This is a genomic window from Hymenobacter lucidus (assembly GCF_020447265.1).
Lineage (GTDB): Bacteria > Bacteroidota > Bacteroidia > Cytophagales > Hymenobacteraceae > Hymenobacter > Hymenobacter lucidus.
The window spans coordinates 803,097-859,810 of sequence record NZ_JAJADR010000001.1; the positions used below are offsets into that span (position 1 = coordinate 803,097).

Consider the following 56,714-nt stretch of genomic DNA (forward strand, 5'->3'; position numbering starts at 1 on the left):
TTGTAGCAGAATGACAGCACGAACGTAGCCAACACGATTTGCAGGCAGTCCTGGGAAAAGCGCAGAAACGTGCTGAGCTGGCCCAGGCTGCCCGCGTCCAGAATAGCGTCGCAGGCGGGGGAGAAGTTGGTGAGCGTTTCACTCAACGCCAGGCCGGCGTCGGCGCGCTGCAACGCCCCGGCATCGTTCAGCCCGTCGCCCACCATCACCACGCGCCGGCCCTGCTGCTGCAAGGTTTCCACGTAGCGCAGCTTGTCGAGCGGCGACTGGTGAAAGCGCAGCTCGGCCCCGGGCCTAAACAGCTGGCGCAGGCGGGGCGCATCGGCATCGTTGTCGCCGGTGAGCAGCGCCAGCCGGTAGCGCGTACTCAGGTCCCGTAGCAAATCGGCCAGGTCGGCGCGGTACTCACTGCTGATGTCGTACCAGCCCATCGGCAGCCCATCCAGCGCCACGTACACCCGGGACTGCTGCGCCTCGTCCGAGGCCGCCGGCAAACCCACGCAGGCCGCCGAGCCCAGCTGCACCCCGCGGCCCGCCACTTGCCCGCGCAGGCCCAGGCCGGGCATTTCGGCGTAGTCTTCGACCGGCAGCGGCGCAGCGCCCGGCTTTGCGGCCAGGTGCTGGCTTAAGTGTTGACTTAGCGGGTGCGTCGACTGCCGGGCCAGGGCGGCTACCCGTTGCGCGTCGGCCTCACTCAGAGGCAGGCCCTGGTAGCTGACTACGGCGCGGCGCGGGTCGGTGAGGGTGCCGGTTTTGTCGAATACGAGCGTATCGGCGCGGCCCAGGGTTTCGACTACGGCCGCGTTTTTCAGATACAGCTTTTGCCGGCCCAGCACCCGCAGGGCCGCGCCCAATGCAAAGGGAGTAGCCAACGACAGCGCACAGGGACAGGCAATAACCAGCACTGAGGTGCAGGCGCGGAGGGCCATCTGCGGGTCGCGCGGGTACCAGTACGCGGCGGCGCCCAGGGCCAGGGCCAGCGTTACGGCCACGAAGTAGCGGCCTACGTGGTTGGCATAGGTTTCGAGCGTGGGCTTGCCTTCCTTCTGAAAGGCGGGGTTGTTCCAGAGCTGGGTGAGGTAGCCCTGCGACACCTCGCGCACCACTTCCAGCTCCACGGCCTGGCCCACCTGCCGCCCGCCGGCATACACGATTTCTCCCGCTTCCTTCGCCACCGGCACACTCTCGCCCGACACGAAGCTGTAGTCAATCTGCCCCTGGCCGCGCAGCAGCACAGCATCGGCCGGAATGATTTCCTGGTGCCGTACCCGGATGCGCTGCCCCGCCCGCAGCTCCCGCACCGGCACCGACTGCTCGGCGCCGTCCTTGGTCAGCACGGTTACGGCCACGGGAAAGTAGGACGTGAAGTCCCGGTCGAAGCGCAGCGCATCGTAGGTGCGCTGCTGCACCCATTTGCCGATGAGCATGAAAAACACGAGGCCCGTAAACGAGTCGAAGTAGCCCGGCCCGCGCTGGGTCACGATTTCAAAGACGCTGGTAACAAAAAGGGCAGTCAGGCCCAGGCTGATGGGAAAGTCGAGGTTGATGTAGCGCTGCCGCAGCCCCTGCCAGGCCGAGCGGTAAAAGTCGCGGGCACTGACCAGCAGCACCGGTAAGGCCAGCAGCAGACTCAGCCAGCCAAAGAAGCGGCCAAACAACGCCTGAAGCTGCTCGGTGAAGGAAAAGTACTCGGGCAAAGCCAGCAGCATCACGTTGCCGAAGGCAAAAGCAGCCAGCCCCAGCTGGTAATACAAACGGCGGCTGCCGTGGTGGGGCTGGGCGCCCAGCTCGGCCAGCGTAATCTGGGGCTCGTAGCCCACGGAAGCCAGCAGCTGCACCACTTCCCGCAGGCTGGTGGCGCTGGGCTGGTAGCTAACCGTCAGCTCTTTGCGCAGGAAGTTGACCCGCGAGGTTGAGATGCCGGGGTTGAGCTTAAACAGATTTTCGAGCAGCCAGATGCAGGAGGCGCAGTGCATCTGCGGGATGGTGAGCGTGAGCCGACAGAGCGTGGGCGACTGAAAGGCCAGCAGCTGGCTTTGCACCGATTCCAGGTCGAGGTAGTCGAAGCGGCCGGGCAGCTCCACATCCTTTACTTTCTGGCCGGGCTGCTCGTCGAGGCGGTAGTAGGTGCACAGGTTGCTGGCATCGAGCAGTTCGTACACGGCCCGGCAGCCCTGGCAGCAAAAGTGCAGCGCGGGCCGGGCCGCCAGCTGGATGGGCTCAGCGGGGCACTCGTCGCCGCAGTGGGAGCAGGCCAGGTGGGTGAGCGGCGGGGCAGGAGCAGGGGCAAGGGACATGGGCAGGCCAGACGAATGGAAACCCAAAGCTCCGACCCCGGCCCCGCCGAAAAGCTGACGAATGTCAGCCCCGGGCTTGATTCATCTCAGCCGGAAGTCCGGACCCGAACCCGCATCTTTGCCGTGTTGTTCCGTAGCAGCCGGGCCGACGCTGCTGTTGGTCCGGTCTGCTTTTTTGCTTGTTGCCATGTCCCGTTTCTCGCCCGTTGGCTCGTTACTGCTGGTGCTGGCCCTGTTTGTGTGGGCCGGGCTGGTAGCCGGTATTTCCTTTCTGGAAGCCCCGCTCAAGTTTACCGCGCCCCACATTACGGTGGCGCTGGGTTTGGGCATCGGCCGCATCGTGTTTGCGGCCCTCAACAAAGTAGAGCTACTGCTGGCTACGCTGGCCGTAGTCAGTGCGTTTTACCTGCGCGTGCCGGCCCACATTGCCACCACGCTGGGCTTGCTGGGTACTATTCTGCTGCTGCAAACCTTCTGGCTGCTGCCTGCCCTCGACGTGCGCGCCCTAGCACTGCTGGCCGGCCACCCGGCCCCGCCCAGCTCCCTGCATATGGTCTACATCGGCCTGGAAGTCGTGAAGCTGCTCACGCTGCTGCTCACCGGCACCTGGGCGTTTCGGTGGGCATTGCTGGCCGCTAAGGGGCAGCTGCTCAAGCGCCGTGCCGGGCAGCTGGCCGCCTGATTCTCTACCTGTTCGTTCTTCCAATGACTGTTACCCGTCCCGATATTCAAACCGAAGCCGACGTGCAGCGGCTCGTGGATACCTTCTACCGCAAAGTAAACCAGGACGACCTGCTCGACCCGGTTTTCAACGGCTTTGCTCACGTCGACTGGGCCCGGCACCTGCCCATTATGTACGATTTCTGGAGCAGCCTGCTGCTGGGTACCTCGCGCTACAGCGGCCGGCCTTTCCCCAAGCACCTGCCCCTGCCCGTCGATGCCGCGCACTTTACCCGCTGGATGCAGCTTTTCGAGGCCACCGTAGATGAGCTTTTCGCCGGCCCCGTGGCCGACACGGCCAAAGTGCGCGCCCTGAATATTGCCACCATGTTTGAGTACCGCCTGCGCAAGCGCGACCCGCTGTCGTTGCTGTAAAAGGCATTTTCGGTACCGCTAAAAGCATCCGCCCGCCTTCGACCAGTTCGAGGGCGGGCGGATGTACTTTGGGGCAACCCGGCTTACCGGTAAATCAGAATTCGGGCCTCTTCCAGGCAGCTCAGCGCGTGGGGCGCCCCGGCGGGAATAATGACGTAGTCGCCGGCCGTGACTTCGGTGGGCTGGTCTTCCTGGGTGATGATGAGGCGGCCGGCCAGCACGGTCACGAACACGTCGACGGGCGCGTGGTGGGTGGGCATTACCTCGCCGGCGCTAAAGGTTTTGTAAATAACTTTCTGGCCGCTTTTATCGAGCAGTACCAGGGCTTTCTGCTCGCCGGCGGGCGTGTGGGTGCCGCCCAGCAGGCTGCCGCTTTTCAGGGGTGGATACATAGGAAATGGGTAAAAGGTAAGGACGGACCCGGGGCCCGGTTTGTATTCCTAAAGCACGACCATTTGCCCCAGCCTACCCATGACGAAAATCACCGCCGCCGCTGAGTAATGGCAGGCTTTGCCGAGAATAAGGCCCCGCATCGGCCGCCGGCCGCCACAAAAAAGCCGTCGGGTCCCGACGGCTTTTTTTGAGCTCTTTTAAGAATAGCGGCTTTACCAATGCGCCCGGCGCAGCTTATCGGGCTGCAATACCCGGATGTTCTTGGGCGTGAGCTCAATCAGACCGTCGTTTTTAAACTCGCTCAGGGTCCGGATCAGCGACTCGGGCGCGGTGCCGACCAGGGCGGCCATATCGTCGCGGGAGAGGTAGATGGCCGCGTCGGGGGCGGTGGCGGCCTGCTCGTGCATGCGCAGCAGCGTATCGGCCACGCGGCGCCGAATGGAGTTGTAGGCCATGCCCAGCAGCTGCTCTTCGCGCTCCGTCACGCGGCCCGCCAGCAGCCGGATAAACTGCTGGCCCACTTCGGGCGTGCGCAACAGCTGGGCGAAGTCGGCCTGTGGAATGTAGACCAGCTCGGAGTCGTCGAGGGTTACGGCCGAGTCGCTGTGGGGCGCCTGCTCCAGCAGCGGCAGGTAGCCGAAAAACTCGCCGGGGCCGTAGAGGCCCGTTATCAGCTCCTTGCCGCCGGCCGTGGCCTTCACCGTTTTCACCCGCCCGCTCTTCACGAAATACATCCGCGTGGGCTCGTCGCCTTCCAGGTAGATATCGTGCTTTTTGCGGATGCTGTGCACTTTGCGGTCGGCCGAAAGGCTTTGCAGATTGCCCACGGCGCGGGCGTCGTCCAGAAACTCGTTTAGCCCGCCCGGGGCTTGCAGGTCGTAGTCGGGCTTGAGGTGCTGAAACCGATTCAGGCGGCCGGTAATGGCGCTCAGCAGCTCGGCTTCGTCGAAGGGCTTGGTCAGGTAGTCGTCGGCGCCCAGCTCCATGCCCCGGCGCTGGTCGGTGCGCTCGGTTTTGGCCGTCAGGAAGATGAAGGGCACCCCCGAGAGCTGCGGGTTCTGGTTGAAGATCTGCAGCACGCCGTAGCCGTCGAGCACGGGCATCATGATGTCGCACACCACCAGGTCGGGCTTGGTAGCCAGGGCCTTTTCCACGCCGATTTTACCGTTTTCGGCCGTCTGCACCGCATAGCCGGCCAGCTCGAGAATTTCGGCGGTGTTTTCCCGGATCAGCTCGTTGTCCTCAATCAGCAGGATGGTTTTCATAGGGAATGGTAAGGGTGACGGTGGTGCCCACGTTCAGGTCGCTTTGCAGGGCAATGGTGCCGCCCATCAGGTCGAGGTAGCGGGCCACAATATACAGGCCCAGGCCGGTGCCGGGCAGGTTGGCGGCGTTGCGGGCCCGGAAAAACCGCTCGAACAAATGCTCCTGGTCTTCCCGCGAAATGCCCATGCCCTGGTCTTGCACGCGCAGTGTAAGCAGGCCCGGCTGGCACTCGGCCTGCACCGTCACCACCGAGTTTTCGCCCGAGTACTTGATGGCGTTGGAAAGCAGGTTGACCAAGATTTTGCGCAGCAGGGAAGGGTCGAGGCGCACGGGGCCGGGGCAGGCGGCGTGCTGCTCGATGCGCTGCCCGGCCTTGCGCAGGCCTTGTACATCCACGATGGTTTCCTGCAGCAGAGCGGCCAGGTCCAGGTTGGTGGGCCGGGCCTCAATCTTGCCTTCCTCGATGCGGCCCACCGACAGAAACTCCTCCAGAATATCGGTCAGGTGCTTCACCGAGCTCCGAATTCGCTCCAGGTGGCGCTGCCGCTTATCCTGCTGCTCGGTGGCGGGGTACTTCTCAATCAGGCTGGCCGAGGTCAGAATACCGGTGAGCGGCGTGCGAAACTCGTGCGAGGCCATGCTCACGAAGCGCGACTTAAGCTCCCCCAGCTCCTGCTCGGCGGCCAGGGCCTGGGTCAGCTCCTGGCCGCGCTTTTCCAGCTGGGCCAGCGTGGTCATCAGCGCATGGGTCCGCTCCGATACTTTCTGCTCCAGCTCCGTATTCAGGCGGGCTACCCGCTGGTGCTGGGCGATCAGCTCCCGCTCGGCGTCGCGCTTGAGGGTAATATCGATGATGTAGGCCACCACGTAGAGCTCCTCTTCCAGGTGAAAATAGCTCAGGCTGATTTCCACCGGAAACACCGTCCCGTCGCGGCGGCGGGCCTGCAGGTCGCGGTTGGCCCCCATGGCCCGCACCTGGGGGTGGGCGTTGAATGATTCGCGCAAATGAGTGTGGCGCGACCGGACGGCATCGGGTACCAGAGCCTCGATGCGCTGCCCGGCCAGGGTGCCGGCCGGGTAGCCAAACAGCTGCTGGGCAAGGTCGTTGGCCAGGATAATCTCGCCCTGCCGGTCGCACATGATAATGCCTACCGTGGCATGGGCCACCACCGCCTCGAAGCGGCCCACACTCTGGGCCAGGCTGCGCTCGGCATCGTGCAGGCGGTCGGTGTTGGCCAGGCGCACCAGCAGGTAGGGTCGCCCGTCGAGTACGCAGCGGGTCAGGTCGATGTGGGCCCAGAAAGTGGTGCCGGATTGCTGCCGAATTTCGGCGTCTAACTCATAGAAGCCCTCACGCAGCACTTCTTCCTGAATCCGGTTCCATTCGTCGGGCGGCAGCGTGTACTGAAACAGGGTACGGGTTGGGGCTGCGTACAGCTCCTGGGCCGAGGCGTAGCCCAGCAGCCGGTAGCCGGCCGCATTAACGCGCGTGTACCAGCCCTGCTCCACATCATAGAGGCCCACAAAGTTGCGGGGCTCTTCGAAGAGGATGTCGGTCAGCGAATGAGTGGGTAGTTCGGTAAGCATTATGAAGAGCGTAAAAGCCTCATGTATTTCGATGAGCCCGGGCCAACGGCCTAGATTGATAACTGTCAGGCCCCGGGCTGATGTTCGTCATACCAGCTGCCGGCCGGGTAGCCTAGTTTTAGGGTACTGATTTTGTCCCTTTTTCTGAAGCTTTCCATGCAAGTTCCTAAAGCCCAAAGCCCGCCAGTGGCAACGGTGTTGCTGCTGCTGGTGGCCCCGCTGAAAAACCGCTGCGCCGCCGCAGCCGTTGATCTGGTGGCCCTACAAACCCGGCTGGGCCCCAAGATACAGGTGCTGCTGGTCGATGAAGCAACCCATCCGGCTATTGTGCGCAGCTTCGCCCCGGTGCGCCTGCCCTCCAGCGTGCTGCTGCATCAGGGCACCGAGCTTTGGCGGCAAAACGGGCTGCCCAACGCCACGAAAATGCCGGCTGCCCTGCTGGCGAAGATAGAGCATATTGCTTCATAAGTACTGCCGCCACGCGTCTTTTAAGGAGTTGAAAATACCAACCCGGTTAAGCAACAGGAGACAATGACATATTTACTATTTTATTTAATAGTATTACTATCATTTTAAAAAGTGTTTCTATATTTGCCCCGTCAGGCAAGGCTGCTTATTCGTGCCTGACACTTCGTATGATATTTCCTTCTAGTACCACCTCGCTCCGTATTGAGCTCAGCGACAAGCTGTTTTTGCGCGACCCGCAGGCTACCGACCTGGGCCGGCGGCTGGTGGGTGAGAGCATCGGGCTCATCGACCAGATTGGCTTCGAGCACTTCACCTTCAAAAAGCTGGCTCAGCGCATGGAGTCTACGGAGGCCTCACTCTACCGCTACTTTGAGAACAAGCACCGGCTGCTAGTGTATCTGGTGAGCTGGCACTGGGCCGCATTACGCTACCAGATTCGGTTTCACACCCACAATGTGGCCGATGCCCCCGAGCGGCTGCGCTTGGTGCTGCGCATTCTCACCCAGGCCCACCACGACGACCCCACTACTACCCAGCTCGATGAGGCCGCGCTCTACCGCATCGTAGTGAGTGAGGCCTCCAAAGCCTACCTGACCAAGGAAGTAGACTCCGATAATCAGGCCGGTCTGTTTCGGGAGTACAAGCAGCTGGCCGCCGATATCGTGCTTATCGTGCAGGAAATAAACCCGCAGTATGCTTACCCACACGCGCTGGTAAGCACCCTACTGGAGGCGGCCCGCAAGCAGCTGTTCTTTGCCCAGCACCTGCCTTCCCTCACCGATGCGCCTGCCGCCACCGCCATTGAGCAGGCGCTGTATGCCTTTCTGGAAAACCTGGCTTTTGCCGCGCTGATGGCGGGCTCCGCCGCGCGGTAAGCCACTCCGCCGCGTTTCTTTTATCCTTTCAAGCTTATGGCTGATTCTTCCGCCCCTTCTTCGCTCACCCCGGTAAAGCGCCTGCTGCGCCTGCTTGCCGCCGAGCGTCACGACATTGGCTACCTGTACGTATACGCCGCCCTGACGGGCCTGATCAGCTTGACCCTGCCGCTGGGTGTGCAGTCGGTTATCGGCTTTGTGAGCAGCGGCGCGGTAAGTACCTCACTAGTGGTGCTCATCAGCTTTATTGTGGCGGGCACGCTGCTCGTGGGTGCGTTGCAGGTGATGCAGGTACACATCGTGGAAATCATCCAGCAGCGTCTGTTTGCCCGCGTGGCCCTCGACTTTGCCGTGCGGCTGCCGCGGGTGCGTACCGAACTGCTCAACGGGCAATACCTGCCCGAGCTGATGAACCGCCTGCTCGATGCGCCCACGCTACAAAAGGGCTTGGCTACGCTGCTGCTGGAGTTTTCGGCTGCCGCCCTGCAAATTCTCTTCGGCCTGCTGCTGCTCTCCCTCTACCACCCCATCTTCATTGCCTTTGGCTTGCTACTAGTGTTGCTGCTGGCGCTCATGATTCGGGTGACGGGCCCCAAAGGCTTGAGCACCAGTATCACCGAGTCGCAGTACAAGTATCGGGTGGTAGCCTGGCTGGAAGACGTGGCCCGCACTGTGCACACCTTCCGCCACCCGCCCCGCCAAGACCTGGCCCTGAACCGGACCGACGACCTGGTAGATGGCTACTTGGTGGCCCGGCAAAGCCACTTCCGGGTGCTTCTCACGCAGTATTGGGGCTTTGTAGCCTTCAAAACCCTGATAACGGCTGCCCTGCTCATTATCGGCTGCTGGCTTCTGCTGAGCAAGCAGATTAACATCGGGCAGTTTGTGGCCGCCGAAATTGTTATCATTCTTACCATCAATGCCGTGGAAAAGGTGCTGCTCAAGCTCGACGTGGTGTATGATGCTCTTACCTCGCTCGACAAAATCGGCCACGTGCTCGACCTGCCTGTGGGCGGTGGGGCTACGGCCGGCTTCCAGCTGGCCCCCGCCAGCCAGGGGCTGCGCGTGGAGCTGCGCCACCTCGGCTACACTTACCCTGGGGCTCAGCGCCCGGCCGTACTCGACCTTTCGCTTAACCTGAATGCCGGCGACCATATCGGCCTGACGGGCTTCGACGGTTCGGGCAAAACCACCTTGCTGCGGGTGCTGGCCGGCCTGCTCGAAGGCCATACGGGCCTGGTGGCCTACGATGGGCTGGCCCTGCAAGACCTGGCTCCCGAGTCGCTGGGGCAGGTGGTGGGCGACAATATTGCCCATCAGAACTTGTTTGAGGGCACGTTGCTGCAAAATCTGGTGCTGGAGCAAACTCACCTGAGCGCCGAGGACTTGACCTGGGTGCTGGAGCTGGTAGGGCTGCGCGAAGACGTGTATGGGCGGCCCCAGGGCCTAAATACCCCGCTCGGAATCGGGACGCCGCTGCCCGACAGCACCCGGCAGAAGTTGCTGCTGGCCCGGGCTCTGGTACGCCGCCCGCGCCTGCTGCTGCTCGATGGGTTTCTGCCTGGCGTGGAGCCTGCCGAACGCCACCGCATCCTGAGCCGCCTGCTGGCACCCGCCCAGCCCTGGACGGTGGTGCTGTCGAGCAGCGACCCGCGCGTGCTGGCCCTGTGCCCGCGCCTGGTGGTGCTGCGCGATGGGCAACTGGTGGCCGATGGACCGTATTTGCAGGTAGTGGAGCGCCCCGAGTTGCGCCGGCTGCTGGCCGAGTAAGCCGGCTGATTTTGTGCTTTTGATTGGACCGTACTGACTTTACGCTGCTGCGCAATGCCTTTTGCTGAACATCCCTTATCTGAAACCCACCCGCTAACGGGCCGTTTTCGCTCCTACCAGCGTGTGCATAAGCTCAAAGTAGGGCGCACTCTGGCCCGCTGGGCTGCCGGACTCGGCCTGCTGGTACTGGTCGCTGGCTTTCTGCCCTGGACGCAGAACATCCGCTCGACCGGGACGCTCACTACCCTGCGCCCCCAAGACCGGCCTCAAACGGTGCCCAGCACCCTGGCCGGCCGCATTGCCAAGTGGCACGTGCGCGAGGGCCAGCGCGTGCGGCAGGGCGACACGCTGGTGGAAATTGTAGAAATCAAGGAGAAGTACTTCGACCCGCAGTTGGTGGAGCGCACCGGCGAGCAGCTTCAGGCCAAGCGTGGGGCCCTGGCCGAGAATCAGGCGAAAAACCAGGCCCTGCAGCAGCAGCAGCAGGCGTTGCGCAGTGCCCTGAGCGTGAGTCTGGACAAGGCCCGCAACAAAGTAACCCAGACCCGCCTGAAGGTTAACTCCGACGAGGCCGAACTGCGCGCCGCGCGCAACGACTTTGCCATTGCCGAGCAGCAGCAGCAGCGCCAGCAGGCGTTGTATGACCAGGGGCTCAAGTCATTGACGGAGCTGGAGCAGCGCCGCCTCAAGTTCCAAGAGTCCCGAGCCAAGCTGCAGGCCGTGGAAAACAAGCTGGCCGCCAGCCGGCAGGAGTTGGTAAACAGCCAGCTGGAGTTGTCGTCTTTGCAGGCCGAGTACCAGGATAAGCTGGCCAAGTCCGAATCGGACCGTCGCTCGGTGACGGCCTACCAGTTCGACACCGAAGGACAGATTGCCAAGATGCGCAACGAGCTGGCCAACCTGCAGATTCGGGCGGGTTTTTACCAGATTACTGCGCCCCAGGATGGCTACGTGGTGCGGGCGCTGAAGGAGGGGCTGGGCGAAATCGTGAAGGAAGGCGAGCCTATCGTTACCATCATGCCCAACGCCCCGGCCCTGGCCGCCGAGCTTTACGTGAAGCCCATGGACATGCCCCTGCTGGCCGTGGGACGCAAGGTGCGGCTGCAGTTCGACGGCTGGCCCGCGCTGGTGTTCAGTGGCTGGCCCGGCACCAGCTTTGGCACCTTCGCCGGCACCGTTGCCGTTATCGACAACATCGACAGCCAGGGCCAGTACCGCATTCTGGTGACGCCCGACCCGGCCCAAGAACCCTGGCCGAAGCTCTTGCGCGTGGGCAGCGGCGTGTACGGCTGGGCTTTGCTCGACGATGTGCCGATTTGGTACGAGCTCTGGCGCCAGCTCAACGGCTTCCCGGCCGACTTCGTGGGGCAGCCCGCCACTGCCGATAAAGGCAAGAAAGCGGACAAAGCTGCCAAAGCCGACAGCGGGGAGGAGGACGCAAGCAAATGAAGCTAGCTGCCAAAATTCTGCTCCTGCTGGCCCTAACGGTAGGGCCAGCCGCCGCGCAGGTGCTGCCTCCGGCCGATACAAGTCAGCTCTTTACCCTGGCCGACCTGCTCACCTACGTGACGCTGCGCCACCCCGTGGCCCGGCAGGCGGCGCTGCTGCCCGAAAAAGCGCTGCAGGAAGTGCGCCTGGCCCGTGGTGCTTTCGACCCGGCCGCTACCAGCAAGTACTACGGCAAAACCCTGGGTGGCAAAGAGTATTTCCACGACTGGGACAGTCAGCTGCGGGTACCGCTCTGGTTTGGCGCCGACGTAAAAGCCGGGTACGAGCGGGGCGTGGGCACGTACGTTAACCCCGAAAACTACACGTCCCCGGCTGGTCTCAGCTACTTGGGTATATCGGTACCGCTCACGCAGGGCCTGCTGATAGACGAGCGGCGGGCTGCCGTGCGCCAAGCCCAGGCCCTGCGCGGCTTAGCTGAGGCCGAGCGGCGTAGCGCCCTGAACAAGCTAGTGCTGCAGGCCACCAAAGACTACTGGGACTGGACCCTGCACTTCCAGCGCCAGCAGTTGCTGCGCCGCAACGTGGAACTGGCCGACGTGCGCCTGCGGGCCATTCGCCAGCGGGTGCGCCTGGGCGACCTGGCCGCCATCGACTCGGTGGAGGCCCTAACCGAGCTGCAAAACCGCCAGGCTACTTTAGTGCAAGCGCAAGTGCAGTGGCAGAATGCTACCCTGCAGCTCAGCAACTACCTCTGGGATGAGCAGCAGCAACCCCGCGAGTTGCCTGCTACGGTGCAGCCCCAGCCCCTGCCCGGCCCCACCGCCTGGCTGGCCCTGTCCACCGACTCGCTCACTTCATTACTAAACCAAGCCGCTCAGCATCCGGAGCTGTTGAAAAGCCAGGCCAAGCGCAGCCAGCTGGGCATCGAGCGTCGCCTGTTACGCAACAAGATGCTGCCCAAGCTCACCCTCGACTACAACGTGCTGCAGGCCGGGGCACCCTTTCAGGCCGAAGGTACTCCCAGCCTGCGTGGGGCCTATCTGGAAAACAACTACAAGCTGGGCGCCAGCTTTGCCTATCCGCTGCTGCTACGGCAGGAGCGTAGCAAGCTGCAGTTGAACAGCCTGAAGCTGCGTGAAATTGAGCTGGATTTGCAGCAGGACACCCGCGCCATTCAGACGGGGGTGCGCACGGTGGCGGCCGAGTGGCAGGCCTTGCGCGAGCAGCTGCGGCTGCAGGAACAGGTGGTGCAAAATGCCGAACGCCTGCGCCAGGGCGAGCAAGCCCGCTTCGAAAATGGAGAAAGCTCGGTGTTTCTGCTCAATGCCCGCGAGGCACTGGTGGTTACGGCCCAGCTAAAGCTGGCCGAGCTACAAGCCAAATATGCCCAAACCAAGGCCCAGTTGCGCTGGTCGGCTGGCAGCATGCCACTAGCCGACTAGCCCTAATCCGGCGGCCGATATTGCCATTGCCAGCCGGTAGTGGGCGGCACCGGGCTGCTGCGCAATTCTTTACGAGCTTGTATTAGCGGGCAGCGGCCGTTTTGTGGCTGGCCTGGCCGGCCGGGGCACCTTCAACGGCTGTGGGCAGCACCAGCACGGGTACCGGGCTGTTGGCCAGCAGCCGGGCCGTAACGCTGCGGTGAAACAGCTCACCCAGGTAGCTCCGCTGCCGGGCTACCATGAGTACCATATCGGCGCGGGTATCCTGCACGGCTGCCAGCAGGCCCGCGTCGGGGTGGCCATGCGTGTAGCCACGCAGCTCGGGCGTCGTCAGCCCATCTACCAGCCCACTGACCTGCACCGCGTGCAGAGCCGCCCCGCAGCCGGCATCGTCCACCACATTGTCCGACACGTGGGCTACTGCCAGGTGAGTGCCAAGAGTAGCCAATAGCTGGCGCAACGGGCGGGAGTTTGGCCCCAGCGTAAACGGCTCCCGGTCGGCGGCAAGTAGAAAACGACGGGGCGGCTCCTGCGCGGGCGCGGTGCGCGGCACCACCAGCACGGGATAGTGCAACGTGCGCAGCAAATCGGCACAGTCGGCTTCGACGCTGGTAGAAGCCGCCGCACCGGGCTCGGGCTGGCCCAGCACGAACAGTACTGGGTGGTGGCGCCGGGCCAGGTCATCGGCCACGACAGGTAGCAGGTCGGTAGTAACTTCCACAGTGGCGGGCGTAGTCAGCGCCTCGGCCTGCCGGTAGAGGGCCGCGGCCGTATCGGTTTGGCGCCGGAGCTCGTCCTGGCGAAATTCCTCGCCCAGCATTTCGTAGGGGTCAACCATGGCAGCGCGGTTCACATGCAGCAACACCAGCTTGGCTTGCAGCGCCTGGGCCAGCGTGTCGGCGTATTGGACGGCGTGCCGGGCTCCTTCGTAAAACCCGGCAAATGCAATGATAGTCAGAGGCATGGCAATGGCAGGATAAGTGGCGGAATGGCGGTGCCAGAGCACATTAGCCCTGAGTACCGGTAGCCCGACCCGCTACATGGGTGCCGCGCAAATACATGCTAGTCAGGGCCAGAGCGGCAATGAGCAGGGCCGAAAACAGGAAAGTGGGCGTTATCATGGTGTAGGTTAATTAAGGGCCTGGCGGCCGGTGGCAAATGATATACTTACCTCAAATAACAATAGTTAAGTTAGTCAACGCGCTGACTAACATTGGCTTAATGGCTGACTTTTGTCATGCTAATTGGCTGGCTGGCGCTGGTCGGGCTTAACACTGGCGCAAACAGGGCCCGCCGGATAGCCTCGTCGCGGTGGTAGATGTCGGGCAGAAAGCGCAGCTGGCCATTTTCGGCTATGCAGGTAGCGTAGCGCACGTGCAGGGGCATGGGTTGGCGCAGCAGCACGTTTTGGGGGCGTGGCTGGCGGGCACATTCCTCCTCACTGGGCAGGGGCACAACCTGGCCCTCGCGGCGCAGCAAATAGGCGGCCAGCTGCATGGGTTGTTGCAGCCGGATGCAGCCGTGGCTCAAGGCCCGGGCGTCGAGGTCGAAAAGCTGGCGCATAGGTGTGTCATGCAAATACACGGCGTAGGGGTTGGCGAAGCGGAAAACGATATTGCCCAGCGCATTTTCACAGCCGCCTGCCTGCCGGATGCTGTAGGCGAAGCTTTTCGCCGTGACTTTGTGCCACGCAATGGCGGTGGGGTCTAGCTGCTGGCCCCGGTAGTTGTAGAGGGCCAGACCGTTGCGCTCCAGGTAGCGGGCGTTGGCTTGCAGGCGGGGCAGCATTTCTATGGTAGCAATGGAGCGGGGCACGTGCCAGTCGGGGGCCAGCGTGAAGTGACTGATGCGGCTGCTAAGCGTGGGCGTGGGCGTTTCGGGCTTACCCACCACCACCCGGTACGTACGCACCTCCCGGCTATTCTTGATGAGGTGCAGCTCGTAGGCCGGAATGTTGATTAGCACGTACTCCGAATCGGGCGGCAGGGCGTGCCAGCGCCAGCGCTCCAGGTTCAGGGCCGCCTGCTCGTACTGTACCCGGTGGGCGTGGGCCGAAGCTGGGGCAACGGGGCGGGCTAACCACCGGGCCAGGGCCTGCTGCAGCTGTTGGTACTCAAGGTGCGCCGGCTGCCCGGCCAGCATGGCAGTGGGCACCGTGTGGGTGGTCAGCGCGGTGCGTAGCTCCACTGCTGGCTGCCGAAGGTGGCCCGCCGCTATTTCGCCCGCCGATACAGTGTACGGCCGCAGGCGGCCCCGGCTCACGTCATTCATAAAACGCAGCACTGCGTCGCTCAGGTACACTTCCAGTCCGGCCTGCTGCCGGGCGTGCGGCTGCGGTGTGGTCGGCTGGTGCAGCGAGTCGCGCAGGGCCTGCAGCCGCAGCCAGTGGTAATCGGTGGGGCGCAGGCCATAGTCGGCCGCCCGTGCCAGCAGGGCCAGGGCCGCTTGGGCATTGATAGAGATGCTGTCGGCCGGCACGGTCCAGGCAGGCTGGTAGGTAGTGCCATAGAAGTTCCGCACCTGCGGGCCGGCCTGCAACCCCAGCTGCCGGTCCCTTTCCTGCAAGGTGCCAGCGGCCGTATCAAGCAGTGCCTGAATCAGCGGGGCCACGTCCATGGGTAAGGCCTGCGGGCTGAACAGCGTCGGCAGGGCCTTCGCCACTTCCGTTGCTGCGGTGGTAGCCCTCGGAGTGCAGCGTGGCACGGCCAGTAGCAGGGGCAGGCACCAGAAAAGCCGGAAAAAGGCGGATAATGCCACAGCGAAACGAGAGGTATAGCAGGAAGAAGAGAATGGAGCGTCACCATAGTTTCTATATAGTGCGCCGGCTCAGCAAGATTACCGGCGAAACGATGCGGGAGGTATGACAAAAGTCAGGTGCAAAGCCAACCTTTAGCATGGCTCAGCCGCTGCGGGGCCCGGTTATTTGCTTGCAGGTTTCCTCCTTATCTACTGCGTCATGGCTGCTGCACTGCTCATCCTAACTGACTTTTTCCAGGCTGCCAACCGGGCCCTGAACTACGCCAGCAACCTGGCCGGGGCCATTGGGGGCCGTATGGTGCTATTGCACGTGCGCCGCGACTCAGTGCTGGACCCAGAAATGTTTACCGGGCAGCTTTCCTGCCGTAGCCAAGAAGCCGCCGATATAGCTCTGCATAGCGTAGCCGGTAATCTGGCGGTGCCCGTGGTGGCCGAAGTTGGCTATGGTCAGGTGGCGTATGCTGTAGCCGATGCTGTAAGCCGGCACCACCCGGCCCTGATTGTGCTGGGCCGCCCCGACTATTCATCCCTGCCCGACGAGTTGGTACATACCACCTCTTTGGATATTCTGCGCACTGCGCCCTACCCCATGTTGGTGGTGCCTCATACCCTGGCCTCTACTCAGCCGCCGCGCCGTTTGCTGCTGGCCGTCGACGGGGAGGCATTTTCACTGGGTGAGCATGCCGGCGCTGCCCGCCACCTACTCGCCGCCCTGGGAGCTGCACTGACCGTGCTGCACGTAGCCACCACGCCCTCGGAGACAGAAGTTGACCCAGCTGCGTGGTCGGTGCTACAAACCGGCTTGGCTGTAGATCTGCCAACGCAAGTACACACGCGCACGGTGGTGGACGAAAGCCCGGTAGAGGGAATCTTGCAGGCAGCCCGGCCCGAGGACTTCGACCTGGTGGTCCTTATTGCTCGGCCTCGCAGCTTCTTGGGGCAGCTTTTTCACCACAGCGTCACGGCTCAGGTGTTGCTACATAGCCCCATTCCGGTACTGGTGCTGCCGGCTACCGAATAAAGTTCGGCATTCTGCTTTTCTCGGTCCCCTATCTAAAGCCATCAGTCAATTTCGCCCCTCGCCATGAAAGCCACGGTAGCGCAAGCCTAGGGTCAGCAGTTACAATTAGAGCAGGTACCGGCGCCGGTTGTTACGCCCGGCCGCCTTCTGATATAGCCGCCTACGGCGTGTGCCATACTAATCGGCATGCCCCCAGCGGCGACTGGCCGGTGAAAGCCACCAGTCTGGGTTTCTTCACCCGCTGTGCTTTGACGAGGCTTAACATATATGTTCACGAAAAAGCCCGTGGCCATTCGGTCGAGGGCTTTTTCGTAAGCAGTGAGTTGTTTAAAGCCAAATCAGCCACTCGACATTTCCGTTGAGTGGCTGATTCACAATGAGCGAGAAACGAGGTTCGAACTCGCGACCCTCAGCTTGGGAAGCTGCGGACTGTATGTTGTTATTGTTTGTTAATGTTGCCTGTTGTTACTAAAAAGCGCCTTTTTGGCTTGTTGGCGTCTTGCGGTTTACTATCATTACCCCGCTTTCTACTACATTTGTGTAATTCGCTGTGTAATTAACTCTCAGGCGGATTACACAGGATGGGCAAAACAACTGAGCACAAAGAGGGCAAAGCTTTAGTGAAAGTGGTATACTACACTAGCAACACGTTGGCCGATGGGTCGCACCCTTTCTATGTACGCATTACCAAAAACCGGAAACGCAAGTACATAGCCACCGACCTAACCTTGCACCCGAAATACTGGAACCCGCTCAAAAAAGAAATTCGCAAAAGCTATCCTGAGCCAGGCCGCGACAAGCTACTGAAAAAGCTATCCGAATGGGAAGCGAAGTATAGTGGGGCCGCCGACATGCTGGCGGAGGCCGACGAACAACACGACGCGCCTGCCGTAGCCACTAAAGCCATTGAGGGTCGCAAGGCAGCGCGGCGGGTAAAGCTGTTGGCCTACTGCGACGAGTTGAGCGCGGGCTACCTCAAAACCGGGCAGGCTGGCAATGCCACCGTGTACCGCGACCTACGCAATCAATTGGCGAAATTCGTGGCCGCAGAAAATAACGCTCCTGCACCGCCTACAGGTAGGGGGCAGGCTGAAGCATGGGCCACCTGGCTTAGCCTTTATGATGTGCCCTTTGACCGGGTCAATGTAAATTTTTGCCACGAATGGGAGAAAACGCTACGAGCTACGGGCATCAAAGAAATAACATTATCGTTGCGATTCAGAACACTTAGGGCGGTGCTTAACCAAGCCATTGCGGCGGGGCTAATGAAGGCTACGGCTTATCCTTTCGCCCGTACTGTAGCTGAAAAGCACAAGCTGCAAGTCGGGAAGTTTGATGTAAGTACGGCAAAGAGGGCCGTTGGCCGCGACGATCTACGCCGCTTAGAGGCATTAGAACCAGCTAACGAGCGACAACGCCTGGCGAAAAACGTGTTTCTATTCTCCTTCTACGCTGGAGGAATCAATTTTGTGGACTTAGGCCTGCTGCGTTGGCGTAATCTGAGCGGCGAGGCAGCGGGTACGGGACGCCCAGAACGACTGAGTTATGTGCGTCAAAAAACGGGCGGCAAATTATCGGTGCGGCTAATGGCACCCGCCGCAGCTATTCTAGCAGCCTATCACCCCTATACCTACACCACGCCAGCCAACTACATTTTTCCTGTGCTTGACATGGACCGGCACATTACCCCCCACCAAATAAAGAATCGACTGCACAAGGTGCTGGGGCAAGTTAATAAGGACTTAAAGGAGCTAGGCCAGCTAGCCGGCATTGCTACGCCGCTTACTACCTACGTGGCCCGCCACACCTTTGCTACCACCCTCCGAATGAGCGGAACCGGAACAGCGGTAATTTCGCAGGCGATGGGCCACAAATCTGAGGCCGTGACGGCCGTTTACTTGGATTCCTTCGCGTCGGACCTTGTGGATAACGCCTTCGAGGGGCTGCTTTGAGAGATGAATTGAAAAAAAATGGTCGATTTCAGAATATCAAAGAAATGGCTGAAATCGACTTCTCACCTTTGTATCACTCTTACCAGTCACTACTAACCCCTTTTGGTGAGAGGCAGTTAATGCCAACAACTTTAATCACCGCGAGCGTCGGCTACGCTCAACTATTAGATGAGTTCCGCGCCATGATACGGCAAGAGCTCAGCCATCTGCAAGCTCTTTCTACTGCGCCAACGGCGGCAGTCGGAGGAATCGAACTGGCGATGGAAATCACTCGTCTCAGCCGCTCCCGCATCTACGCCTTGGTGCAGGAACGTGGCATCCCCCACGGTAAGCGGGGTAACAAGTTATACTTCGACCGCGCCAAATTATTGGCATGGGTAGAAGAGGGCGAACGGCAGGAAAAGCAGGTTAGATAAATGCTGGCTTCGCTGTTGACAACTAACGGTCAATATGATATTGCAGGGGAGAAAATCTCCTGCAATGTCAATGCCGCTGAAAGGCACGAGGTAACCAATCTGGTCCTCCTACCTTCATTGCTAGAACGCGCTGACGAACTTGCGAATTGGACCGCACCTTCTACTACACGGATTCGGACTGCCGCAGAACGCCTTACAGCAGCTGCTGACTTGCCGCCTTTAGTGCCTCTGTTTGGACCACTCTGGGAAACTCCTGGTATCGCTATTCTGGCCGGAGATACTGGGGTTGGCAAGAGCATTCTAGCTGTCCATATTGCTCATCTAGTTTCTTCTTCTACACCAGAATTGTTAGGATTGGCCAGCAGTTCGAATGAATCAGTGCTATACTATGACTTCGAACTGACTGACCGCCAATTCGCCAAACGATTCGATGGATTTCCTTTCTCCGCGCGATTCATCATTGGTGATACCGATCCTGTAGCTGAAGACGTGGGCACCTTCACCTTCGAGCATATCGCGGCCGACCTTGACCGCACTGGAGCCCGATTGGTAATACTCGATAATATCACCGCGCTAGCCTTGAAGACCACAGCTGACGCTGATGTAAGTATCGGTATCATGCGTGGCCTTAAACGCCTGCAAAACGAGCGAGGTGTTTCCACCTTGATTTTAGCTCACACGCCTAAGATCCCTCCAGGAGTTCCACTATCGCTCAACGACTTGGCTGGGAGTAAGCACCTGTCCAACTTCGCGGATAGTGTTTTCTTCATTAGTAAGTCGGCTCAGGGCCCGCACATCCGTTACCTCAAGCAGGTAAAAAATCGCACTAACGAGGAGATGGCAGGTGTACTAGTTTGCGAACTCGGCACAGAATCTGGGTACCTCGGTTTCACGCTCGTGGGGCCAGGTGAAGAAGCCGACCACCTAGGAACTCGTTCAGAGGAACGTGTTGGTAAAACTCGAAAGGAAGCCGTCGCGCCCCTGCAAACTATTCTTGGCCTCCTGCCAGACCTTCTTGTTACGGCACAGCCAGCAGGCCAGCTGGAAAAGGAACTTGCTCAGCTTTTGGATTGCAGTGACCGTACCATCCGCGACCGTCTCAAAGAAATATCGGCACCTGGCGCATGTTATACAGTCAACCAGGGTGGTATAGTGTGCAGCATCGAGCAGGAAGGCGTCGGGCGCGAGTCCCGATATCATCTGCGGCCGGTAGATAATGCTAACGCCTAGCTTCACCCTTGCCTCCTTGTGTCACGCTAGACGTTGGAAGCTGGAAGCTGGAAATGTCTCTACGAGTGAGTTTCCATCTTTCCAGCTTCCAACATGGGACAATTTTACTTCTACGCCTTTCTTTCTCCATGTACGGTCTTCCGACCCTCCCTTACTTTCTACAGCCTTACGCCGGGACCAAATCGCGCACGATTTGCCCCGCTTGTGGCATGCCACGCACATTCACGCGGTATCTTGATAGGACAACAGGTGAACTCTTGCCTGAAGTCTTCGGACGTTGTGACCGTGAGGTTAAATGCGGCTACCATTCAAGTCCCTACGCCCGAACAGTAGGGGGCAGTTTGAGCTATGCATCCGCTCTGATGCGGAGCAACAGGGGCTCATTACCTAGCCAACCTACCCTCTATCAGTCCGCTTCTCCCATTCCGATACTTTCTATTCCCGATGATGTATACCGTGGTAGCATCGGGCACTACGAGTGTAATGCGCTGGCCCGGCTGCTACGCGATAGGCTTGGGGAGACTGTAGCTGGTGAGCTGCTGGCTCGATTCTGCATAGGTACTTCAACTTACTGGCCAGGCGCCTGCGTTTTTTGGCTAATTGACCAGCAGGGGCGTGTACGAGGCGGTCAAGTTGTACTCTACGATGAAACCGGCCATACCATCAAGCACCCGCACCGTCATACTACATGGGTCCATACAGCCCTTATGCAAGCTCACCGTAAGCGTGGTCAAGCTATACCTCTTTGGCTTGATGAGTATGCCAAAAACGGCACTAAAAGCCCTTGCCTATTCGGGTTGCCCCAGCTAGATACTGAACTACCTGGAAAGCCCGTAGCTATCGTTGAGAGCGCCAAAACGGCCATGTTAGCTACCCCATTCTTTGCACAATATGTCTGGCTTGCGACCATGGGCCTAAGCTACTTAACCGCAGAACGGCTCGAACCTTTACGTGGCCGGCGCATCGTTTTATTCCCCGACGCTGGGGCATTCGAGCAATGGAATCTTAAGGCAAAAGAACTATGTCGCTTGGGTTTTGACATAACGGTGTTCGACGCACTGGAAAGGCTTGCTACAGCCGATGAACGCACTGCCGGCTTGGATTTAGCCGACGTAATACTGCGAGAATCGCGACAGAGTGAAAAGGTGGTAGATGCCTTGGTGCGATGAGCAATTCTTCCTTTTCAAACGTCTTCTACCATGTCGCCATCTTGGTATTCTTCTAACTCTTCTATTGTCTCAGCCTCTAGCTCATACACAAGTAGCAGTTCCTCCGAATCTGCCGTGGAAGATATCAGGCGTTTCGTGACTTGAAGAGCTTGATAATAAGGGCCTCGATTACCTCCTAATCCTAGGTGGTCTCCAACTACAGGCAGGCTGCCAGTTAGGCTAAAGAAGAGCTTGATCTGCTCATAGCAACTATTCCGTGTGTGTCGCCACTGTTCATATTCCTGCCGTAGATGGGCAGATGCTTCAGCCTGGTCGACTATTATGGTCCAGAAACGTTTTCTGATTGCGGTTTCCATACGGTGGCTCCAAGTAAAATAGATACTCAGGGTCTGCGTCAAAAGAAATGGGGTTTCACTCATTGCAATAGGAGTAAGACAAAAGAATTACTTGCTACATGGAGGATGGCGTTTCATATCGATACCGCTCAATACCTAAGTATATGGCGACCTCGGTATGGGATATCCCACCTGATAGATGCTGTGAGAAGTGGCGGTGGTCTACCTTTATTTCCAATGGCTCCACATATAGGGGGGCTCCTACACCAGGTAAACACCTACTGGCGCGGTAGATGTCGGCCACCATGTCCTGAGCTTGGTAACATCCCTGCTCCACCCTTCCTAACACTACACTTGCAGCCTCTTCCCAAAACTGCAATGGGTGACCAGTGTTGACCTGGCGTTGTTGCCATTGGTGTATGAAGTCATTAACCCGCGTCGACCATCGAATAACTAGAGAAAGGCTGGGAGTAACCAGCAATGATTTATCGTCACGAAACATAATGAAAGAGCAGCAAGGTGGGGCAGAGCCCAAAAATACATACTTAACCTGAAAATGCCTCAAATATGAGGCAAAATCCAGTGGGGTCATACCGGAGCTTTCCGGAATGAAACACACTGCCGGTATTCGGGCTTTTGGCCTCCATCTGCGGCGGCTTCGCCAAGCGCGTAAGCTTACCCAATATGCGCTGGCAGATTACGCTGATATTTCCCGGCCCACTGTACAGCGTATTGAAAAGGGAGAGACTGCTGCTTCGCTGGATGTGCTGCTTGCTTTAGCCCACGCCCTAGATATCCCTCTCCGAGAGTTGGTAGATGCTCCTGGCATTGATAAGCTCGCGTAAATGTCAATACTTTCCTCAGGAGCTAGGCTTAGGCAGTGAGTTCTGCACCTCCTAGGGGCTCATATATACAGGGTGGGGAGGGTAAAACGGATAGAAACGGAAATGCTAGACCCGGTACCCCTTGTTTGCACAAGACGACTTTAATTTGAATCTCGATACCCAAAGCATGGGCGGCTACTGTCAAGCAAGGCTGGAAAAACGAAGGTGGTTATTCTTCATAGGAATGCCCAAATAGCCCTCTATCAGCCAGAATTAGGCTTTGAGGTACTAATAGCAATACTGTTGCGGCCAAATCCTTAGTCTGGCTACACGAGCAAAATACCTTTGCTGCCTTATTGTTTCCATCTAACGGCGAGCTTATACATACAAGGGAGCTGTGTACAGGAATTATTAATCCATGCATATACATGGAATAGGTAATAGACCCAATCTGAGTTATAATAAAACTTAACAACAGTTGTAGCTTGCATCAAACTTTGGATTACATATAAATAATGGCCGCCACCTCCCATTCTACCCTTGTCAATTTCATCTTCGAGCTGGCTAACAAGCTGCGCGGTCCCTACAAGCCGGCGCAGTACCGGCGGGTCATGCTGCCCCTCATCGTGTTGCGCCGCCTCGACCTCGTGCTGGAGCCTACAAAGGCCGCCGTGCTGGCGAAGCACGAGGAGCTGAAAAGCCGCAAAATGTCGCTGGAGCTCCAGCACGGTGCTTTAGTGAAAGCCGCGGAACAGCCATTCTATAATACCAGCAAATATACGTTTCGCTCCCTGCTGGCTGACCCCGAGCACTTGGCGGCCAACCTGGTGGCCTACATCCGGGGGTTTTCGCCGGTGTTGCAGCAGATTTTTGAGCGTTTCGAGTTTGAAAAGGAAATTCCTAAGCTGGAGGAGACCAACCGGCTTTTCCTCATTCTTCAGGACTTTACGGCGAAAGAAGTCAACCTGCACCCGAGCGTGCTACCACCCTGGCAGATGGGCTACGTGTTTGAGGAACTGATTCGGCGCTTCAACGAGCAGGCCAATGAGGAAGCGGGCGACCATTTCACGCCCCGCGAGGTGATACGCCTGATGGCGGCCCTCACCTACACGCACGACGAGGACGTGACTTCTGGTAAGGCGGTGTCGCGCACGGTGTATGACCCTACGTGTGGCACGGGCGGAATGCTGTCGGTGTCGGAAGAGTACACCCGCGAAATCAATAAGAAAATCAACCTGGAGCTGTTCGGGCAGGACTACAACCCCGAGTCGTGGGCCATTTGCTGCGCCGATATGCTCATCAAGAACGAGCCAGTAAGCCACATTGCCTTCGGCGACGTACTCGGCGACGGCAAGAGCTTCGATGGCCACCCCGGCGAGCGGTTTCATTATATGCTGGCCAACCCACCCTTTGGGGTGAAGTGGGAGCCGCAGAAGAAAACCGTGGAGGACGAGTATGCCAAGCAGGGCTTCGGGGGACGCTTCGGGCCGGGGCTGCCGCGCATCAACGAAGGCTCACTACTGTTTTTGCTGCACATGCTGAGCAAGATGCACCCGGCCCCGGTGTTCGACAAAGCCGGCAAAAACGTGGGCGGCGACGGTTCCAAAATAGCCGTCGTCTTCAACGGCTCGCCGCTGTTTGCGGGAGAGCCGGGGCCGAACGAAAGCAACATCCGGCGCTGGGTGATTGAAAACGACTGGCTCGATGCCATCGTGGCCCTGCCCGACCAGCTGTTCTATAACACTGGCATCAATACCTACATCTGGCTGGTGAGCAACCGCAAGCCCGCCCACCGCCGGGGCCGGGTGCAGCTCATCAACGCGACGCGGCACTACGTGAAGATGAAAAAGAGCCAGGGCAACAAGCGCAACGAAATTGGTGACGGGCTGGAAGGCCGCCCCGACCACATTGCCGAAATCGTGCGCCTCTACGACGAGAATAAGGATGGCGGCACCAGCCGCGTGCCAGTCGATGGCAAGCCAAAGGAGCTGGTGTGCTCCAAAATATTCGACAACCGCGACTTCGGCTACCTGCGCCTGACCGTGGAGCGACCCCTGCGCCTGAACTTCCAGCCCAGTCCTGAGCGCCTAGCGCGGGTGCACGAGGCGAGCGAGTTCCGCAAGCTGGCCACTAGCAAGAAAAAGCACGGCTCGGAAGCCTGGAAGGAAGAAATAGCCGCCGGTGAGGCCGAGCAGGCCCGCATACTGGCGGCTCTGGATAAGCTGGATGCGAAGAAGCTGATGCACAACCGCGACACTTTCTCGGCCACCCTGAAAACGACCTGCAAAGGCGCGGGCGTGAAGCTGAGCGGCCCCATGCTCAAGGCCATCCTAACGGCCCTGGGCGAGCGGGATGCCACCGCCGACATTTGCCTGCTGCCCAACGGCCACCCCGAGCCCGATGCCGAGCTGCGCGACACCGAGCTGGTGCCGCTGCCGCCCACCGCGCCGCTGCCCCTGCCGCTGGCCTACACCAAAGACGCCGACAACGCCGACCTGCTGGCCCTGGTGCAGCCCCACCTGGACGCGCACTTTGCCCGCGAGGTGCTGCCCCACTGGCCCGATGCCTGGCCCGACTACACCAAAACCAAGCTGGGCTACGAAATCCCCGTGTCGCGCCACTTCTACACCTACGAGCCGCCCCGTGAACTAACGGATATCGAGGCCGACATCAAAGGGCTGGAAGGCGAAATCCTGGACATGCTGAAGGAGGTAACGGTATGAAGTGGCAAGAAACTAGACTCAAATTCATTACGCGGCTTTCTTATGGAGATGCCCTTGATAAGGATGAATCAGGCCGTGGTGAATATGCCGTATTCGGTTCGAATGGTAGCTACAATGAGTGTGAGCGTGCTAATACTCTTTCCCCAGTGATTATTGTTGGAAGAAAAGGGTCGTACGGTAAAATTAATTGGAGCGAAAAAGAGTGTTTCGCTTCCGATACCACATTCTTTATCGACGCTTCAACAACCGAGAATGACCTGCGTTGGCTATTTTATGGATTGCAAATACTAGGTCTTGATGAAGGCACAGCTGAAGCAGCAGTACCTGGTATAAACAGAGAAACAATTTATCAGAAGGCTCTCCCTCTTCCCCCGCTTGATGAGCAACGCGCCATTGCCGTCTTCTTGGATGAGCGCACGGCCCACCTCGACGGCCTCATCCGGCGCAAGGAAGACCTGCTGAAGCTGCTGGCCGAACAACGCGCCGCCCTCATCACCCGCGCCGTGACGCGGGGCCTGGATGCCGCTGCGCCCCTGCGCGACTCCGGGGTGCCCTGGCTGGGGCAGGTGCCGGCGCATTGGGAGGTGAAGCGGTTGAAGTTCGGCTTGGCGGCCATCAATCCTGTTGGCTCTAATCTTCCATTACCTGAAGATGCACCCGTTTCATTCGTGCCAATGACAGCGGTTGGAGAATACGGCGGGCTCGACCTAGATATGGAAAAGCCGCTTGATGAAATTGGCAGCGGATACACCTATTTTGCCGATAACGATGTGGTTGTGGCTAAAATCACACCTTGCTTTGAGAATGGTAAAGGTGCTTTAGCAATAGGATTAACGAACGGCGTAGCCTTTGGCACTACAGAACTTCACGTACTGCGCCCCAATGCAGAAATGGACAGTCAGTTTTTATTCCTGTTGACTATTTCTGAGCCATTCCGCAAACTTGGAGAGGGCGAGATGATAGGGGCTGGTGGTCAGAAGAGGGTCCCAGAAGAGTTTATTAAAAACTTAATGGCACCCTTTCCGCCAATTAATGAGCAACGCGAGATAGCAGCGGCTATCAATCAGATTAATGAGCGTAGCGATAAGATGACTGACATCACCAACCGCGAAATTGCCAAGCTCCGCGAGTACCGCGCCGCGCTGATAACGGCCGCCGTCACGGGCCGCATCGACGTGCGGGCAGTCGTGGAGCCCACCCCCGAACCTGCCCTCGCTGACGCACTATGAAGCACCGCGAAATCCACTTTGAGGCGGCGCTGGAAGCCGCGCTCTGCACCCCGGCCGGGGGCTACGTAGCGGGCACCACGCCCCTGGATGCCCGGCGCGGGCTGTTCGGGGCCGACGTGCTGGCCTTTTTGCAGGTCAGCCAGGCGCGGGCCTGGGAGCAGCTGGCGGCCATCCTGGGTGCCACGCTGCCGGATACGGTGCTCGACACCCTCACCCGCGAGCTGGCCGGCAAGGGGGCATTGCACGTGCTGCGCTACGGCTTCAAGTGCTTCGGCAAAACCCTGCGGCTGGCCTACTTCGCCCCCAACACCGGCCTCAACCCCGACACCGAAGCCCAGTACCGTCTCAACCAGCTGCGGGTGCATCGGCAGGTACACTACCACCCCGCCAAGGCGGCGCAGAGCATCGACGTGGTGCTGGCCCTCAACGGCCTGCCCGTGGCCACGCTGGAACTGAAAAACCCACTCACCCACCAAACCGCGCAGGACGCCATCCGGCAGTACCAGCACGAGCGCGACCCGCAGGCCCCACTGTTCAAGTTTAAGGAGCGGGCGCTGGTCCATTTCGCTGTCGACCCCGACGCCGCCTGGATGACCACCCGCCTACAAGGGGCCGACACTGTGTTTCTGCCCTTCAACCGGGGCCACCAAGGCGGTGCCGGCAACCCGCCCGTGCCAGCCGGCTACCGCACCCAGTACCTGTGGGAAGAAGTGCTGCAACGCGACTCGCTGCTCGACCTGCTGGCCCGCTTCCTGCACCTGCAAACCGACACCACCGTGGTACGCCTGCCCGACGGCAGCACCGTGCGCCAGGTGCGCGAAACCCTCATTTTTCCGCGCTACCACCAGCTCCAGGCCGTGCGCGGGCTGGTGGACGCGGCCCGCAGCCAAGGCGCGGGGCACAACTACCTCATCCAGCACTCGGCCGGCTCGGGCAAGAGCAACTCCATTGCCTGGTTGGCCCACCGCTTGGCCTCGCTGCACGATGCCGACGACCGCAAGGTGTTCGACACGGTGGTGGTGATAACCGACCGCCGCGTGCTCGACCAGCAGTTGCAGGACGCCATCTACCAGTTTGAGCACAAGCAGGGCGTGGTGCAGAAGATTGACGAAAACACACAGCAGCTCGCCAAAGCCCTGGCCGACGGCACGCCCATCGTCATCAGCACGCTCCAGAAGTTTCCCTACATCGCCCAGGCCCTCGACACGCTGGCCAAGCGCGGCGAGGGCGTGAGCCTGCACACCGCCGGCCGCCGCTTCGCGGTGATAGTAGACGAGGCCCACAGCAGCCAGAGCGGCGAGGCTGCCCAGGAGCTGCGCAAAATACTGAACCGCGACGGCATCGAAGCCACCCTGGCCGAGCAGCTGCTCGACCTCGACGAGGACGAGCTGAGCCCCGCCGCCCGCCAGGAGCTGATACGCGAGATGCTGAAGCGCCCGCGCCAGCCTAACCTGTCGTACTTCGCCTTCACGGCCACGCCCAAGTTCAAGACCCTGGCCGTGTTCAACGAACCCGACCCGGCCACCGGCCTCCCGCCGTTCCACCTGTATTCGATGCGGCAGGCCATTGAGGAAAAGTTTATCCTTGACGTGCTGGCCAACTACACCACCTACCGCGCCTACTACGGGCTGATTAAGTCCATTGAGCACGACCCGCTGGTGCCCAAGCGGCAGGCCGCCACAGCGCTGGCCCGCTTCCTGGCCCATCACCCCACCAACGTGGAGTCGAAGGTGGAAGTCATCGTGGAGCACTTCCGCGCCTACACCCGCCACAAGATTGGCGGCCGGGCCAAGGCGATGGTCGTGACGGGCTCGCGGCTGATGGCCGTGCGCTACAAGCTGGCTTTTGATAAGTATCTGCGCGAAAAAGGCTACGCCGACATCCGCACGCTGGTGGCCTTTTCGGGCCAGGTCATCGACCCCGACCTGCCCAACCAGACCTACACCGAAGTGGGCATGAACAAGGGCTTGGCCGAGCGGGAGCTGCCCGAGCGGTTTGCCTCCGACGACTTCCAGATTCTGCTGGTGGCCGACAAGTACCAGACCGGCTTCGACCAGCCCCTGCTGCACACCATGTACGTGGACAAGCGCCTGGCCGGCATCCAGGCCGTGCAGACGCTGAGCCGCCTCAACCGCATGGCCGCCGGCAAGAGCGACACCTTCGTGCTCGACTTCGTGAACGACCCCGAGGAAATTTACGCCGCCTTCAAGCCCTACTACGAGCGCACCAACGCCGCCGGCCAGCCCGACCCGCACCAGCTCTACGAGCTGCAACATCGCCTGGAGGAAGCCCGCGTGTGGGAGCCCGCCGAGGTCGATGCCTTCTGCGACGTGTGGTTCAGCAACCGCCTCAAGCCCCTGCCCACCGACCACCAGAAGATGTACGCGCTACTGGACCGAGCCGTAGACCGCTACGAAGCCCTGCCCGAACCGGAGCAGGATTTGTTCAAGGGCCGCCTCACTAGCTTCCGCAACCTCTACGCCTTCCTGTCGCAGATTATTCCCTACCAGGACTCGGGCCTCGAAAAGCTGCACACCTACGGCCGCTTCCTGCTCACGCGCCTGCCCGCCCACTCCGCCGACCAGCGTTACGCCGTCGAAGACGACGTGGCCCTGAAATACTACCGCCTCGAACAGCTCAGCCAGGGCTCCATCAGCCTGACCGCGGGCGAGCCCGCCCCGCTCTACGGCCCCACCGAAGTAGGCACCGGCCGCGCCCAGGACGCCACCGTGAACCTGTCGCAGCTCATCGATAACCTCAACGCCCGCTTCGGCACTGAGTTTCTGCCCGCCGACCAGCTCTTCTTCGACCAGATTGTGGAAACCGCCATCCTCAACGCCCAGCTCCAGGAAGTAGCCCAGGCCAACAGCCAGCAAAATTTCGAGTACGTATTCCGCAAGATGTTCGAGGGCTTCTTCGTGGAGCGCCTGGAAGGCAACGAGGACATCTTCTCCCGCGTCTTCAGCGATGCCGAGATGCGCCGCGCCGCCGAACAGTATTTATCGGGCGAGGTGTACCGGCGGATACTGGGGAAGGTAGATGGTGCTACTAAACAAACGCTGGCCTAATGTCTTAAGATTTTCGCCGACCTTTGATTTGTTCTCTTCATAAACAGCTTCTCACTGATGCTTATCCAATCATTGCATGTTAGTCACTTTCGAGGCATACGCCATCTTAAGTTAGAAAATTTGACTAATGTCAACTTGTTGTTAGGTAAGAACAATGTGGCAAAGACTTCCGTTTTGGAAGCACTTTTCCTATTTGCTGCTGCCAATGTTGAAGTGTGGGCTAATAAAATAGATAATGAGCGTGGTCTGTTAGGAAGCGATCAAGGCTTCGCTTATTTATTCTATGGGTTTGATAGCAACCAGCCAATAGAACTCGGTGCAGATATAGTCGTTGATGAATATGTGTCTGGCCATTTGTTTGATGTCCATCGCTACAGGCTAGATGTTGGTGTTGAAGCCGTCTCTAACCCAGATAGTAATAGCCAATGGCTCACCCCCAAATTTAGTCAGCTAAGTACATCACTTAAACAGGAATATCAAACAGAGGGAGTTAACAAAATTAGGGTTACGGTATTCTCTACCGAACCCAGTGCAAAAAAGCCTCTTTCCGTTACGCTTAGCCGCAGAAGTTATGGGCATAATACTCGGGTGAGTACAAGTCGTAGTGGTCCAAACCGCTCTTTAATTAATCAATCAGATTTTGGACAATGGCTAAGTACTCGAATGTCATTTAGTGATTTGTATACAAGAGTTGAACATTTAATTGTCACAAAACAAGATGAACGTCTTGTTGAAATTCTTCGTCTGATTGATCATCGCATTAAAAGTATTGCGCTAGGAAGCAATGATACAATCTATTTCGATTTAGGGGGGCATTTGCCTACGCTATTACCTCTAAACCTTATGGGTGATGGGGTTCAACGCTTGCTTTCTATAATCGCAGCGCTGGCAATTAGGCCAGGAGCAGTAGTTCTAATTGACGAAATTGACAATGGGTTACATTATTCTACTTTAAGAGTACTGTGGCAAGCTATTCTATCTGCGGCAAAAGAATACAAGGTGCAGATTATAGCTACAACTCATAGTGCGGAAGCTCTACGCCACCTCACTGGAGTACTAGATGACAAACAATGGGCAGATTTGCGTTCGACTGTGGCAGTATATACCTTGGTCAAGGATGATAAAGATACTATTAAGAGTTATAGATATGATTATGAGCAGCTTGAGTTTGCGCTCGAACATGACGTAGAAGTTCGTAATTAATAATTTTACTGTTCAGCTCGTGAATACTCGTCAGTTTAACATCTTCGTGGAAGGCAATGATGACCACGACCTAATATGTGCTTTACTTACAAGAATTAAAGACCTTAAGCCTCACCCATCAAAAAACTCCACTCGACGCCGAGACAGCATTACTACATACTTTGAGGTGAATGATACTGGCGATACAATTCTAGTATTGACTACAGGGGGCTGGACATCTCTTGGCCGTAATCAACAGATACAGTTCCAGCAAGCTAGAGATTCTGGTGGTAGAACATTAATTGTTTTTGATGCAGATTATGATCAACCTCAATATCCTCAAGGTGGTCAAGTAAATCGATTAGCTGCATTACGTGCTCAAATATCAGAATTTGAGCCTGATCCCCATATTTATCTATTTCCTAATCCGAGTAGTGATGGTAATTTAGAAACACTTTTACTACAAATAATTTCTCCTAATCATCAATGTGTAATTGATTGTTATGTTGGTTTTGGTCAGTGCTTAGAACAGTATGTTGATGTAAGTGGGAGCCCTATCTACCATCTTCCTATTGATAAACGTCGTGTATATGACTACGTTAATGCGCTACCTCTATCTCCAGAAGAACGGGAAAGGCATCAAGATAAGGGTGGACAGAAAATATTCGAAAATAGTAATTGGTGGAATTTTGATGCCCCTGCTATTCAACCCTTAATCAGCTTCTTGGTCGTTCATCTGACTTGAGCTGAGTAGCAGTGCATCCACATAGATCTATCCCGTACTTGAATAGCATCAGAGGGTATATGTAATCTAAAGTGTAATCTAAAACAAGATCAGCCACCCGGACTTGCGTCTAAGTAGCTGATTCACAATGAGCGAGAAACGAGGCTCGAACTCGCGACCCTCAGCTTGGGAAGCTGATGCTCTACCAACTGAGCTACTCTCGCGGGGTTTGGTATGGGCAAAAGTACGCAGCATTCTGCTAACAAGAAATAGCGGCGGCCGGGTTACTCAAAATCAGGAGGTAACCTGAGCGGCTAGGAGCAGAACTACGCCCAGCGGCAGTTATAAACCCGGCAGTACTACTCAATGACGAGCAATCCGTATGAAGGGAAATTCTGCTTCCTGCCGTTCCTTCGCCCCAACTTAGACCCCTATGAAAGTCCTGATTTTCGGTGCTTCCGGTGCTACTGGCCGCCAACTTGTGCAACAGGCCCTCGACCAACAGTTCAGTGTCACGGCTTTTGTGCGCGACTCGGCCAAGCTTAGGCTGGAGCATGCCAACCTGCGAGTGGTGCAAGGCAACGTGCTGCAGCCCGAAACGGTGGAAGCAGCCATTCCCGGCCACGATGCGGTGCTGCTGGCGCTGGGCGTAAAGAAAAATCAGGCCGGTGATACGACGTTATCCGACGGTACGCAGCACATTATCGAGTGCATGCAGAAATACGGGGTGAAGCGGCTCATCTGCGAAACGTCGTTGGGCGTAGGCAGCAGTAAGCACGAGTCAGGGTTTCTGTTCGGCAAAATTATTGCACCGCTGTTTCTCAAGCACATCATGGCCGATAAGGAGCGGCAGGAAGCCCTGATTCAGCACAGTGACTTGGACTGGACTATCGTGCGGCCCGCGGGCCTGACCAATGGCAAGTCTACTGGCGGCTACAAGATTGCCCTCAGCTTTGCCAATGCCAAGATCAAAGGCCGCGTGTCCCGCGCCGACGTCGCCCAGTTTATGCTCAAGCAGCTGGCTACCGATGCCTTCGTGGGCCGGGCCGTGGGAATTTCCTATTAAGTTTGACCTCTTAACCCTCTTCGCCATGGCGTATCCTCCCGCGGGCCGCAATCCGGCCACAAGCTCCTTATATCTGTTGGCCGGGGTGCTGTTGCTCGTGGCGCTGGCGTTTCGCTCGCCCGAGCTGTACGCCGCCTGGCAAAGCGGCACACTCACTACCGCCCGGGTTGGCCTCACGCTGGCGTTTCTGGTCGGGGCGCTGTTTATGCTGCGCATGGGCTGGCGCCTGCACCGTAACAACCGGCAAAACGACGTTATCGACTAACGCCGCCTTCTTTTCGCTTCTATGTCTTCTCCGCTTCGTATTTCCGTTGCTAAACGTACCCCGGCCGTAGCCGCTCAGCTAGCTGAGCTGGGCCGCCAAACCTTTCACGACACCTTCGCGGCCGATAATACGGCCGAGGATATGGCCGATTTTCTGGCCGCCAACTTCAGTCCAGAAATCCAGCTGGCTGAACTCAACGACCCCCAAATTGTATTTCTGGTAGCTTATATGCAGCAGGAAATGGTGGGATATGCCAAGCTAGGGCTAAACTCCGGGCTGGGGCTGGAGGAAGGAAAAAGCTCGGTGGGCCGGCTGGAAATTGAGCGGCTGTATGTGCGCCACGACTGGATTGGCACCGGCCTGGGCGCCTCGCTCATGCGCCGGGCCATTGAAGAAGCCCGCAGTCAGCAGTGCCGCACGGTGGTGCTGGGCGTGTGGGAGCGGAACCAGCACGCCATAGAGTTCTATAAGCGCTTCGGGTTCCGGGAAATCGGTCGGCACGAGTTCCGGGTGGGGCAGGATGTGCAAACTGACCTGATTCTGCGCAAAGGGCTGTAAGCGGGCTACATTCCGCCCGACCCTTACCTTTGCTGCCCCGCCAACCCCGCTGCTCCTCGTGAGAATACCCGCGCTTTTGTCTTTCCCGGTATTGCACTGTAGCGCCCGTCTGCTGCCGGTGGCCGCGTGGGGTATCATCAGCGGCTGCTCTTCCGGGGGTAGTCCAGCCACCACGCTGCCCCTGCCCACGGGCCACTTTGAAGGCCCCGTGAGCTACCAGGGCAGCGAACTGCGCGTGGCCCTCGACTTGCGCGAAACCGCCCCGGGGCAGCTGGAGGCCGATGTGCATTTTCCGGAGCTGGCCGGCCAGAGCTTTGCCGCCGCCAACGTGCGCTACAAGGAGCCCCAGCTCACGTTGGAGCGCCCCGGCCGGGCCAGCCAAGCTACCGTGACGGCTATTCGAGAGGGCGACTTTCTGCGGGGCGTCTTCACCCTCGATAGTATTAAGGCAGACTTTGTGTGGGCGCGCCGGGGGCAGGCCGCACCGCGCGCCTACCAGGAAAAGGCCTTTGCGGTGCAGACCCACGGCCGCACGCAGCGTCTCACTCTGCTCGTGCCCACCGATACCGTAGCCCGCCACCCCGCCGTGGCCCTGCTGGCCGATGCTGCCTCGGCCGCGTCGGCTGCCGCCCGCGCCGACCTGCTGGCCCGCCAGGGCTTCCTGGCCGTGGTAGTATCAGCTTCTGCTACAACTTCCGAAACAGATTCAACCACGCTGCACACTGTAGCGGCGGCACTTCAGGCGCTGCGTCGGCAGCCCGCCGCCGATTCGCTGCGGGTGGGCTTCTGGCTGCGCGGGCCGGGCGCGGGCGCGCTGCTGCCGGCAGCGGGCCTAACGCCGGCCGCCGTGGCTTTCGTAGTGCTGGAAAACGTACCGGCTGCTTCCCTGGCCGATACCAAGCCGTTTCAGCAGGCCAGCCGCCAGCAGCTGCCCGTACTTGCCCTCTATGCTGGTGCCGATACTAGCCTGAACGTGCGGGAAAGTGCGCGCCGCCTGCGCAATGCAGTAGGAATACGGCGTGGCTCATCAGTCCGTACTTTCCCGCTGGCCAATGCCGAATTCATCGTACCCGGCCGGCTGAGTGCCGATGGCAAATGGACCTGGCCCCAGCAGGCTGCTGGCTTCGCCGAAGGATTGGTAGAGTGGCTACGCCAGCGCAAAGTCCGCTAGGCACAGAACGCTGTAGAGACGCATAGTTGCGTCTCGTCGTTGAACGACAATCGTTGATGCGACGCAGACGACGAGACGCAAGTATGCGTCTCCACACCATCCCGGCAGTGACAAAAGTAGCTCCGGGAGCAACCGAAGTGCCACCCGGCCTGACCGAAGCAGTGGCGGCAACACCCAAAGTGCCGCTCGGTACGGCCGAAGCAGTTGCGGCAGCAACCGAAGCTTCCGTCGGGCTGACCGAAGCCATTCCCAGCATGACCGAAGAGCCATCCGGCAGCTAATTTGGCGCTTCAAATGGGCCAGGCAGCGCTTAGGGCAAACGAAGGCTGGTGTGGGAGAGGATTCTTATAGTACCAGCAGGCCCTTTTCGCGCAGCAGCAGCCAGGCTGGCGACGCCAGAAAGGACTCGAAGCTCATGCCGGCCACGCTGGTAGGGAAGGTGGCAGCCACTTCCTTTAGCAGTAGCTTCGTCTCATAATCAGTACCGAGCTTGCTGAGCAGCTGGTGCAGCCAGGCACCAATAGGGGCGGAGGTTTTGACTTCAAAGTCCTCGGCCTGCTCATAGAAGGTAAGCACGGCGCGCTGGCCTTTCTGGGTGTCGCCGGGACGCAGCTCGGGTGGGTTGCCCAGCCAGAAGAGCCGCTGGTTTTGCTTCGCGAAATCGGGCTTGCCGGGTTCCTGCAAAGCTTTCTGAATGAGTTGGCGCGGCACCGTGGTGCGGGGCGTTTTGAAATCGAACCAAAAGCTGAGCGGCTCGGTGAGGGCCACGCCGTGCATGTAGTTGTAGAGCGCCTTAGCCAGGCCCGGCCCAAACTGCTCGTGGTCGGCCCCGGTGGGGTCGTCGTGCCAGAGGTCGTTCCAGGCAAAGTCGCCGGGTTCGGGGCCCACGGGTACCACCTGGTACTTCGCCGGGTTTTTGCCCACCGGCGAGTGGGCCGTCATGGCGAAGCGGTGCCAGTAGCCGCTCTGCACGATGCCGGCCGCAAACAGCTGCCGCACCACTTCCAGCGAGTCCACGGTTTCCTGGGCGGTTTCGGTCGGGAAGCCATACATCAGGTAGGCGTGTACCATGATGCCGGCCTGGGTGAAGCCATCCGTGACGCGGGCTACCTGAGCAATGGTAACGCCCTTGTCCATAAGGGCCAGCAGCCTATCGGAGGCTACTTCTAGGCCGCCGCTCACGGCAATGCAGCCCGAGGCGGCCAGCAGGCGGCACAAGTCGGGCGTGAAGGTTTTCTCGAAGCGGATATTGCCCCACCACGTAATATTGACCTGCCGGCGCAGCAGTTCGATGGCCAAATCGCGCAGGGCCAGGGGCGGCGCAGCTTCATCCACGAAGTGAAACCCGGTTTGCCCGGTCTGCCGCACAATTTGCTCAATTCTATCCACGAGCAGCGTGGCCGGGGCAGTTTCGTAGCGAGAAATATAGTCGAGCGTAACGTCGCAGAACGAGCAGCGCTTCCAGTAGCAGCCGTGGGCAATGGTGAGCTTGTTCCAGCGCCCGTCGCTCCAGAGGCGGTGCATGGGGTTCAGCACCTCTATCACCGAGAGGTACTCGGTCAGTGGCAGGTCGCTGTAGTCAGGCGTGCCTACTTCGGTGTGCGGAATGTTGGGGTGCGGGTAGTTGATGTACTCCACCACCCCGGCCTCGTTGCGCAGAAAGGTACGCTGGAAGGTGCTGGTTGTTAGTTGTTGGTTGTCAGTTGTTAGATTGTTCTGGTGACCTGAGTTAGGCGCTGATTGACCTGCCTCCGCCAGTTCCTCAACCTGACAACTAGCAATTGACAACTGATAACTAATATACTCCAGTAGCCGCAGCCACGGGCCTTCGCCGTCGTCGAGGGTCAGGAAGTCGATATAGTCGAAAAAGCGGGGCTCCTTGATCTGGCGTAGCTCGGTATTGGGGTAGCCGCCGCCCATCAGGGTTTTCACTGCGGGGCGCAGCTCCTTTACACGGCCGGCCAGGCGCAGGGCACCGTAGAGGTTGCCGGGAAACGGCACCGAGAAGCCTACCACATCGGGCTCGGTGCGGGCTACCAGCGCATCGAGCAGCTCCAGCAGCATCTGGTCGAGCAGGTTGGGCGGCGTTTGCAAAGCCTCGTGCATGGCATCGAAGGAAGTGGCCGACATGCCCAGCCGTTCGGCGTAGCGCGAGAAGCCAAACTGCGGCCCCACGGTTTCCTTGATCAGGTCGCCAAGGTCTTCGAGGTAGAGCGTGGCCAAGTGGCGGGCCTGATCGGAGAGGCCGAGGGTGCCAAAAGCGGCTTCTAGGTCGGCAATATTGTCGAAGCGGGCGGCCTCGGGCAGAAACCGGCTGTGGCAGATGCGCGAGGCGAGGGTAGTATCCTTGTTCTGCAAAAACCGGATGACCGGCCCGATAGTAGCCAGGTAACTGCGCTGCAGCCGCACCATGCGCCGGGCGTTATCCGACAGCTCGAAGCCGCCGACCTCAATGGCCGCAAACACCCGTTGCAGCCCTTGCGCCGAGAAAATCTTCAGCACCAGCTCCAGGCCTAGGTCGGCCTGCGCGACGTGGTAGCCGCGTCCCTGCAGAAACCCCTTGATATACGGCGTGGCCGGATAGGGCGTGTTGAGCTGGGTAAGCGGCGGGGTAATGAGCAGGATTCGGGGCGAAACGGAAGACACGGCAGCACGGCAAAGAGAACCACAAAGATACGCCCAAACAGCCAGGCACGCCGCGTTGGTTCAGCCGGGGCCCGGTGGTTCGCCTGTAACAGCACTGCAGATGGCCTCCGCCCAGCTGCTACACCTGCAACAGCATGCGGACAGCATCTTCGTAAACGGCAAGTGGGGCAGCAGAAGGACTATTCCTTTCTGCTGCCCCACTTGCGCGGAGGCTATTCGTTACTGCCCGGGATGCTAAGCCAGCTGGTCCAGCGACATGCGCTTAGGCAGCAGATCGCGCCGGAACTCACTAACTGAGCGGCCCGTGACTTGGCGGAACTGGTTGCTCAGGTGCTGGCCACTGCTGTAGCGCATCTGGTCGGCAATTTCGCTCAGCGTCATTTCGCCGTAGCTGAGCATTTCCTTGACCCGCTCAATTTTCAGCCGGATCAGGTACTTCTCAATGGTGAGGTTGGCCGTGCGCGAAAATACTTTGCTCAGGTGGGAGTAGGTAGCCGCAAACCGGTCGGTAAGAAACGCCGACGTAGTAAGCGGCATGCGGGCCGTGCGCAGATGTTCCAGGTATTCGCCCAGCGCACCCTTGATTTGCTCGGTCAGCTGCTCAGCCCGGCCCATCAGCACCTCAAAGCCCGCTTCGTGCAGAATCGGGGCCAGGGCGGCCGGGTCGGCGGGCGTGGTATGGTCGAGCTGGGCTTGGCCCAGCGTTACCTGGGTGGGCCGGTAGCCGGCTTGTTCGAGCAGATGCCGCACCGCGTCGATACACCGGGGGCAGACCATGTTCTTGATGTGGAGAAGTGTCGTTTTCACGGATGTTTTGGAGTGTTCTGCCGCGGCACGGGCCGCGTGGGTTTTCGATTAGTTACTGCAACCGAAGCCGAAGCAGGCCGGGTGCGCCGCACGGGCTCCCCATACTTTTCCGACCATTCCTTACCAAACCAACGAGTAGCCGCCCAGTTCACGAAAGGCACAACGCCCAGGAACGTAACGGCTAACAGCCAGAATAATACGAAAAAAGCGCCGGATAATCGACCAAGGAAATGATTCGAAACGCCAAAAAGGTAAGTAGTTAGCAGCAGAGCCAATAAAAAACTTACACCCGCCAGCACTCCAGCGCGGCGCAGCAGGGCAGGGGAGAAAACAGACGGGAGGGCGAAACGATTCATAGGTACGGTTGGGCAGCAAATATACCGCTAAAGCAGTTTCGGCGCTTGACCGGCCGCCACGGGCTATGGCGGAGACGTTCAAAAGGAATAGCTAAAATCCTATATTGGGCTGGCTGGCAGCTTCCCCGCTTCATACGCAGGAACCACGGCGGCGGCCAGCCGTATTCTACACTCTCAGCTCCCTACTTTACAACCCCAACCCATGAAAACCTTTCTGCTCCGACCCCTGGCCCTGGCCTTCGTGCTGGCTTCGGCTTCCCTCACGGCCTGCAACACTGGTACCGACAGCGGTGACACCAACGTAGAGCGTGGTGCCGACAAAACCAAAGACCCCGACCCAGGCCAGATGGGCAATTCCAACACGAATGGCATGGCTGGCGACACGGCCAAAGTAACCACCGGCAAAGACCTCTACGACCGCGCCGGCGAAGCCAAAGACCGTAACAACGACGGCATCGAGGATTAAGAACCGGATATTCTGTAACCAAAAAGCCCTTCTGCTTGCTAGGCAGAAGGGCTTTTTTCATAGCTCAGAAAAGCAGGGTGGGTTAATAGAAAACAAAGCCGTTGGGCAGGATATTAACGGTAAAGGAGTCGATGGCCGTGCCGGAAGACTGGTAGCGGATGAACTTGCCAGCCGTGGAATAGGGAGCAATAGCACCGTAAATCGTGTTGTCTTTAGGGTCGATGCCTAAGCCGTAGAAGCCGCGCCGAATCAGGGGAGTGGTAGGCAGGGTTTTGCTGCTAACGCTCATCTGGTACACGCCCTTGGCGTAGGTGAAATACAGTTGGCCTTTGCCGCCATCTAACTGCAGGTGGCCAGGAAAACCGACGGTAGAGGCAAATTCGAGGCGCTGCACGGCAGTAGGCGCGGCCGGCAGAAAGCTGAGCAGTACGCCTTTGGTAGAAGTGGCAGGGTCAATATTGTAGTTGGCATCGTAGCCGGCGAAACCTGCGCACAGCACCCATACCCGGCCGTTCTGGTCGAGGGCCAGGCTGTTGGGCGAGTCGCCCACGGTCAGCACGGCTTCTTCCGTGTCAGTGGTGGTATTGATAACCGAAACAGTATTCTCGCCGCTATTGGCCACGTACAGCTTACCGCCCGCCAGCAACAGCTGCTCGGGAGCTTCGCCGCTCAGCGGAATGGTTTTAGTCACGGTGTTGGTAGCGAGGTTAATCACCGAAACCTGGCCTTTCACGCCGTAGTCTATCCATTCCGTCACGTAGCCTTTAGTAGCCGAAGAGGCCACGAAGTAGCGCGGCTTTTTCAGCCCACTGATGGTTTTGACAGCCCGCTTCACCGTCTTGAATTCGGGCAGGCGCACCACCTCAATCTTGTTGCTCTGCGTCACCACCACGTAGCCCACCGTATCCACCACCGTCATCGACTGCACGTTGTCGCCGAGCGGGCGGTTGTTAGCCGTCTTGAAAATATCGACGTCGGTTACCTTTTTCGAAGCGGTGTTAAAGATGCTCACGGCCCCGTTGGGCGTATTGAAATTGCCTTCGTTCACGATGAAGACGTTGTCGGTGAGCTGCACCGGCTCGGGCTCAGTACGTTCCGGGTCGCAGCTAAACAGGGCTAAGCTAGCCCAGCCCAGTAGGGCCACCCGCGTGCAGGCAGTAGAGAAAGGGGTAGAAAACATATCAGAAAAAAAGTTGGGTGAAAAATTTCAGGGGGAAAGCCTGGGTGCTGGTTTAGTGCCACGCTACCCGCAGACTCAGCAGGGCCGAGCGGGGGGGCATGGCGCGGTAGGCATAGTTCTGGTACACCACATTGCCCAAGTTATAGCCCTGAGCCAGCAGCGTAAGTCGCCACGCGGGCCGCACCACAAACGTGTGGGCCAGGGTAGCATTCAGCAGCACATAAGACGGCAGATAGTCAGTAGCCGAGTTGTCGGTGTAGCGGTAGCCAGTCACGGTCAGGGCCGTAGTCAGCTGCCACTGGCGCCAGGTTTGGTCGGTGGTGAAGGCGGCGGTGTGCAGCGGTACGTAGCGCATCTGCCGGCCCACTGGGTTCAGGTCGTTGGCGTAGCCTCGCGTTTTTTCGGCCTGCGTGAAGCCGTAAGCCAGCCGGGCTTTGAGGCTGTAGCGTGGCAGCTGCCACCGCAGCTGGGTGTTGACTTCCAGGCCCCGGGCCACCACTTGGCGCAGATTCTGGGGCGTATCGTAGCCGCGCGTAGGGTGGGTGGTCCATTCTACCCAGTCGTTTACCAACTGGTGGTAGGCTGTCAGCTCGGTTTCCAGACTGGCCGCCGTGGTTGGCTGCCACTGGTGCCGAAGACCAGCTTCGTAGCTGGTGCTGCTTTCGGGCAGCAGATCGGGGTTGCCGCCGGGCCGCCAGTACCGCTCGTTCAGGGTAGGAGCACGGTAGCCCCGGGCGGCATTGGCTTTCAGGCTCAGTTGCTGCCGCTCGGCACGCCAAGCCTGCCACTCGGCCCCCAGCGTGGGCGCCAGCGGTGGCCGCCGGCCCGGCACTACGGCCTTTCGGAGGTTGGCGCTGAGTTGAAGCCGGGGCAAAGGGTCGTAACGCAGTAGGGCGAAGCCGGAAAAGCGGTTTTCAGTAATTGGCTGCCCGTAACCATCTACTTGAGCCGCAAAATGCTGGGCTTCGCCGCCTACGCGCAGACTCATATTGGGCCTCAGATTGGCCGTATACTCGGCCTGGGCCTGCGTGGTGCGCACCCGCGAGTTGCTGATCAGGTTGCCGTTGAAATAGTTGAGCACGTCTTCAAACCACGCGCCCCGCACGCTCCACTCGGCCCGGCTGGCTACGTGGCGGTAACCGGTTTGCACGCGGCGGCTTTGGTCCCGCTCCCGTGCGCCGTCATTCACCGAGCCGATAGATGGTTGAATATGCCGGTCAGCGTCGGTGAGCCATACGGCGGCCAGCAGCTCGCCGTGGGTACCCAGTCGCAGCGTGGCGTCCTGAGTAAGGCTCCACTGTCGGAAGTCAGCGTTGGGCTGCCGCCGCCGCACGGTGCCGTCCGCCGATACCGAGTCGTAGTAGAAGTCGTTGCGGGCGGTGCGGTAGGAGGCGGCGGCGCGCACGGCCAGTTTCTCATTGCTGAAGCTACCCTCAGCAGACCCAGCCCGCAGTCCGAAGCTGCCGCCATCCACCTGCACATTGGCCTTGCCGCCTGCTCCCCACACCACCGGCGACGACAGCAACACCGCTCCACCGACCGCGCCGGTACCATAGGCCGCACTGGCCGGGCCGTATTGCACATCTACCCTCGTAGCGCCGTTGGTAGGGAAAAGGGCAAAATCGGCTTCCCCAAGCGAAGGCAGATTGATGTTGAAGCCATTCCAGAGCACCGCGGTATGCCGCGCCGCGGTGCCCCGGATGGAGATGGAAGACAGCTGGCCGGGACCGTAGTTCTTAAGATAAAGAGGCGTTTGGTTCAGCAGCACGTCGGCCAGCGTGCCGGCCCGGTACTGATTCAGCACCGCCGAATCGAGAGTAAGGACGTGGCTGCCCACGGCAAAGCGGCTGGGTGGGCTGCCCTGAATCCGGACGGCGGGGAGCTGCTGCACCTGATGCAGGTGCCGCGCCGAGTCGGCGGGCTGGGGCTGCTGGGCGTGTAGCGCAACCGGCACGAGCAAGCCCGCCAAGCTGGCTGGCAGAAAACGTAGTATTGGCAGCCAAAGCTGCTGAAATCGGTAAAAACCAATCATCCGAACCAAATTTCCGGTTTAGGAAAATTCGGTTCAAAACTCCACCCGGCTTGCCCGGAAGCAAAACCAACGCGAAGCCGAGGCTGAAAACAGGGAAATTGGCTGCTCGCTAGAGCCGCCGCTGTTATCATTCTCCGCCTTTCACCCGAAAGCGCTGAACACTAAGAACGCATAGGCAGGTCTCCTGGCTTGCTTCGGGTAGGCCGCCTTCCCATTTCTCCGGCTTTTCTGAGCTAGAAAAGCCTTCCACGAAACAGTGGCAACAAGTGGGCCTACCAATACTAGAAGCGTACAGTTGCGGGGACAGCTCCGGAATTGAACCGGATTCCCTTTTCAGCCGCGCCCCACAATCGGGGTCTGGCCACCTATAACGGAGCAAAGATAGGGCGTTTTTGGAATGCGCCGCCCAAACGTTCGGCCCCAAAACCCGTTTGCCCAACAACCCGCGCCTTTCTAAACTCATTATGCCCAAAATTCCCCTCGCTTTTTATCAGCGCCCCGACGTGGTGCAGATTGCCCGCGACCTACTCGGTAAATACCTTTTTACGCGTATTGACGGCGTGCTGACCGGTGGCCGGATTGTCGAAACCGAGGCCTACGCCCACATTGGCGACCAGGCCTGTCACTCGCACCTGGGCCGCTATACCGCTCGTACCAAAGTTATGTACGAAGCCGGCGGCGTGGCCTACACCTACCTCATTTACGGCCGCTACGTGCTCTTCAACATCATCACCAACGAAGCCGGCAAGGCCGATGCCGTCCTGATTCGGGGTCTGGAGCCGGTCGAAGGCATTCCGGAAATGCTGCTGCGCCGCGGCCTTACAAAGTCAGCGCGCAACTTGACTGGCGGCCCCGGCCTGCTCACCCAGGCCCTGGGCATCACCACTAAGCACTACGGCACCAGCCTCACCGACGAGCTGATCTGGCTCGAAGACCACCACGAGCCCGTCGCCGACGAGTTAGTAATAGCCAGCCCCCGCGTCGGCATCGACTACGCCGGCCTCGACGCCGCGCTGCCCTGGCGCTTCCGCCTCAAAGGCAGCCCTTGGACTAGCCCAGCACGGTGAAGTGGTGATTTAGTGAGTTTGTGAAGTTCTGTCATTGCGAGGCACGAAGCAATCCGTCCTCTGCGCAGCCCGGCACTCTCTTCTACCAGAAAGCCCTCAATCGTTGCTAAGATTGAGGGCTTTTCACTGAAGGTCGCTCAGCACATTTTAGAGGACGGATTGCTTCGTGCCTCGCAATGACACATTACTCACATTTGGTTTAGCACATTGAAACCACATTAGCACCTGAGCACCTTAACTTATCTTCTCGCACACCAGCACTACCAGCTTGCCCTGCAAATCGGTGGTAGCAAACATGTAGAGGTGGCCACCTTCCCGGATACCGGTGCGGTGGCGGAAGTCCGCTACGGAGTCGGGAAAGTTGCGGGTCGTGACGTGGGCGCGCAGCTCGGGGCCGAGGTGGGCGCGCAGGGCATCCCGGTCATAACGCTCGGTAGCTACAATGCGGAAGATGCGGCCCGGGAAGTCGGCTCGGAGCGTGTCGGAAGTGTAGAGGTGGCTGTGTTGGTGCAGCTTCAACAGCTCGAAGGCCGTGCCGACGCTCTTGAAGCCGCCAGCTTTGAGCACGGCCACATTAGGCTCATACAAATACCCCTGCGCTTCGGCGTAGCGAGCCACAGCGCGGGTTTCACGGGCCTTGTTCAGCCGAAACTCTTGCTGCTGGCCCGTACGAAGCAGGTTCACGGTGTAGCGCTCCGGGTCAACGGCCGGCTCGGGCCCCAGCTCGTACAGCACTTCTTTGCACTCATTATCGACGGCTACTACCCATAGGCGGCGTACCTGCTTGAGTTCCAGCAACGCCTGCTCGATATCCAGCATGGGCGAAGTTTTGAGCAGTACCTGTCGGCCCTTGTGTAGCAGCAGCGGCAAAATGCGCAGCACATCGGGCTCACAGTCCTGTAGCCGGTAGATTTTCTTGTCGGCCGGATTGCGCCGGGCCGGGTCCAGATAAATCCAGTCGAAGGTGTCAGGTGTGCTTTTCAGAAAGCTGAGTGCGTCGCCGGCGTGGCAGCTGATGTTGGTAACGCCCAGCTGCGCCAGGTTATACTCCACCACCGCTACCAAGGCCGGGTCGCGCTCCACGTAGTGCACTTCCGGAATCTGGGCTGCGAAATGCGTAGCGTCTACTCCGAAGCCACCGGTGAGGTCGACCAGGCGCTGGCCCTGCACCAAGCTGGCCTTGAAAGCTGCTGTGCGGGCCGAGGAAGCTTGCTCCACCGATAAGGCCGGTGGAAAAATAAGGTCGGGATTATCGGCCCAGGCCGGCAGCTTGGTACGCGCCTTTTGCCGGGCCTGGATCTGCCGCACCAGTTCGGGCACCGGCAAGCCGGGATACCGACGGGCCTGGAGTGCCAGTTGGGCGGGGTCATCATGCAGATGGTCGGCAACGTATTGCCGGGCCGCTGCAGGAAGCGGATAGTTCATGAAAAGGCTTTACGGGAAAACGCTGCGAACGGCTTAGCGCACGTTCCAGCGCAAAGCTAGCAGCGGCTGGCCACTTGGGGCCGCGGCCAGGCCCACGCCGGTCGGAGCCAGGCGCTGCCACAGGCCGCTGTGGGCCGAGCCAAGACCGGCATTATGGGCATCCACGGCCCGCTGCATGTGCTCGTTGGTGTGGCGGGTAATCATCATGTTGGAAAGCAGGCTGAAGGCGGCTACGCCAATGGCCACTTTCTGGGTGTTGCGGAAGTACTGCTGCTCACCGTCGCCGGCCAGTACTTGCTGCCCATAAAAAGCTACGGCTCCTACAAACGTAAGCCGCTCGCCCAGGTACAGCCACTTCTGCAGGCGGTAGCGGTTCAGATTTTCCACCGCTTCGGGGTTGCCGGCCAAGTAGGGGCGCAGGCGCTGGCCAAAAAAGCCGGCACTCGTATAATCCTTGTCCTGAGGTGCCTCGGTCGAGGTAGTAAAGAAAAAGTTATGCTGCGTGCCATTCAGACCGCGCGCTTTATCCTCGGGGCTGAGGCTGATAAAGGGAGCTTCACTGGCAGGCGCTTTTTGGGCGTATGCTGCCACAGAAGGCAATGACAGGCAAAACAGGAAAGCAGAACGACGAAGAACGGACATGGAGAGCTGCAGAGGTAGAATAGGCGTGAATACAAATGTAGTGCACTGTGCAATAGGTTGCTAAGACGTTAGTCGAGGAAAAAATCCTATTCGTCTAGAAAATCTTTGCAATGCCTACTCAACAAAAACGCTATGTCTTACGTTCTGTCGGCAGTTGAATCTGCATCCTACTTTTTTTCCTCGCTTATGAAAACCCTCGTAAACATCCTGCAGCGCTCATTTTTGTTGGCAGCTCTGCCCGCTGCTCTGGCATTCTCTAGCTGCGGCAACGACGATGATTCACCGGCGCCGGCGCCAGATCAGGGCAGCATTCTGGCGGTACACGCCGCCCCTTACGCCAGCCGCGTCGACTTCCTGGTCGATGACAAAAAGCTGAGCGACATGGAATATGGCAAAACCAGTGGTTACCAGAACGTAAACACCGGTGACCGTAACATCAAGATCAACAACTCTACCACGAGTGCCGTGCTGCTGAATGCCACCCAGAATGTGGCTAAGAATGTGCGTTACTCCATCTTTGCCTACAACACCAGCAACAGTGCCGTAGCCTCGCTCGTCACCACTGACGACTACGGCACCATCGCTTCGGGTAAAGCCAAAGTGCGCGTTGTGCATTTGGCCCTGAATGCTCCAACCGTTGATTTGGGCCGTACTGGCGTAGGTGCTGTGCCCATTGCTACCAACGTAGCTTTCGGTAAAGCTTCGGCTTTTGTAGAAGTTGATGCCGTAGCTACCGACCTGATTCTGCAGGAAACGACCAGCAAAGCGGTTATCAAGACGCTGGGCAACAAAACCTTTGCTAGCGGCAAAGCCTACACCGTGGTTATCCGGGGTGACGCTACCAACACGGCCAACTCGGCCGTAGCCCTGGCCGTCGACTACATCGAGAATAACTAACAGGCACCTTACTTCATGCCACGCCTGTTTTGAGAAAGCCCGCACCATTTTGGTGCGGGCTTTTTGTTGTCTACAGGCCGCCCAACAAAAAGCGTATCTTTGTTGTTGAACCGCAAATAGCTACTGCATCATGGTTGAAACTACGACGAAAACGTACGTTCCGTACAAAGTAAAGGACATGTCGCTGGCCGAATGGGGCCGCAAGGAAATTCGGTTGGCTGAGGCCGAAATGCCGGGTTTGATGTCGCTGCGCGAAGAGTTTGGGGCCTCGCAGCCGCTGAAAGGCGCGCGCATCGCCGGCTGCCTGCACATGACCATCCAGACGGCAGTGCTCATCGAGACGCTCATCGCGCTGGGGGCTGATGTTACCTGGTCGTCCTGCAATATCTTCTCCACTCAGGACCACGCCGCGGCTGCCATTGCTGCCGCTGGTATTCCGGTGTATGCCTGGAAAGGCATGAACGAAGAGGAGTTTAACTGGTGCATCGAGCAGACGCTCTACTTCGGTGAAGACCGGCAGCCGCTGAACATGATTCTGGACGATGGTGGCGACCTGACCAACATGGTGCTGGACCGCTTCCCCGAGCTGGCCGCCGGCATCCGGGGCATTTCGGAGGAAACCACGACCGGCGTACTGCGCCTGCTGGACCGCGTGAAAAACGGCTCGTTGCCAATGCCCGCCTTCAACATCAACGACTCAGTAACAAAGTCGAAGTTCGACAACAAGTACGGCTGCAAAGAGTCGGCCGTGGACGCTATCCGTCGGGCTACCGATGTGATGATGGCTGGTAAGATTGCTGTGGTAGCTGGCTACGGCGACGTAGGAAAAGGTACTGCCGCCTCGCTGCGTGGTGCTGGCGCCCGCGTTATCGTTACCGAAATTGACCCAATCTGCGCCCTGCAGGCAGCCATGGACGGCTACGCGGTGAAGAAGATGGAAAACGCCATCAAGGAAGCCGACATCGTGGTAACGGCCACCGGCAACTGCGACATCATCACCGAAAGTGCTTTCCGCGCCCTCAAGGATAAAGCCATCGTCTGCAACATCGGTCACTTCGATGATGAAATCGATATGGCGTGGCTCAACAAGAACTACGGCCATACCAAAGACACGGTGAAGCCGCAGGTAGACCTCTACAACATCGATGGTAAGGAGGTAATCATTCTGGCCGAAGGTCGCCTCGTGAACCTGGGCTGCGCCACCGGCCACCCATCGTTCGTAATGTCGAACTCGTTTACCAACCAGACGCTGGCTCAGCTGGAGCTGTGGCAGAACTCAGCCAATTACGAAAACAAGGTGTACACCTTGCCCAAGTACCTCGATGAGAAAGTAGCCCGTCTGCACCTCGCCAAAATTGGTGTGGAGCTGGACGAGCTGAAGCCCAAGCAGGCTTCTTACATCGGTGTGGAAGTAGAAGGACCGTTCAAGTCGGATCTGTACCGCTACTAGGCACTGCGCTTACCCCGCTGAATTAAAGAAAGACCCCAACCGGCTGCTGTCGGTTGGGGTCTTTCTTTGGTAGGATGCTCACTTGCTGCGCTGCTACATCATGCCCGTTAGCGTAACCGACGGGCTAGTGTAGAGGGTGCTACCGAGCAATTGCCACTCATGATGCATCAGCAGCCGGTATTGTAGCTGGTTGCGGTGCTGCACGACGGTGCCGGCTGAAGGCTCCCAGCGGTGCCCTAGCGTGAACCCCGATACTGTGGCAAACAAGCCACGAGGCTGAATCACGGAATCCTGTTTGTAGTATTCGGCCAAAATAAACAGGCTGCTGGTGCCGAGGCTGGTTTTTTCCGTGGCGCTTCCGTTGCCTAAGGGCGTGTTAGCTGGAATGCCGGCAAGAAGATTCGGGGCCGACAAGGTCTTGGGCTGCGGCTTCGAACGGCCGCTGAGGGCCGCTATGCCAAGAAAGAAAAAGACGGCTACCGCTACGTTGAAGCGCTGTTTTAGCAGCTTTACAGCGTGAAAGAGCAAGTAAAACAACCCCAGATAAGCTACCAGGTTGAGCAAAGACCACAGGATATAGAGCATATTAGAAATAAGTTTGGGTACAATACTACAAAGGAGCAAGCGGAAATTACTTGGTAAGTGCTTTTAGTGCTCAAGGTTAGCCAGGAGAGGTTTGAACCCGTATTTTTGCCGTCACCTATGCCCGCAGTCCTGCTTTCCGTCGTCATCATCACCTTCAACGAAGAGGCCAACATCGGGCGCTGCCTGGCCGCGCTGGGTGATGTTGCCGATGAGGTGCTGGTCGTTGATTCCTTTTCTACCGACCGAACCGTGGAAATCTGCCAACAGTACAGCGCGCAGGTCGTGCAGCATGCTTTCGAAGGCTACGTGGAGCAGAAAAACTACGCCACCGCCCAGGCCCGCCACGACTACGTGCTGCAGCTCGATGCCGACGAGGTGCTGACTGATGCCCTGCGCGACGCTATCCGGACTGCAAAGGGCAACTGGCAGCACGCAGGCTACAGCTTGGCTCGCCTCACCAACTACTGCGGCACCTGGGTGCGGCACGGCGGCTGGTACCCTGACCGGAAGCTGCGCCTCTACGACCGGCGGCTGGGCCGCTGGGAAGGACTGCTGCTGCACGAGCGGTTCGAGGTAACGCCCGGCCAGCCCACCGGCACCCTGGCCGGCGACCTGCTGCACTATTCCTACCATTCCGTGGAGCAGCACGTGAGCCAGCTCAACCGCTTTACCAGTATTGCCGCCGCCGAGCTGGCGCTGCGCGGCAAGCGTGAGGTCACCTTATTTCACCTGCTGCTCAAGCCTGTCTGGAAGTTTGTGCACGGCTACTTTTTCCGGTTGGGCTTCCTCGATGGGTTTGCCGGCCTGTGCATTGCTACCATTTCGGCCTGGGGCGTATTTCTGAAATTTGCCAAGCTGCGCACCACGCCGCCGGCACCTGCTCATCCGCTATGAGAACTTTTCTGGTCAGCCGTACCGATGCCATTGGCGACGTTGTTCTCACGCTGCCCGTGTGTGCGGAGTTGCGCCAACTGGTGCCCGGCTGCCGCGTGGTGCTTATTGGCCGCACCTATACCCAGGCCGTGGCCGAAGCCTGCCCCTGGGTCGATGATTTTCTGAACTACGACGAGCTAAGCAAGCTTTCCGAAGCCGAGCAGGTAGCAGCGTTGCGGCACTACAAAGCCGAGGGCATCATTCACGTTTTTCCGAACCGCCTGCTGGCGCGGGTGGCCCAAAAGGCGGGTATTCCTATCCGCATCGGTACCCGTAGCCGCTGGGTGCACTGGCTCACCTGCAACCGGCTCGTGTCGCTCAGCCGCCGCCATTCCTTGCTCCACGAAGCCCAGCTGAACCTGAAGCTGCTGCTGCCCCTGGGCGCCAAAGCCGAATTTTCGCTGACTGATATCATTCCGCTGGTGCAACTGCGCGCTTCAGAAGCTTTGCCCCCGGATATTTCGGCCCTGCTGGCCGACCGCGTCGCCGGGCAGCTCAACGTTGTCCTGCATCCCCGGTCCCGCGGCAGTGCGCGCGAATGGGGCCTCGACTATTTTGGCCAACTGGCCCGGCTGCTGCATCAAGCCGGGCACCGCGTTTTCGTTACAGGTACGGCTGCCGAGGGTGAAGAGCTGGCGGCGTGGCTGCAGAAGCACCGTGCTTTTCTGGCCGCCGACCTCACCGGACGACTTTCCCTGAGTCAGTTGCTTGCCTTTATTCAGGCTGCCGATGGGCTGGTGGCGGCCAGCACGGGCCCGCTGCATCTGGCGGCGGCCCTGGGCCGGCACGCGCTGGGCCTCTATCCGCCGATGCGCCCCACGCACCCCGGCCGCTGGGCGCCGCTGGGCCCTCACGCCGAATACCTCGTTTTCGACCGGCCCGACTGCTCCGAATGCCGCACCCAGCCCGCCGCCTGTACCTGCATTAAGGCTATACTGCCCGTAGAGGTAGCCAGCCGGGTTCTGGCCTGGCAACTGCTGTCCTCTGCCCGATCCTGACGTTATTGTGCCCTTTCTTAGTTCTATGATGTCATCCTCGCTGGGGAGTACGTTGCGCCGGGCTTACCTCGATGGTCGGCTTTCACAGTATCTGCTGCTCATTGCCTGTCTAGCGGGTGTGGTTGGCCTGTTTGCGGCCCGGGCGCTGGTTTCTTTAAGCCCTGTAGCCGGGGTGGTGGCCGCTTTCCTCAATCCTAACATTAGGCAGGAACTGCCGCGGTGGCTGCGCAATGGGGCCGCTATTCGTCTGGCCCTGCTCTATTTGCTACTGCTGCTTAGTGGGCTCTACACATCTGCCTGGCCGGAATGGCGGCACGAGGTCTTCCGCCAATTGCCTCTTATCGGCGTACCCTTGGCTTTTGCGCTGGCCGTTCCGCTCAGTCGGGTACAGCGCTACGCCGTGGGTTGCTTCTTTACCATCGGCGCGGCCCTTATTGGTGGAGCTACCCTAGGCCGCTACCTGCTGCATCCGGCCGAAGCCAACATTCTGATTCAGGAAGGGCAAAACATTCCCTCGGTTACCCGCATCTTCCATATCCATTTCAGCATTATGCTGGTGCTAGCCACCTACTTCGGGTTCCTGCTTCAGCGTGATAAAACGGCCAGCCCGGCCATACGCTGGGCATTGCGGGCGGCTTCGCTGCTAGCCTTGGTAGTGCTGCACGTGTTGGCTTACCGTACAGGTCTGCTGGCCTTGTATGCGACGCTGCTGGCCGATGCGGTGCTGATGATAGTGCTGAAACGGCAATTCCTCGTCGGGCTGCTGCTGCTGGCTTGCCTGGTAGTAGTGCCCTACACTGCTTGGCGCAGCCTGCCGTCCATTCAGCGCCGGGTGGGAGGCTCGCTGTATGATATTTACCAGTTCACCAACGGCCGGGATATCAACACCTCTTCTCTGTCGCAGCGCTTAGCGGCCTGGCAAACGGCGCAGAATGTTGCGGGCCGCAACCCCTGGCTGGGCGTAGGTCCGGCCGATGCCTATGATGCCATGATGCAGGAGTATGAATGGCACGACTACGGCCTGCGGCCCGAAAACCGCGCCATGATCCACAACCAATACCTGCATTACCTGGTGGCCAGTGGCTTAGTGGGTCTGTTTTTGTGGCTGTTGGTATTGCTCACGCCCTTTTTGCAACCCGCGCAGCGCCGAAACCCGTACGTAGTGCAGTTTCTACTGATTCTAGGCGCCTCCATGCTGGTCGATTCACTGCTGGAAGTGCAGATTGGCTTCAACCTTTTCGTTTTTCTCTACAGCTTCCTCGTAGTAGCTACTGAAAGGCAGGCTCAACTGACCCAACAAAACCCTGCTTGAGCGGATTAGTATAATCTGTACATTTGTTTACACGGCTACTATTTTTTAACTAGACCAGCCGCAATTTTTTAGCGCCCATGAGCGATTCTCCCGAACGGGTTCCAAAGTTGAGTAAAGAGGAAAAAGACCGCCGTTTTCAGGCGGAATTAATGCCTGTACTCGATTCTCTGTACAATTTTGCCTTCCGCCTTACCCTCGACGAGGACGATGCCAACGACCTCGTTCAGGAGACGTATTTGAAGGCTTATCGCTTCTTCGAGTACTTCGAGCAGGGAACCAACGCCAAAGCTTGGCTGTTTCGCATCCTGAAAAATTCGTTCATCAACGACTTTCGTAAGAAGAGCAAACAACCCGCTAAAGTTGACTATAGCGAGATTGAAGGCTACTACAACACGGAAGACGTGGAGTCGGATGGCGACGCGGGTAGCACGTCGTCGGATATGCGGCAGCAGGCCGTGCGCGACCTGATCGGCGACGAAGTGGCCAGTGCTCTGAACTCGCTGCCGGTTGATTTTCGCACCGTTATCATCCTTTGTGATCTGGAAGGATTTACCTACGAGGAGATGGCCAAAGTGCTGGATATCCCTATTGGTACGGTTCGCTCCCGTCTGCACCGGGCGCGTAACTTCTTGAAGGAGAAACTAGAAAAATACGCAAAATCAATGGGCTACGGTAACGATATCGATGGCTCTGATGTTGGGGACGAAAACGAATAAACTTTACACCGGGCTCGGTTATGGAAAACACTGCTACTACATCAACCAACCAGCACGCTTCTTCCCAGATGGAAGGGGCCGACTGTGAACGCGTGAATACAATTCTCGACCAGATTATCGTAGGCCAGGAGCCTAGCGTGGAAGACGAAGAATACTTTGTGAACCACGCCGAAGATTGCTCACCATGCTTCGATAGCATCGGTAAACAGCAGATTTTCATCGACTTCCTTGCTCAGCATGTAGGCCGTAAAGGTGCGCCCTCTGCACTTCCCCAAACAATTTTAGCGCGCCTTCAAGCGGAAATGGCCTAATTTTACCCCATGCAGGGTAAAATCATAGCATTTTCGGCTCCTTCCGGTGCCGGCAAGACTACTATCGTCCACCGGCTCATGGATCAGATTCCGGAGCTGAGCTTTTCCATTTCGGCCTGCACGCGCGATAAGCGCGGCCGCACCGAAGCCAATGGCAAAGACTATTACTTCATTTCCGTTCAGGAATTCCAGGAGAAAATCCGGCACGACGAGTTCGTGGAATGGGAAGAGGTATACGAAGGTGCTTTCTATGGAACTCTCAAGTCTGAGATTGAGCGCATCTGGGAAAGCGGTAAGCATGCTGTACTAGATGTTGACGTCAAAGGCGGGCTAAGCATTAAGGAGTTTTACAAAGACCGTGCCTTGGCCGTTTTTGTGAAGCCGCCCTCCCTGGAAGTACTAGAGCAACGTTTGCGCACCCGCGCTACCGATTCAGCCTCTAGTATTTCGGCTCGACTCTACAAAGCCAACTTCGAGCTGACATTCGAAGACAGGTTCGATGTGACAGTCATCAATGATGATTTGGACCATGCCACCGAAACGGCTGCCAAGCTGGTGCGTGACTTCATTACCGCCGAGCCGGCTATTCTGTGAAGCAGCCCAAAATAGGGTTGCTCTTTGGCTCGTTCAACCCCATTCATACCGGCCACGTCATTCTGGCGCACTTTATGGCCACGCATACCGATCTGGATGCGGTGTGGCTGGTAGTGTCTCCGCAGAGTCCGTTTAAGGTGGGGCACGAAATGCTGGGGGAGCGGGAGCGTTTTGAGCTCGTAAGCCTGGCCATTCAAAACAACGACCGGCTTCGGGCTCTGGATGTTGAGTTTGCTATGCCCAAGCCCAGCTATACCATTGATACGCTCGATGAGCTGCGCCGCCGCTACCCCGACCACCGCTTCGTGCTGTTGATGGGTGAAGACAACCTGCCGGGCCTGCCCCGCTGGAAGCAGTCCGACCGAATTCTGGCCGAAAATGCGGTGTACGTTTATCCACGGCCCGGCGTAGATGCTACCGATGTAAACGCCCATCCCGGTGTGAAAGTGGTAGAGGCTCCGTTGCTGGACATCTCCGCTACCTTCATCCGCGACTGTATCCGGGCCGGCAAGTCGATTCGGTACTTGGTGCCCGAAGCCGTAGAGGGCTACATTATGGAAAAGGGTTTCTGGCGTTAATATTCCGCTACTTATACAACACGAAAAGGCCTCGTCAGTTAACTGGCGAGGCCTTTTCATGTTTGAAACATATTCAATCTAACCTCAGATGGTCATGATTTCTACTTCCTTCTTGCTGAGCAAATCATCTACTTTGCTGATGTACGAATCCGTGGCTTTTTGCACTTTGGCTTCGGCATCCTTGATGGAATCTTCGGCGGCACCATCCTTCAGCAGCTTGCGCAACGATTCATTCACATCCTTACGGATGCCGCGGATCCGTACTTTGCCGGCTTCCGACTCGGTTTTGGCCTGCTTCACTAGGTCACGGCGACGCTCCTCGGTCATAGGCGGAATGTTCAGGCGTACGCCCTCTGCATCCGACTGGGGGTTGAGGCCCAGGTCGCTGTTGCGGATGGCTTTTACGACTTCGGCAATTATGTTTTTCTCCCAGGGCTTGATGAAGAGCGTACGGGCATCAGGCGTCGTCACGTTGGCTACTTGGCTCACGGGCGTGGGCGTACCGTAATAGTCGACGCGCAGGCTGTCGAGCATGGCAGGGGAGGCCTTGCCCGCCCGGATCCGGCTCATTTCAACGCTGGTATGTTGCAGCGACTTGGCCATCGACTCTTCGGCTTCGCTGAGGTAAAACTGAATTTCTTCGTCCACTTTGGAAAGGTTAAGTGTTGAATGGTGAAGGTTAACTAACGAAAATGATGCGTCTGAAGAGCGTATTCGGTCTTTAGAACGCATCATTTAGGATTTTCTAGGCCTGCTCGGTAGGCTCAATGGCTGGTTGAAGGGCGCTGTGCTTGGAGTCGAGCTTGTGCGGCTTGTCGGGGCCGTTCATCGACACGCGAGTACCCACTGTTTCGCCCTCAATAAGGCGCTGCAGGTTGCCGGCCTTATTCATGTCGAATACGATGATAGGCAGGTTGTTTTCTTTGCACAGCGTGAAGGCCGTCATGTCCATCACGTTGAGGTTTTTCTCCATCACCTCGTCGAAGGTAATTTCCGGGTAGCGCACGGCCGTTGGGTCCTTCTCCGGGTCAGCGGTGTAGATGCCGTCTACGCGGGTACCCTTCAGCACTACGTCGGCTTCGATTTCAATAGCCCGCAGCGAAGCTGCCGAGTCGGTAGTGAAATATGGGGAGCCAATGCCGGCCCCGAAAATGACCACGCGGCCCTTCTCTAGGTGGCGCAGGGCCCGGCGGCGGATATACGGCTCACACACCCGCTGAATGGTGACGCCCGACAGCAGCCGAGTATTCACGTTGAGTTTCTCTAGGGCGCTCTGCAGGGCCATCGAGTTGATGACCGTGGCCAGCATGCCCATATAGTCGCCCTGCACCCGGTCGAGGCCGAAGGCTTCGGCTTGCACCCCGCGGAAGATATTGCCGCCGCCAATTACCACGGCCACCTGCGTGCCGGTAGCAGCAGCGGTTTTGATTTCCTCGGCGTATTGCATCAGACGGACCGCATCAATGCCATATTGCTGCTGGCCCATCAGGGCCTCACCGCTCAGTTTCAGCAGAATTCGGTTGTACTTCTTCAAAGGGTGGGGGGTTAAGCGTGAAAGTGTCAGTCGTGTAAAGCCGCTGCTAGATTCTGCAGCGCCTCAGCGCAGTATATACTGCCAAACAACGAACGAGTTAAATACTTAGTTGAACTGAATGAGCACTTGGCCTTTCGTGACGTTATCGCGCAGGCCCACCTTGATAGTGCCAATGGTACCGTCACCAGGAGCTTTCAGGATGTTCTCCATTTTCATGGCCTCTAGCACCAACAGCGGGTCACCTTTCTGCACCTGCTGGCCAGCTTCCACCCGAATTGCTACGATAAGGCCGGGCATTGGGGCTTTCAGTTCGTTTACTTTGTTGGCCGCCGCGTTGCTCATGCCCAACTTATCAAGCAGCAAATCAAACCGATCTTTGGCCTGCAGCTCAATCAGCTGACCGTTCAGTTTCAGCACGAAGGTCTTGGCGGCGTAGTCGGCGCTGATTAGTTCGGCCGAGTACGAACGGCTTTCATACAGAAGGTGGTAGCGGCCGTTGCCCAGCGCTACGAGGTCCCAATTGAAGGGTTCACCGTTGACGAGCGTCGAGCCGTTGGGGCGATAATCGATGTCCCAGGTCTGGTCGGATCCGGTGCTTACCTGTAGCATAGTGAGAGGGCAGATGGGCGGAAAAGGGCTTAAAGATAGGCCAAATCTGAAATATTTTCGGAACTTTAGCCCACATACCCCTATTGCCACTCTGCATGAAATATTCGGTCCTCGGCATCCTTGGCCTGGTCCTTACGTGCCATCTGACAGCGCCGGCGCAGTCCGTGAAAACGGCCAAGCCTTCTTCCCAGAAGCCGGCCGCACGTAAAAAAACCGCGCCTGCTGCCGACCTGCCCGTCACGGAGTCTGCTACTAGCACCATCATTGTGCCTTCGTGGCTGCCACCGACTAATCCGGTGCAGCCCGCCGCTACTATCGTTACCGACTTGCTCGATACCAAGCTCGACGTGCGCTTCGACTGGGCCAAGCAATGGCTACTGGGCACGGCAGCCCTCACCCTGCGTCCGCACTTCTATCCTCAGAGCCAAGTGGTGCTCGATGCCAAAGGCTTCGATATAAAAAGCGTACGGCTGGTAACGGCCGGCAAGGAGAAAAACCTCAACTACGGCTACGACAAGCGCAAAATAACGGTCAACCTTGACCGGCAGTACACCCGCACAGAGTCCTATCAGATCCGCATCAGCTACACGGCCAAGCCCAACGAGCTGGAAGCGGGCGGCAGCGCGGCCATTACCGGCAACAAGGGCCTGTACTTCATCAACCCGCTCGGCACTGATAAGAACAAGCCCAAGCAACTCTGGACCCAGGGCGAGACGGAAGCCAATTCTTGCTGGTTTCCGACTATTGACAAGCCCAACCAGCGCATGACCCAGGAAATTGCCATGACGGTGGACGCGCAGTACAAGACGCTTTCCAACGGCTTGCTGATTTCTTCCAAGAAGAATGCCGACGGTACTCGCACCGACGTGTGGAAACAAAGCCTGCCCGCCGCACCGTACCTGACGATGATGGCTGTGGGTGATTTTGCCGTCGTCAACGACTCCTGGCACGGCAAAGCAGTTGACTACTACGTCGAGCCTAAGTTTCAGGGCACGGCCAAAACGGTCTTTGGCAATACGCCAGCCATGCTCGACTTCTTCTCCAAGAAGCTGGGCGTTGAGTATCCGTGGGAGAAATACGCGCAGGTTTCCATCCGCGACTTTGTGTCGGGCGCCATGGAAAATACTTCAGCCACAACCATTCGGCAGGAGTGGACCCAGCTGACACCCCGCGAACTGCTCGACAAAACCTACATTACGGAAGGCACCATTGCTCACGAGCTGTTCCACCAGTGGTTCGGCGAT

53 protein-coding genes, 1 tRNA gene and 1 riboswitch (2 of these 55 cut by a window edge) are annotated in these 56,714 nt (G+C 58.6%); of the genes, 35 read left to right on the forward strand and 19 right to left on the reverse strand.

Annotated features, from left to right (window positions below; genetic code table 11):
* Positions 1-2,297 carry the 5' portion of a heavy metal translocating P-type ATPase gene (locus LGH74_RS03330; RefSeq protein WP_226171913.1) on the reverse strand. 139 nt of this gene lie to the left of the window's left edge, so the window shows 2,297 of its 2,436 coding nt (coding positions 1-2,297); the start codon lies at positions 2,295-2,297; its stop codon lies off the left edge, out of view.
* A 187-nt stretch (positions 2,298-2,484) separates the two neighbouring features.
* On the opposite strand from LGH74_RS03330, the gene LGH74_RS03335 reads away from it, so the two are divergent.
* Positions 2,485-2,979, forward strand: coding sequence for a hypothetical protein (locus tag LGH74_RS03335; protein ID WP_226171916.1), 495 nt, complete (start codon positions 2,485-2,487; stop codon positions 2,977-2,979).
* Positions 2,980-3,002: 23 nt separating this feature from the next.
* Positions 3,003-3,392, forward strand: coding sequence for a group III truncated hemoglobin (locus tag LGH74_RS03340; protein ID WP_226171919.1), 390 nt, complete (start codon positions 3,003-3,005; stop codon positions 3,390-3,392).
* A gap of 83 nt (positions 3,393-3,475) precedes the next feature.
* Here the strand turns inward: LGH74_RS03340 and LGH74_RS03345 are convergent, their stop codons facing one another.
* From LGH74_RS03345 to LGH74_RS03355, 3 genes are all read right to left on the reverse strand, one after another.
* Positions 3,476-3,784 carry a cupin domain-containing protein gene (locus tag LGH74_RS03345; RefSeq protein ID WP_226171922.1) on the reverse strand — a complete coding sequence of 103 codons (309 nt, stop codon included), beginning with the start codon at positions 3,782-3,784 and terminating at the stop codon, positions 3,476-3,478.
* A 213-nt stretch (positions 3,785-3,997) separates the two neighbouring features.
* Positions 3,998-5,050 carry a response regulator gene (locus tag LGH74_RS03350; protein ID WP_226171924.1) on the reverse strand — a complete coding sequence of 351 codons (1,053 nt, stop codon included), beginning with the start codon at positions 5,048-5,050 and terminating at the stop codon, positions 3,998-4,000.
* The gene (locus tag LGH74_RS03355) at positions 5,028-6,638 is read right to left on the reverse strand and encodes a sensor histidine kinase (protein ID WP_226171927.1); all 1,611 of its coding nucleotides are present in this window, start codon (positions 6,636-6,638) and stop codon (positions 5,028-5,030) included. The genes LGH74_RS03350 and LGH74_RS03355 overlap by 23 nt, the downstream gene beginning before the upstream one ends.
* Before the next feature lie 156 nt (positions 6,639-6,794).
* On the opposite strand from LGH74_RS03355, the gene LGH74_RS03360 reads away from it, so the two are divergent.
* From LGH74_RS03360 to LGH74_RS03380, 5 genes are all read left to right on the forward strand, one after another.
* On the forward strand, positions 6,795-7,106 hold the full coding sequence (locus LGH74_RS03360) for a thioredoxin (protein ID WP_226171929.1): 312 nt from the start codon (positions 6,795-6,797) through the stop codon (positions 7,104-7,106).
* Positions 7,107-7,273: 167 nt separating this feature from the next.
* Positions 7,274-7,981, forward strand: a complete 708-nt coding sequence (locus LGH74_RS03365) for a TetR/AcrR family transcriptional regulator (protein ID WP_226171931.1) — start codon at positions 7,274-7,276, stop codon at positions 7,979-7,981.
* A 36-nt stretch (positions 7,982-8,017) separates the two neighbouring features.
* A complete protein-coding gene (locus LGH74_RS03370) occupies positions 8,018-9,751 on the forward strand; it encodes a peptidase domain-containing ABC transporter (RefSeq protein WP_226171933.1) in 1,734 nt (577 codons plus the stop codon).
* 54 nt (positions 9,752-9,805) lie between these two features.
* A complete protein-coding gene (locus LGH74_RS03375) occupies positions 9,806-11,200 on the forward strand; it encodes an HlyD family secretion protein (RefSeq protein WP_226171935.1) in 1,395 nt (464 codons plus the stop codon).
* On the forward strand, positions 11,197-12,642 hold the full coding sequence (locus LGH74_RS03380) for a TolC family protein (protein WP_226171944.1): 1,446 nt from the start codon (positions 11,197-11,199) through the stop codon (positions 12,640-12,642). Before LGH74_RS03375 ends, LGH74_RS03380 begins: the two co-directional genes overlap by 4 nt.
* 82 nt (positions 12,643-12,724) lie before the next feature.
* On the opposite strand, the gene LGH74_RS03385 is transcribed toward LGH74_RS03380, so the two are convergent.
* Together LGH74_RS03385 and LGH74_RS03390 are read right to left on the reverse strand one after the other, a co-directional pair.
* A complete protein-coding gene (locus LGH74_RS03385) occupies positions 12,725-13,606 on the reverse strand; it encodes a universal stress protein (RefSeq protein ID WP_226171947.1) in 882 nt (293 codons plus the stop codon).
* Between the two features lie 254 nt (positions 13,607-13,860).
* On the reverse strand, positions 13,861-15,399 hold the full coding sequence (locus tag LGH74_RS03390) for a L,D-transpeptidase family protein (RefSeq protein ID WP_226171962.1): 1,539 nt from the start codon (positions 15,397-15,399) through the stop codon (positions 13,861-13,863).
* A gap of 199 nt (positions 15,400-15,598) precedes the next feature.
* Here LGH74_RS03390 and LGH74_RS03395 point away from each other — a divergent pair, with 199 nt between their 5' ends.
* The 5 genes from LGH74_RS03395 to LGH74_RS03415 all read left to right on the forward strand — a co-directional run bounded on the left by LGH74_RS03395 (position 15,599) and on the right by LGH74_RS03415 (position 21,187).
* Positions 15,599-16,420 (forward strand): universal stress protein, encoded by an 822-nt coding sequence (locus tag LGH74_RS03395; RefSeq protein ID WP_226171965.1) that lies wholly within the window; start codon positions 15,599-15,601, stop codon positions 16,418-16,420.
* Positions 16,421-17,001: 581 nt separating this feature from the next.
* Positions 17,002-18,372 (forward strand): site-specific integrase, encoded by a 1,371-nt coding sequence (locus tag LGH74_RS03400; protein WP_226171968.1) that lies wholly within the window; start codon positions 17,002-17,004, stop codon positions 18,370-18,372.
* A complete protein-coding gene (locus LGH74_RS03405; protein ID WP_226171971.1) occupies positions 18,369-18,788 on the forward strand; it encodes a helix-turn-helix domain-containing protein in 420 nt (139 codons plus the stop codon). Before LGH74_RS03400 ends, LGH74_RS03405 begins: the two co-directional genes overlap by 4 nt.
* On the forward strand, positions 18,789-20,018 hold the full coding sequence (locus tag LGH74_RS03410) for an AAA family ATPase (RefSeq protein WP_226171974.1): 1,230 nt from the start codon (positions 18,789-18,791) through the stop codon (positions 20,016-20,018).
* 128 nt (positions 20,019-20,146) lie between these two features.
* The gene (locus LGH74_RS03415) at positions 20,147-21,187 is read left to right on the forward strand and encodes a DUF6371 domain-containing protein (protein WP_226173736.1); all 1,041 of its coding nucleotides are present in this window, start codon (positions 20,147-20,149) and stop codon (positions 21,185-21,187) included.
* A gap of 14 nt (positions 21,188-21,201) precedes the next feature.
* On the opposite strand, the gene LGH74_RS03420 is transcribed toward LGH74_RS03415, so the two are convergent.
* Positions 21,202-21,543: a hypothetical protein gene (locus LGH74_RS03420; RefSeq protein WP_226171977.1), complete on the reverse strand. Its 342-nt coding sequence runs from the start codon at positions 21,541-21,543 to the stop codon at positions 21,202-21,204.
* Between the two features lie 587 nt (positions 21,544-22,130).
* Between LGH74_RS03420 and LGH74_RS03425 the strand changes: the two genes are divergently transcribed.
* From LGH74_RS03425 to LGH74_RS03450, 6 genes are all read left to right on the forward strand, one after another.
* Positions 22,131-22,367: a helix-turn-helix domain-containing protein gene (locus LGH74_RS03425; RefSeq protein WP_226171980.1), complete on the forward strand. Its 237-nt coding sequence runs from the start codon at positions 22,131-22,133 to the stop codon at positions 22,365-22,367.
* A gap of 494 nt (positions 22,368-22,861) precedes the next feature.
* Positions 22,862-25,069 (forward strand): type I restriction-modification system subunit M, encoded by a 2,208-nt coding sequence (locus tag LGH74_RS03430; protein ID WP_226171982.1) that lies wholly within the window; start codon positions 22,862-22,864, stop codon positions 25,067-25,069.
* Entirely contained in the window at positions 25,066-26,298 is a 1,233-nt protein-coding gene (locus LGH74_RS03435) for a restriction endonuclease subunit S (protein WP_226171984.1), read from the forward strand. The genes LGH74_RS03430 and LGH74_RS03435 overlap by 4 nt, the downstream gene beginning before the upstream one ends.
* The gene (locus LGH74_RS03440) at positions 26,295-29,366 is read left to right on the forward strand and encodes a type I restriction endonuclease subunit R (protein ID WP_226171985.1); all 3,072 of its coding nucleotides are present in this window, start codon (positions 26,295-26,297) and stop codon (positions 29,364-29,366) included. Before LGH74_RS03435 ends, LGH74_RS03440 begins: the two co-directional genes overlap by 4 nt.
* A gap of 57 nt (positions 29,367-29,423) precedes the next feature.
* The gene (locus tag LGH74_RS03445) at positions 29,424-30,569 is read left to right on the forward strand and encodes an AAA family ATPase (RefSeq protein WP_226171987.1); all 1,146 of its coding nucleotides are present in this window, start codon (positions 29,424-29,426) and stop codon (positions 30,567-30,569) included.
* A 19-nt stretch (positions 30,570-30,588) separates the two neighbouring features.
* Entirely contained in the window at positions 30,589-31,293 is a 705-nt protein-coding gene (locus tag LGH74_RS03450) for a DUF3226 domain-containing protein (RefSeq protein ID WP_226171989.1), read from the forward strand.
* Positions 31,294-31,423: 130 nt separating this feature from the next.
* Here LGH74_RS03450 and LGH74_RS03455 read toward each other — a convergent pair.
* Positions 31,424-31,496 (reverse strand) — tRNA-Gly (locus tag LGH74_RS03455).
* A 209-nt stretch (positions 31,497-31,705) separates the two neighbouring features.
* Between LGH74_RS03455 and LGH74_RS03460 the strand changes: the two genes are divergently transcribed.
* The 5 genes from LGH74_RS03460 to LGH74_RS03480 all read left to right on the forward strand — a co-directional run bounded on the left by LGH74_RS03460 (position 31,706) and on the right by LGH74_RS03480 (position 34,613).
* On the forward strand, positions 31,706-32,338 hold the full coding sequence (locus LGH74_RS03460) for an NAD(P)-dependent oxidoreductase (RefSeq protein WP_226171991.1): 633 nt from the start codon (positions 31,706-31,708) through the stop codon (positions 32,336-32,338).
* A 25-nt stretch (positions 32,339-32,363) separates the two neighbouring features.
* Positions 32,364-32,603, forward strand: a complete 240-nt coding sequence (locus tag LGH74_RS03465) for a hypothetical protein (RefSeq protein ID WP_226171993.1) — start codon at positions 32,364-32,366, stop codon at positions 32,601-32,603.
* A 21-nt stretch (positions 32,604-32,624) separates the two neighbouring features.
* Positions 32,625-33,161 (forward strand): GNAT family N-acetyltransferase, encoded by a 537-nt coding sequence (locus LGH74_RS03470; protein WP_226171995.1) that lies wholly within the window; start codon positions 32,625-32,627, stop codon positions 33,159-33,161.
* Between the two features lie 76 nt (positions 33,162-33,237).
* On the forward strand, positions 33,238-34,332 hold the full coding sequence (locus tag LGH74_RS03475) for a dienelactone hydrolase family protein (protein WP_226171998.1): 1,095 nt from the start codon (positions 33,238-33,240) through the stop codon (positions 34,330-34,332).
* 83 nt (positions 34,333-34,415) lie between these two features.
* Entirely contained in the window at positions 34,416-34,613 is a 198-nt protein-coding gene (locus LGH74_RS03480; protein WP_226172001.1) for a hypothetical protein, read from the forward strand.
* A gap of 64 nt (positions 34,614-34,677) precedes the next feature.
* Here the strand turns inward: LGH74_RS03480 and LGH74_RS03485 are convergent, their stop codons facing one another.
* The 3 genes from LGH74_RS03485 to LGH74_RS03495 all read right to left on the reverse strand — a co-directional run bounded on the left by LGH74_RS03485 (position 34,678) and on the right by LGH74_RS03495 (position 38,141).
* A complete protein-coding gene (locus LGH74_RS03485) occupies positions 34,678-36,978 on the reverse strand; it encodes a B12-binding domain-containing radical SAM protein (RefSeq protein WP_226172004.1) in 2,301 nt (766 codons plus the stop codon).
* Positions 36,979-37,212: 234 nt separating this feature from the next.
* On the reverse strand, positions 37,213-37,785 hold the full coding sequence (locus tag LGH74_RS25050; RefSeq protein ID WP_226172007.1) for a helix-turn-helix domain-containing protein: 573 nt from the start codon (positions 37,783-37,785) through the stop codon (positions 37,213-37,215).
* A complete protein-coding gene (locus tag LGH74_RS03495) occupies positions 37,782-38,141 on the reverse strand; it encodes a hypothetical protein (protein WP_226172010.1) in 360 nt (119 codons plus the stop codon). Before LGH74_RS03495 ends, LGH74_RS25050 begins: the two co-directional genes overlap by 4 nt.
* 202 nt (positions 38,142-38,343) lie before the next feature.
* On the opposite strand from LGH74_RS03495, the gene LGH74_RS03500 reads away from it, so the two are divergent.
* Entirely contained in the window at positions 38,344-38,607 is a 264-nt protein-coding gene (locus tag LGH74_RS03500; RefSeq protein ID WP_226172013.1) for a hypothetical protein, read from the forward strand.
* 82 nt (positions 38,608-38,689) lie between these two features.
* On the opposite strand, the gene LGH74_RS03505 is transcribed toward LGH74_RS03500, so the two are convergent.
* Together LGH74_RS03505 and LGH74_RS03510 are read right to left on the reverse strand one after the other, a co-directional pair.
* The gene (locus tag LGH74_RS03505) at positions 38,690-39,787 is read right to left on the reverse strand and encodes a DUF5074 domain-containing protein (protein WP_226172017.1); all 1,098 of its coding nucleotides are present in this window, start codon (positions 39,785-39,787) and stop codon (positions 38,690-38,692) included.
* A gap of 52 nt (positions 39,788-39,839) precedes the next feature.
* Entirely contained in the window at positions 39,840-41,756 is a 1,917-nt protein-coding gene (locus tag LGH74_RS03510) for a TonB-dependent receptor plug domain-containing protein (protein ID WP_226172019.1), read from the reverse strand.
* Between the two features lie 220 nt (positions 41,757-41,976).
* A riboswitch (cobalamin riboswitch) is annotated at positions 41,977-42,203 on the reverse strand.
* An 80-nt stretch (positions 42,204-42,283) separates the two neighbouring features.
* On the opposite strand from LGH74_RS03510, the gene LGH74_RS03515 reads away from it, so the two are divergent.
* Complete coding sequence (locus tag LGH74_RS03515; RefSeq protein WP_226172021.1) at positions 42,284-42,886, forward strand: DNA-3-methyladenine glycosylase; 603 nt, start codon at positions 42,284-42,286, stop codon at positions 42,884-42,886.
* A 234-nt stretch (positions 42,887-43,120) separates the two neighbouring features.
* Here LGH74_RS03515 and LGH74_RS03520 read toward each other — a convergent pair whose 3' ends face one another.
* Positions 43,121-44,311, reverse strand: a complete 1,191-nt coding sequence (locus LGH74_RS03520) for a class I SAM-dependent methyltransferase (RefSeq protein WP_226172024.1) — start codon at positions 44,309-44,311, stop codon at positions 43,121-43,123.
* Positions 44,312-44,344: 33 nt separating this feature from the next.
* Entirely contained in the window at positions 44,345-44,953 is a 609-nt protein-coding gene (locus LGH74_RS03525) for a hypothetical protein (RefSeq protein WP_226172027.1), read from the reverse strand.
* A 186-nt stretch (positions 44,954-45,139) separates the two neighbouring features.
* Here LGH74_RS03525 and LGH74_RS03530 point away from each other — a divergent pair, with 186 nt between their 5' ends.
* Positions 45,140-45,850: a DUF4397 domain-containing protein gene (locus tag LGH74_RS03530; RefSeq protein WP_226172030.1), complete on the forward strand. Its 711-nt coding sequence runs from the start codon at positions 45,140-45,142 to the stop codon at positions 45,848-45,850.
* A gap of 130 nt (positions 45,851-45,980) precedes the next feature.
* Positions 45,981-47,300 carry an adenosylhomocysteinase gene (gene ahcY, locus LGH74_RS03535; protein WP_226172032.1) on the forward strand — a complete coding sequence of 440 codons (1,320 nt, stop codon included), beginning with the start codon at positions 45,981-45,983 and terminating at the stop codon, positions 47,298-47,300.
* Between the two features lie 93 nt (positions 47,301-47,393).
* Here ahcY and LGH74_RS03540 read toward each other — a convergent pair whose 3' ends face one another.
* Entirely contained in the window at positions 47,394-47,885 is a 492-nt protein-coding gene (locus LGH74_RS03540; protein ID WP_226172035.1) for a hypothetical protein, read from the reverse strand.
* 117 nt (positions 47,886-48,002) lie between these two features.
* On the opposite strand from LGH74_RS03540, the gene LGH74_RS03545 reads away from it, so the two are divergent.
* The 7 genes from LGH74_RS03545 to nadD all read left to right on the forward strand — a co-directional run bounded on the left by LGH74_RS03545 (position 48,003) and on the right by nadD (position 53,327).
* Complete coding sequence (locus tag LGH74_RS03545; RefSeq protein ID WP_226172037.1) at positions 48,003-48,779, forward strand: glycosyltransferase family 2 protein; 777 nt, start codon at positions 48,003-48,005, stop codon at positions 48,777-48,779.
* Positions 48,776-49,816: a glycosyltransferase family 9 protein gene (locus tag LGH74_RS03550; RefSeq protein ID WP_226172039.1), complete on the forward strand. Its 1,041-nt coding sequence runs from the start codon at positions 48,776-48,778 to the stop codon at positions 49,814-49,816. The genes LGH74_RS03545 and LGH74_RS03550 overlap by 4 nt, the downstream gene beginning before the upstream one ends.
* A 25-nt stretch (positions 49,817-49,841) precedes the next feature.
* Positions 49,842-51,128 (forward strand): O-antigen ligase family protein, encoded by a 1,287-nt coding sequence (locus LGH74_RS03555; RefSeq protein WP_226172042.1) that lies wholly within the window; start codon positions 49,842-49,844, stop codon positions 51,126-51,128.
* A 77-nt stretch (positions 51,129-51,205) separates the two neighbouring features.
* Positions 51,206-51,844 (forward strand): sigma-70 family RNA polymerase sigma factor, encoded by a 639-nt coding sequence (locus LGH74_RS03560; RefSeq protein WP_135464428.1) that lies wholly within the window; start codon positions 51,206-51,208, stop codon positions 51,842-51,844.
* Between the two features lie 20 nt (positions 51,845-51,864).
* Entirely contained in the window at positions 51,865-52,155 is a 291-nt protein-coding gene (locus tag LGH74_RS03565) for a hypothetical protein (RefSeq protein WP_226172045.1), read from the forward strand.
* Positions 52,156-52,164: 9 nt separating this feature from the next.
* The gene (gene gmk, locus LGH74_RS03570) at positions 52,165-52,749 is read left to right on the forward strand and encodes a guanylate kinase (RefSeq protein WP_226172048.1); all 585 of its coding nucleotides are present in this window, start codon (positions 52,165-52,167) and stop codon (positions 52,747-52,749) included.
* The gene (gene nadD / locus LGH74_RS03575) at positions 52,746-53,327 is read left to right on the forward strand and encodes a nicotinate (nicotinamide) nucleotide adenylyltransferase (protein WP_226172052.1); all 582 of its coding nucleotides are present in this window, start codon (positions 52,746-52,748) and stop codon (positions 53,325-53,327) included. The genes gmk and nadD overlap by 4 nt, the downstream gene beginning before the upstream one ends.
* 84 nt (positions 53,328-53,411) lie before the next feature.
* Here nadD and frr read toward each other — a convergent pair whose 3' ends face one another.
* The 3 genes from frr to LGH74_RS03590 form a co-directional block, all read right to left on the reverse strand.
* Positions 53,412-53,975, reverse strand: a complete 564-nt coding sequence (gene frr, locus LGH74_RS03580) for a ribosome recycling factor (RefSeq protein ID WP_226172055.1) — start codon at positions 53,973-53,975, stop codon at positions 53,412-53,414.
* 97 nt (positions 53,976-54,072) lie between these two features.
* Entirely contained in the window at positions 54,073-54,813 is a 741-nt protein-coding gene (pyrH, locus tag LGH74_RS03585) for a UMP kinase (protein ID WP_431357441.1), read from the reverse strand.
* Between the two features lie 153 nt (positions 54,814-54,966).
* Positions 54,967-55,470, reverse strand: coding sequence for a biotin/lipoyl-containing protein (locus tag LGH74_RS03590; RefSeq protein ID WP_226172062.1), 504 nt, complete (start codon positions 55,468-55,470; stop codon positions 54,967-54,969).
* 95 nt (positions 55,471-55,565) lie between these two features.
* On the opposite strand from LGH74_RS03590, the gene LGH74_RS03595 reads away from it, so the two are divergent.
* On the forward strand, positions 55,566-56,714 hold the 5' portion of the coding sequence (locus tag LGH74_RS03595) for a M1 family aminopeptidase (RefSeq protein ID WP_226172065.1). The gene runs 1,446 nt beyond the window's last position; the window shows 1,149 of its 2,595 coding nt (coding positions 1-1,149); the start codon lies at positions 55,566-55,568; its stop codon lies off the right edge, out of view.

Bases quoted from the DNA above. Each gene is read 5' to 3' on its own strand.
- LGH74_RS03430 (WP_226171982.1), top strand. From the start codon at position 22,862: ATGGCCGCCACCTCCCATTCTACCCTTGTCAATTTCATCTTCGAGCTG.
- LGH74_RS03425 (WP_226171980.1), top strand. From the start codon at position 22,131: ATGAAACACACTGCCGGTATTCGGGCTTTTGGCCTCCATCTGCGGCGG.
- LGH74_RS03345 (WP_226171922.1), bottom strand. From the start codon at position 3,784: ATGTATCCACCCCTGAAAAGCGGCAGCCTGCTGGGCGGCACCCACACG.
- LGH74_RS03520 (WP_226172024.1), bottom strand. From the start codon at position 44,311: ATGAACTATCCGCTTCCTGCAGCGGCCCGGCAATACGTTGCCGACCAT.
- LGH74_RS03415 (WP_226173736.1), top strand. From the start codon at position 20,147: ATGTACGGTCTTCCGACCCTCCCTTACTTTCTACAGCCTTACGCCGGG.
- LGH74_RS03380 (WP_226171944.1), top strand. From the start codon at position 11,197: ATGAAGCTAGCTGCCAAAATTCTGCTCCTGCTGGCCCTAACGGTAGGG.
- LGH74_RS03515 (WP_226172021.1), top strand. From the start codon at position 42,284: ATGCCCAAAATTCCCCTCGCTTTTTATCAGCGCCCCGACGTGGTGCAG.
- LGH74_RS03480 (WP_226172001.1), top strand. From the start codon at position 34,416: ATGCGTCTCCACACCATCCCGGCAGTGACAAAAGTAGCTCCGGGAGCA.
- LGH74_RS03525 (WP_226172027.1), bottom strand. From the start codon at position 44,953: ATGTCCGTTCTTCGTCGTTCTGCTTTCCTGTTTTGCCTGTCATTGCCT.
- LGH74_RS03420 (WP_226171977.1), bottom strand. From the start codon at position 21,543: ATGGAAACCGCAATCAGAAAACGTTTCTGGACCATAATAGTCGACCAG.
- LGH74_RS03410 (WP_226171974.1), top strand. From the start codon at position 18,789: ATGCTGGCTTCGCTGTTGACAACTAACGGTCAATATGATATTGCAGGG.
- LGH74_RS03460 (WP_226171991.1), top strand. From the start codon at position 31,706: ATGAAAGTCCTGATTTTCGGTGCTTCCGGTGCTACTGGCCGCCAACTT.
- LGH74_RS03400 (WP_226171968.1), top strand. From the start codon at position 17,002: ATGGGCAAAACAACTGAGCACAAAGAGGGCAAAGCTTTAGTGAAAGTG.
- LGH74_RS03435 (WP_226171984.1), top strand. From the start codon at position 25,066: ATGAAGTGGCAAGAAACTAGACTCAAATTCATTACGCGGCTTTCTTAT.
- LGH74_RS03500 (WP_226172013.1), top strand. From the start codon at position 38,344: ATGAAAACCTTTCTGCTCCGACCCCTGGCCCTGGCCTTCGTGCTGGCT.
- LGH74_RS03445 (WP_226171987.1), top strand. From the start codon at position 29,424: ATGCTTATCCAATCATTGCATGTTAGTCACTTTCGAGGCATACGCCAT.
- LGH74_RS03440 (WP_226171985.1), top strand. From the start codon at position 26,295: ATGAAGCACCGCGAAATCCACTTTGAGGCGGCGCTGGAAGCCGCGCTC.
- LGH74_RS03550 (WP_226172039.1), top strand. From the start codon at position 48,776: ATGAGAACTTTTCTGGTCAGCCGTACCGATGCCATTGGCGACGTTGTT.
- LGH74_RS03505 (WP_226172017.1), bottom strand. From the start codon at position 39,787: ATGTTTTCTACCCCTTTCTCTACTGCCTGCACGCGGGTGGCCCTACTG.
- LGH74_RS03565 (WP_226172045.1), top strand. From the start codon at position 51,865: ATGGAAAACACTGCTACTACATCAACCAACCAGCACGCTTCTTCCCAG.
- LGH74_RS03365 (WP_226171931.1), top strand. From the start codon at position 7,274: ATGATATTTCCTTCTAGTACCACCTCGCTCCGTATTGAGCTCAGCGAC.
- LGH74_RS03395 (WP_226171965.1), top strand. From the start codon at position 15,599: ATGGCTGCTGCACTGCTCATCCTAACTGACTTTTTCCAGGCTGCCAAC.
- LGH74_RS03335 (WP_226171916.1), top strand. From the start codon at position 2,485: ATGTCCCGTTTCTCGCCCGTTGGCTCGTTACTGCTGGTGCTGGCCCTG.
- LGH74_RS03545 (WP_226172037.1), top strand. From the start codon at position 48,003: ATGCCCGCAGTCCTGCTTTCCGTCGTCATCATCACCTTCAACGAAGAG.
- ahcY (WP_226172032.1), top strand. From the start codon at position 45,981: ATGGTTGAAACTACGACGAAAACGTACGTTCCGTACAAAGTAAAGGAC.
- LGH74_RS03360 (WP_226171929.1), top strand. From the start codon at position 6,795: ATGCAAGTTCCTAAAGCCCAAAGCCCGCCAGTGGCAACGGTGTTGCTG.
- LGH74_RS03540 (WP_226172035.1), bottom strand. From the start codon at position 47,885: ATGCTCTATATCCTGTGGTCTTTGCTCAACCTGGTAGCTTATCTGGGG.
- LGH74_RS03375 (WP_226171935.1), top strand. From the start codon at position 9,806: ATGCCTTTTGCTGAACATCCCTTATCTGAAACCCACCCGCTAACGGGC.
- LGH74_RS03590 (WP_226172062.1), bottom strand. From the start codon at position 55,470: ATGCTACAGGTAAGCACCGGATCCGACCAGACCTGGGACATCGATTAT.
- pyrH (WP_431357441.1), bottom strand. From the start codon at position 54,813: ATGGGCCAGCAGCAATATGGCATTGATGCGGTCCGTCTGATGCAATAC.
- LGH74_RS03560 (WP_135464428.1), top strand. From the start codon at position 51,206: ATGAGCGATTCTCCCGAACGGGTTCCAAAGTTGAGTAAAGAGGAAAAA.
- LGH74_RS03495 (WP_226172010.1), bottom strand. From the start codon at position 38,141: ATGAATCGTTTCGCCCTCCCGTCTGTTTTCTCCCCTGCCCTGCTGCGC.
- LGH74_RS03340 (WP_226171919.1), top strand. From the start codon at position 3,003: ATGACTGTTACCCGTCCCGATATTCAAACCGAAGCCGACGTGCAGCGG.
- LGH74_RS03370 (WP_226171933.1), top strand. From the start codon at position 8,018: ATGGCTGATTCTTCCGCCCCTTCTTCGCTCACCCCGGTAAAGCGCCTG.
- LGH74_RS03465 (WP_226171993.1), top strand. From the start codon at position 32,364: ATGGCGTATCCTCCCGCGGGCCGCAATCCGGCCACAAGCTCCTTATAT.
- LGH74_RS03350 (WP_226171924.1), bottom strand. From the start codon at position 5,050: ATGAAAACCATCCTGCTGATTGAGGACAACGAGCTGATCCGGGAAAAC.
- LGH74_RS03530 (WP_226172030.1), top strand. From the start codon at position 45,140: ATGAAAACCCTCGTAAACATCCTGCAGCGCTCATTTTTGTTGGCAGCT.
- LGH74_RS03470 (WP_226171995.1), top strand. From the start codon at position 32,625: ATGTCTTCTCCGCTTCGTATTTCCGTTGCTAAACGTACCCCGGCCGTA.
- LGH74_RS03555 (WP_226172042.1), top strand. From the start codon at position 49,842: ATGATGTCATCCTCGCTGGGGAGTACGTTGCGCCGGGCTTACCTCGAT.
- LGH74_RS03355 (WP_226171927.1), bottom strand. From the start codon at position 6,638: ATGCTTACCGAACTACCCACTCATTCGCTGACCGACATCCTCTTCGAA.
- gmk (WP_226172048.1), top strand. From the start codon at position 52,165: ATGCAGGGTAAAATCATAGCATTTTCGGCTCCTTCCGGTGCCGGCAAG.
- LGH74_RS03385 (WP_226171947.1), bottom strand. From the start codon at position 13,606: ATGCCTCTGACTATCATTGCATTTGCCGGGTTTTACGAAGGAGCCCGG.